Origin of the sequence: Mesorhizobium sp. B2-7-2, from assembly GCF_006440775.1 — a bacterium.
Lineage (GTDB): Bacteria > Pseudomonadota > Alphaproteobacteria > Rhizobiales > Rhizobiaceae > Mesorhizobium.
In genome coordinates this window covers 56,085-113,755 of sequence record NZ_VFTZ01000014.1, presented here as the reverse complement: position 1 = coordinate 113,755, position 57,671 = coordinate 56,085, and the positions used below count along the sequence as shown (strand labels likewise).

Sequence of the window (57,671 nt, the reverse complement as noted above, 5' to 3'; positions counted from 1 at the left end):
AATGGAACGAGGCTGCCGCGACGCTTGGCGCCACCCAGTGGCAGTACTGGCGCATGGTGGTGATACCGGTGTTGTTTCCGAGCTTCCTCGGCACCGTCATCCTTCTGTTCGCCAATGCCTTCGGCGCGATCGCGACGGCCTATGCGTTCGCCGGTCCGCAGCTCAACATCGTCCCCATCAAGCTCTATTCGCAGATCAACGGCGACGTGCTGCACAACCCGCAACTCGGCTACGCGATCGCCTTCGGCATGATCGTCATCACCGGACTGGCGAATGTCTTCTACATCTGGTTCCGGACCCGTTCCGAGAGGTGGCTGAAATGAAGTCGGGCAAATTCTGGGCCTGGGTCGTCTTCGGTATAGGCACGGCCTATTTCTTCATTCCGCTGCTGGCGACGTTCGAGTTTTCGCTGCGCATGCGGCGCGGCGTCCATTCCTTCGACGCCTATCAAGTCGTGCTCGGCGATCCGCGCTTCCAAGCGACGTTCCTGTATTCGGTGGTCGCCGCGATCTTCACCATCATCCTCGGCGTGCTGATCGTGGTGCCGGCCGCCTACTGGATCCGTCTCCGATTGCCTCAAATCAGGCCGGTCGTCGAGTTCATCACGCTACTGCCGCTGGTCATTCCGGCGATCGTCATCGTCTTCGGCTATATCCGTATGTACGGCTCGAATTCGCCGCTGCCGTTCCTGGCCAGCGATCTCGGCGCAAGCGCGTTGCTGGTGATCGGCTATGCGACGCTGGCGCTACCCTACATGTACCGCGCCGTCGACACCGGTCTTCGGACCATCGATGTCAGGACGCTGACGGAAGCAGCCCAAATCCTTGGCGCCGGATGGGGCACGATCATCACCCGCGTCATCCTGCCCAACGTGCTGATCGCGGTGCTGTCGGGTGCCTTCCTCACCTTCGCCATCGTCATCGGCGAATTCACCATGGCAAGCCTGCTCAATCGGCCGGCATTCGGCCCTTACCTGCAGAATATCGGCGCCAATCGTGCCTATGAGCCGGCTGCACTTGCGATCATCGCCTTCGCCATCACCTGGGGCTGCATGTCGCTGATCCAGATCCTGTCCCGCTTCGCGCCGAAGTCGGCGAACCGCCCAAATTGATCGAGAGAACCACGCCATGGCCGACCCATTCCTCTCCATCCAGCACGTTCGAAAATCCTTCGGTGCCACCACCGTGGTGGAGGATTTCAATCTCGACGTCGAGCCGGGCGAATTCGTCTCCTTCCTGGGGCCGTCCGGCTGCGGCAAAACCACGGTGTTGCGTATGGTCGCCGGTTTCGAGGAGCCCTCGGCCGGCAAGATCGTCGTCGGCGGCAAGGACATCACCAGGCTGAAGCCCAACCAGCGCAATGTCGGCATGGTGTTCCAGGCCTACGCGCTGTTCCCGAACCTGACGGTGGCGCAGAACATCGCCTTCGGGCTGAAGGTCGGTGGCATGCCGAAGGCCGATGCCGACAGGCGGGTCGCCGAGATGCTCGACATCATCAAGCTGCCGCAGATGGCCGATCGCTATCCCTACCAGCTTTCCGGCGGTCAGCAGCAGCGCATCGCGCTGGCGCGGGCGATTGCGCCGAAGCCGAAGCTGCTCTTGCTCGACGAGCCGCTGTCGGCGCTCGACGCCAAGGTGCGCGTGTCGCTGCGCGAGGAAATCCGCTCGATCCAGAAGAAGCTCGGCATCACCACCATCTTCGTCACGCATGACCAGGAAGAGGCGCTGTCGATTTCCGACCGCATCGCGGTGATGTATGGCGGCAAGGCCGAGCAGGTCGGCACGCCGTTCGAGATCTACAATCGGCCGGCGACCAAATTCGTCGCCAATTTCGTCGGCACGCTCAACGTGCTGGAGGGCAAGGTCACCGACGCCGCGTCCGGCAAGGTGCAAGTCAACTCGCAGGAAGTCTCGCTGAAAGGCAAGCTCAACGGTTCGAAGTCAGGCGACACGCTGTCGCTGGCGCTGCGGCCTGAAGCCATCTCGCTGGGGCGCCAGCCCGGCCATGACACCAGCCTTTCGGGCGAGATCGCCGAAGTGCATTTCCTTGGCTCAGTCATACGCGTGCGCGTCGGCATCGGCGGCAACACAGTATCGCTCGATACCTTCAACAATTCCACGACGCCGCCGCCCGTCGTAGGCGACAAGGCGGACATTTCGTTCTCGTCCGGCGATATGCTGGTTTTGCATTAGGGAAAGAGTGAATGGTGAATAGTAAATGGTGAACGGCGATCAGCACTTTACGTGCTCGAGATCTTCTGATGATACCCATTCACCATTCACCATCACTTTTGCAGTGCCAAACGCCTGGTTCCATCGCTACGATAAGCCATGGCGCTGTTCGAACTTACCCTGATCCTGCTTCTCATCGCCGTCGCGCTGACGGCGGTATCGCGATGGCTGGAGGTACCTTACCCATCGCTGCTGGCGCTTGCCGGAGTTGGGCTTGCCTTCGTACCGGGCGCGCCGACGATCGAGATCGATCCGGAACTGGCGCTGGCGCTGTTCATCGCGCCGGTGCTGCTCGATGCCGCCTATGACACCTCGCTGCGCGACCTGAAGCGCTACCGGCTGTCGCTTGCCCTGCTGGCGCTTGGCGCGGTCGTCTTCACCGCGTTGGTCGTTGCCTTTGTCGGCTGGCAGATGGCCGGCCTGCCGATCGCGGCGGCGATCGCGCTCGGCGCCATCGTCGCGCCGCCGGACGCGGTCGCCGCAAGCGCGGTGCTCAATCAGTTCAAGGTGCCGCACCGTCTGACTGCGATCCTGCAGGGCGAGAGCCTGCTCAACGACGCCACGGCGCTGCTGATCTACCGGATATCGGTTTCAGCCGCCATCGGCACGCTCATGCTCAAAGACGCAGTGCCCGTCATCCTGCTTGCGACGGTCGGCAGTGTTATCGCCGGCTATCTGTTCGGCCGAGCGTCGCGGCTCACGCTGACACGCATCGAGGACGCGGCAAGCAGCACCGTGGTGCAGTTCGCCGGAACCTTCGCCGTCTGGATCATTGCCGACAAGCTCGGCCTCTCCGCCATCATCACCATCGTCGTCTATGCCATCACCATCGCGCGCACCACGCCGCGCCGCATGTCGGCAAGACGCCGCGTCAGCGCCTATTCGGTCTGGGAATCGGCGGTGTTCGTGCTCAACGTGCTGGCGTTCGTGCTGATGGGCCTGCAGGCACGGTCGATTATCGGCCGGCTTGCCGGCGATGGGCAAGGCGAGGCATTCGTCTTCGCCGCGACGGTTCTTGCCGTCGTCGTCGTGGCGCGCCTCGTCTGGGTGGCGGGATATGTCGCGATCATCCGATGGTTTGCCCGCAACGACAGCGAGGAAGAAAAGCAGGATGCGCCGACATTTGCCGGTGCCGTGCTTGTCGGCTGGTGCGGCATGCGCGGGCTGGTGACGCTGGTCGCCGCCATTGCCTTGCCGGCCGGCTTTCCCGGGCGTGACCCGATCGTGCTCGCCGCTTTCGCGGTCGTGCTCGGCACGCTGGTGCTGCAAGGCATGAGCCTGAAGGTCCTGCTGCGCTGGCTCAATTTCCCGCGCGATACGACGATCGATCGCGAGGTGGCCGAGGCGCGCGTCGCCATCATGCAGGCCGCGCTCGATGTGCTGAGCCGCAAGACCTCGTCGGCTGCCGCCGTCGTGCGCGAGCAGTACGAGGCGCAGCGGCGGATCGCCGAAAATCCCGACGACGCGCAGGCCGCGACGGAATACGACCGGTTGCGCCTCTATGCCATCAAGCGGCAGCGTGACACGCTGGAGGAACTGCGCAGCAACGGCACGATCGGCGACGAGGCCTATCACCGGCTGGAGGAGGAGATCGACTGGTCGGAACTTGCGGCGTCGCCCGCCGGAAGCTTCCAGCCGCTGACGACGTATTAGAGCGCCGGTTCGCCGATTTCCACTGGACTATTCCGCTTGCCCCGCCGGTCCATTGCAACGCAAGGGGCGGGGCGCTACTGCGATCACTAGAAGTGAGCCGGTTAATCAATGAAGCTGATCAGCTACAATATCCAGTATGGCTACGGCAGCGACGGGCGCTACGATCTCAGCCGCTGCGCCAGGCTGGTGGACGGCGCCGATATCGTCGCGCTGCAAGAAGTTGAGCGGCATTGGCAGCGCAGCAACGAGGACGACCAGCCCGAGATCCTGTCCAGCTTGCTGCCCGGCTATTACTGGGCCTACGGCCCGGCCTTCGACATGGATGCCAGCGAGAAGCGGGATGGCCGCGTCGTCAACCGCCGACGGCAGTTCGGCACGATGGTGCTGTCGAAGCTGCCGATCGTCTGGTCGCGCCTGCACACTTTGCCGCTGCGGCGCACGCTGAGACCGCTCAACACCCGCAACGCGGCGCTGGAATGCATGATCCGCACGCCGGCGGGGCCAGTGCGTTTTTTCTCGCTGCATCTCGCTCACATCGCGGCCGAGGAGCGGCTGGAGCAGATAGACTATCTGCTTGCCGAGCATCGCCGCGCGCCGTCCGACGGCGGCCCCTGGAGCGGCGTCGACGACGAGCCGCAGCGCAATTGGTCGAACGGCCAGCCGGAACCGGAGAATCCGTTGGCGGCGATCTGGCTGGGCGACTTCAACATGGAGCCGGGCAGCGCCGAATACCGGCGCATCGTCGGCAATACGCCCTACCATCGCGGCGCTGCCTATATCGACGGCTTCGTCGATGCCGCAGCCGTCGCCAGCGAGCCGAGGCCGGACTTCCATACGCACGAAAAGATCATCGACGGCAAGCTGGCGAAAGGACGGCTCGATCATTGCTTCGTCGGCGGCATGCTGGCCGGGCGGGTGCGTTCTGTGAGCGCCGATATCGGCGAGGTGGCGTCCGACCATTTCCCGCTCAGGATCGATATCGATCTGGAAATGCCGGGCATCGCCTCAGGCCTGGCGGGCAGGTGAAACAGGCATGACGCTGTTCGTCGTCCTGGCGGTGCTTTCGGCGGCGGCCATGCATGCGATCTGGAACGCGTTGGTCAAGGTGCATCTCGACCGCTTCCTGTCGATCACACTGATGACGCTCGGCATGGGCTTTGCGGCGCTGGTCGCGCTTCCCTTCGTCGAGGTGCCAAAGGCCGAAGTTTGGCCCTACATCTTCGTCTCGGTGATCTTCCACATGGGCTACCGCACTTTCTTGATCGGCGCCTACAAGGCCGGCGATTTCGCCCAGACCTATCCGCTGGCGCGCGGCACCGCACCATTGCTCTCGGCGCTCGGCGGCATCGTCCTGATCGGCGAGGTCCCGGCGCCGTTCGCCATCCTCGGCATCGTGCTTCTGTCGGCGGGCACGCTGGTCATGTCGTTTCGGGGCGGGGCGCATCTGGAGAAGCTCAATCTGCGCGCGGTCGGCTTCGCGCTCGGCACATCGATCTTCATCGCCAGCTACACACTCTCCGACGGCAGCGGCGCGCGGCTGGCGGCAACCGCGCAAAGCTATGCGGCCTGGCTGTTCGTCTGCGATGCGACGTGGGCGCTCTTGCTGTGCATCTTCTTTCGCGGGCCGCGGTCGCTGCCTGTGCTGGCGCGCGACTGGAAGGCCGGGCTGTTCACCGGGGTGCTCAGCGGCGCGGCCTATTGGATCGTGATGTGGGCAATGACCAAGGCGCCGATCGCCTCGGTCGCGTCGCTGCGCGAGACCTCGATCCTGTTCGCCATGCTGATCTCGGTGCTGGCGCTGGGCGAGAAGATGACCGTCTGGCGCGCGGCCGCGGCGCTCGGCATCGTTGCCGGCGTCGCGGCGCTCAGAATGGGTTGAAGACAGACCCTCAACCGAGGACGGTCATCACCTGGCCGCGCTTTTCCGGACTGAAGCGGATGACGACGATGATGCAGACGGCGACCACGCCGGCAAACAGGGCCAGCGCATAGCCGTAGCTGCCTCCCGGCGCTTCGGCGATGCCGGCCTGATACGGGCCGCCATAGGAAGCGGCGAGATTGCCGGCTTGGTAGATGAAGCCGGGCAAGGTCGCCCGCACCGAGCCCGGCGATAATTCGTTGAGATGCACCGGGATGACGCCCCAGGCGCCCTGCACCGCGACCTGCATGATGAAGGCGCCGATCGCCAGCATGAAGGGCGTGGTCGTGTAGGCCCAGAGCGGGATTGCCGGCAGGGCGATCACACAAGCGAGCGTGATGGCGTTGATGCGGCCAATCTTCTCGGACAGCGCGCCGAAGGCCAGGCCGCCGACGATGGCGCCGATATTGGCGACGATGGTGATCCAGCTCACCGTGTGCGTGTCGAAGCCGTGCTGCTTCTTCAGGAAGGTGGGATAAAGGTCCTGCGTGCCATGGCTGAAGAAGTTGAAGAACATCATCAGCACCACGGCGTAGAGCGCGATCCGCCAGTGCTTCCGCAGCGTTTCCAAAAGGCCGGGCCGTGCCTGGGCGCGGCCTTCGACGAACGCCGGCGATTCCGGTACATGCGAGCGGATGAACAGCACAACCAGCGCCGGCAGGAAGCTCAGGAGGAACATGGCGCGCCAACCGAAGGTAAAGTCGCCGATCTTCTGCCCGTAGAGCAGCCCGTAGACAACCGCGGCCAGCAGATAGCCGGCCGGATAGCCGCATTGCAGAATGCCCGAGACCGTGCCGCGCGCGCTCGGCGGAATGGATTCCATGGCAAGCGAGCTGCCCAGACCCCATTCGCCTCCCATGGCGATGCCGAACAGGGCACGCAGCGCCAGGAATATGCCGAGATTGGGCGAGAAGGCGGCTAAAGCGCCGATCACCGAATAACTGACGATATTGAGCATCAGAATGGGCTTGCGGCCGTATCTGTCGGCAAGCATGCCGAAGAAGAACGCGCCGATGAAGCGCGTCGCCAGCGTCAGGAACAGTGCTTTGGAGACCGCCGGCACGTCAGTCTGGAACTCAGCGGCAATATCGGTGAGCAGGAACGTCAGAAGGAAGAAATCAAAAGCGTCGAGCGTCCAGCCGAGGAACGATGCGGTTACGGTTTTCTTCTGCTCGGTGGTGAGGGTCAAGGCAGTCCTCCTTTTGCATCCCCCAAAGGCCACGATATGTTCCACCAGGCGCAAGGATATGTTCCACCAGGTGCAAAAGAGAACAGCTGGTTTGCCGGTTTTCGAGGACCGGCGGTCACATTTCCGTAAACGCTGGAGCGGTTCAGCGTTTCACGGAATCGCCGAACCGCTGTAAGTCTTTGTTTTGCGCAATTCCGAAAAGGAACCCTGTTCCCGCGCGCCGCCGAGACGCAATCAACAAGGACTCGAAGTCAGGCATTCGAACTCTTCCCATCCAATTCTTGTTACTTGACAGTATACGAACGGGTGAGAGGCACTTGGTCGCAAGGCTGATATCTCGTGAAGGTCTGCCTCTGGACAATCCCGTAAACGCCTTGACATATGAGGGCGTGAGCGGACGGGCTTTCGTGACAGGGTCCAATCCCGATCTTCGAGTTGCATTGTGGGCCCCAGTGTTGCTGCTCACTCTAGCTGCTATCGCGGTTCCCGTGGAGATGCGGGACCTCGGCCACGCAACGCTGGACTTCAGGGCTTATCCTGGCGACTTCGTAGCAAATGTCTTGGGATTTGTGCCGGTGGGGCTGGTTTTCGCCAGGCTGGGCCGGTTGCAAGCAATAGTTGCGGTAGCCTTGCTATCAACGACCGCGGAAGTCAGCCAGCTCGTGATGATGTATCGCGACCCTTCCGGAGCGGATATTCTCGCCAACACCATCGGCGCTGCGCTGGGAGCCGGCATCGGCACCTATTGCGAGCTTCGGCCCCCAGAACTCGCTTTGAACCGGTGGACGGGATGGGGAGGCGCTATCGGGGCGTGCGCGATCGTGATCTGGGGTTTGGTTCCAGCGGCAAATCCTATCAATACGCGAGGATTCACATCGCCGGGAACACTCGAGGCTCATTGGAAATTCGACGAGCCGGGCGGAAACACCGCAGGGGATTCTTCCGGACACGGCTTGAATGGAAGATTCCACAACCCGCCCAAGCGAGTCTCGGGCGTTCTGAATGGTGCGGCCGCTTTCGATGGTGCAACCGACTCAATCGATCTCCAGCAATCCACACCGTTGCGGCTCGCCGGCAGCATGACGATCACCGCTTGGATCAATTCGTCAAAGTTTCCGGCAAATGACGCGGCGGTAATATCGCAATTCGGCGGAGACGCCGGCTACCAACTGGACACGACCGTGGACCGAGGGCCCCGCACGATCGGCTTCAAGCTCACCAACTCGCACGGGGAACTCATGGCCCGGTACGGGGCCACTCCTCTGGCCCTTGGCGCCTGGTACCATATCGCGGGCGTATATAATGCTGCGGCCCGGACCCTGGACGTCTACCTCGATGGCGAACTGGACAATGGCGATCTTCTTGGCACCATAACGCCACAACAGCGCAGCGCGCGCGCGGGTGTTGCGGTGGGGCAGCGCCGGGACGCCGACGGCTATGCGTTTGCTGGTTCCATTGACGACGCGCGAATCTACTCACTGGCGCTGACCCGAGAGGAGATAAAGGCGGTGATGCGCGGCGATGGAATCGGCAGGGCGACGGAACACGAGCGTCCAAGGGCGGCCGACCGCATACGCATGTCCGACAAAGAGGATACGATAATCCCGCTGCGGGCGGCAATGCTCGGGATGATGACGGCAATCGCCATTCTGAGCTGGTGGCGCTCGGCCGGGCAAACAGCTTGCCTGCTTGCCGGCCTGTTCGCGGGATTGTTGCTTCTGCCGCCCCTGTTTTCATATCTGCCCTTGTTCAACCTATGGCTGATACCGCTGGTTAGTCTTGCCGGAGGCGCGTCAGTCGCACTGACGACCCGGTGCTCGTCGCAATAGTCTGTGCCAAGCCTCGACCCCTTGTTGGGCATCGGCGCTCGAGGACTCCGTCGCACAAGTCGCTGGGCGGCGCGAAGCACCGCCGACCTAGGGACCTAAAATCTTACTTCTCTCCTGCGTTTTCTGCTGCCGGATAGGGGTGAGACAGACTAACGGTGTAGGGAGCTACCCCTACTCTACTCCGATCTGTGCTGTTACTAATGCCCAGCTGGATTTTGTCTCGGCAACGGCGGATCTCGTGGCGGCTCACCTACCTTTCAACAATCATTCTGACTCCCTACCGGAACCGGGCGGTCTACTCCGCAATCGCTTAGGACACGCGGGACGCGGCGGCTCTCGCAATCAGACCCGCAGCCACGAGTCTAAGGAAGGCCACCGGTGGGTTGCGGTGGCAGCCGGATGGCGGCATCGCGCCGACAGTCTCTTCGGCAACACAGACTGGGAGAAGCGGTGAGATGGGGGCGTCGAGCGTGGATGTTGCTGTCGTGGGGGCGGGCCCTTATGGGCTATCCGTCGCGGCAAACGTCATCACAGCGGGCCGAAGCCTGCGGGTCTTTGGAAATCCGCTTCAGACCTGGTGCACGGCCATGCCGGCCGGCATGAAGCTCAAGTCGGACGGCTTCGCGTCCAACCTGTCGGCGCCGGGTCCCGGGTCGACCCTCGGGGAGTTCTGCCGTACCAGAGGGATTCCCTACGGCGACAAGGGTGAGCCGGTGTCGCTCGAGACCTTTGTTGCCTACGGACTGGACTTCCAGCGACGCTTCGTCCCTCACCTGGAAACCGTGAACGTTAGTCATATCGGACGCAGCGGCGATGGGTTCAGGCTGACAACCGAGGAAGGTCAGACGGTGCTGGCCCGGCGCGTCGTGCTGGCCGTCGGCGTCACGCATTTCAGGGTGGCGCCGAGAGAACTGGCGGACCTTCCCGCATCGTTGGCCAGTCACAGCGCCGACCACCGCAATATGGATCGCTTCGCTGGGCGCGATATCGCTATTGTCGGCGCAGGCGCGTCGGCAGTCGATCTGGCCGCTGCGCTGATCGACGCAGGCGCTCGCCCGAAGATCGTGACCCGGGCGGATCGAATCCGTTTTGCTTCTGAGCCCACTGCCGGTGAGCCGCCGCTCCTAGGGCGGCTGACGCATCCCTCGTCGCCACTTGGACCTGGTTGGCGGTCCCGCCTTGCGAGCGACCTGCCGCAGATTTATCGCCTCCTCCCGGCTCGCTTGCGGCTGAACATCCTGCGCCGACATCTCGGGCCGTCCTCCGCATGGTATCTCCGCGGCAAGGTGCTGGGAGGTGCCGAGGTCCTGGCCGGCCATCATCTGCAAGGCGCGGCGCCCACCGGGAACGGCGTGCGGCTGAAGCTGGGCGATGCATCCGGCAAATCGAAAACCCTCGACGTCGATCATGTCATCGCTGCAACCGGCTATTGGCCGCAGATCGAACGTCTGCAATTTCTAGACAAGTCGCTGCGAGGAGCAATCCGCCATGTGGCCGGCGTGCCGATCCTGTCGCACGATTTCGAGACTTCGGCTCCCGGCCTCTACGCGACGGGACTGGCTGCGGCCAGCAGCTTCGGCCCTCTTATGCGTTTCGTTGCCGGCGCCGACTACACGGCTCGCCGGATTGTGCAACACCTGGAGACAACCCGCGTACGCCGAAATGTCGGCGTCGCGGACAGCAGAGCGCCCAGGCAGCCTGAATATGAGTGACGCTGCCGTCATCGAGTATGAGTCGGACCGGTTTATCTCAGCTGGAGAGACTCGCCCGGCAGCCTTGCCGCTGGAGCTCCTGCGCGACGGCACAGCCGCCGATACGGTGTTTTTCTTCCCGGGCTTGGGTGGACACGCCCGCGAGCTGGCCCGGCTGGCAGAGCGGCTGGCGATGCCAGGGCGTATCTTCGGCCTCTCCTACTTGTTCCAGACCGGGAGAAGCAATGCTCTTGGTCGCCTCGCCGCCTCGGCGGTTACTGCCTTGCGTACGGTCCAGCCACACGGCCCCTACCGGCTGGTTGGCTACTCCTTCGGAGCCCTCGTCGCGGTGGAAGTTGCTCGGCAACTGAAACATGCGGGCGAGAAGGTGGCGCCGCCGATCCTGATCGATGCATATTACGACCAGCGGTTCTGGCCGGGAAAGGCATGGTGGTTCGGGCAGGTCCGCAGGACCAAGGCCCAACTGGTCCAGATCGGCTGGCGGTTGCCCGGCCCTGCATTTCGCGAATTGACCTTCCGCGCCCGGCGGTTGGCACAAAGGCTCCAGTCGAGATGGCGGAGCTCGGCGCCGCCAGTTGACGAACCGACACCGGAGACGCTCGCAGACGCCAATATGGCCGCATTGCGCGCCTACGATCCTCCATTCTATCCCGGTGCTCTGATACTGCTCAGCGCTGGCGATCCCACCATGTTCGGCTGTCGACCGGCCGATCTCTGGCGTGCGAGAAGCTATGGGCTTGTCGTCGAGGAAGTCGCCGGCGACCATCTCGACCTTGTGCGGGCCACAACGTCGATCGAGCGGCTCGCAGGATTGGTCGACAAGCATTTGGGGCCGGAGGGTACCGCTCATCGGCCTCTCGCCCTCGTCGTCACGACCTTCCGCTGGCCAATGACCGTCGGCGTCGTCGCGGCCCTCGCGCGGGGCGGCTTCAGAGTCGTGGCGCTTTGTCCAAGACGGCATCCGATGCGGCGCCAGCCGGGCTTGGCGTCGTACCGCATGCCGTGGCAACATCCAGAGCGCGCGCTTAGGACACTCATCGCGCGCGTTAATCCGGATCTTGTAGTCCCCTGTGACGAGCCCGCATTGGACCTGGTGAGGAATATCCGCGACAGCTGCCGAAGTGCGTGGCCGGACCTCTCCCGCTCCGAGATGATCGAAATTGCGCTTGCTGCCGGGGTCAAGGCGCCACCGACGCAACGTATCGGCGATCCTGCCGAGCTAGACAAATGGATTAACGCATACGGTCTGCCGATCGTGTTGAAAACCGACCGCAGTTGGGGTGGCCGCGGAGTGGCCATCGCCCGTGACAGGGCGCATGCCGCCCATCTGTGGCGCTGCCTATCGCGCCGTCCGAGCCTCTTCCGCGCCCTCAAACGGGCGATCGTGAACGCCGACCTCAGCTCACTGCGGGATCTGTGGCGTGGCCGCAAGCCCTTTGTGCACGCACAAGCCTATGTGGCCGGACGCGACGCCAACGTCGCGCTCGCTGTCGTTGACGGAAAAGTGTTAGCCGCGGTGGCAGTGGAGGTGCTGGAAAGCCGATGCAGGAACGGTCCTGCGAAGACAGTTCGCGTGATCGACCATCCCGGGATACTCCAGGCCGCCAGCAAGGTCATGGAGCAATTACGGCTGACGGGTCTCGTTGGGATCGACTTCATTCTCGACGAAGAAGGAACCGCCCATCTGATCGAAGTCAACGGCCGGGCAACCCCGACCTGTCGATTGGCCCTTGGCCGCGACCGCGACCCGGTGGGTGCGCTGCGCGCCAACTTCTCGGGCGCCGCGGCAGCGGCATCGTTGCAAGGCGCTGTTGGCCAGGTCATCGACCTAGACGCGCTCGATTGACGGCTTTCGTGTTAAAGTATCTTCCGAAAGCCTGCAACGCGTGCAGCGGTTTCGGGACAAAGACATGAGTAAAATCAAAGACCTACGGCATGTCGCGTGAATCCTTGTTGGATCGTCGCCCCAATCTAACTCTTTGTTGGAGCATGATCTTTTCCGAAAACCGGTTCCCACTTTTCGGATTCATGCTCGAGATCGATGACCATCAGCCCCTCAGTGCCGCCTTCAAGCGCGGCGACAAGGCGCGCGCCGGCGCGCTGATGCGCCTCGTGCACGAGATAGGCGTCACGCGCCGCAGCGTCGCGGAAGTCGATGGTGAAGCCGTGGCCGAAGCCGCGCCCGAACGGCTCCGGGCTGACATTGGCGCTGAACTGCACCTTATCCATGCCGGCGATAATGGCGCGCAAGGCTTCGAGATCGGCGTGAATCGCCGCGCGCTCGGTTTCAGGAACGTCGTCGCGAAAGCGGACAAAGACGCAATGCCGGATCATCGTTGACGCCTCATGCCGCCTGGTTGCCCTTGAACACGGCCGGCGGCAGCGGCTCGCGGCCGAGGATGAGATCGGCGCCCTTTTCGCCGACCATGATCGTCGGCGCATTGGTGTTGGAGGAGGGAACGCGCGGCATCACCGAGGCGTCGCAGACGCGGAGACCTTCGATGCCGCGCAGCCTCAAATCCGGCGTCACTACGGCCATCGCATCATGCCCCATGCGGCAGGTGCCGACGGGGTGGTGGTCGGTCTTGGAGGAGCGGCAAGCGTAGTCGAAGAAGTGCGCGTCGCTTTGCAGTGCAGGGCCGGGCAGCACCTCGCGCAGCACATAAGGCTGCAGCGCCTTTTGCCGCATGATCTCGCGGGCCAGCCTCAGCCCTTTGATCGACATGTCGCGGTCGTAAGGATCGGACCAGTAGTTCGGATCGATCAGCGGGTGGTCGGCCGGGTCGGCGCTCTTCAGCCGCACCGTGCCGCGCGAGCGCGGGCGCAGGAAGGCGGAGTTCAGTGTCACGCCCGGATTGTTCAGCTTCTCGACGCCTGCCTCGATGCCGGAGCCGAGGCCGAGATGGAACTGGATGTCGGGCGAGGCGGCGGTCGGGTCGGCGTACCAGAAGCCGCCGGTCTCGAACAGGCTCGAGGCGACGGGGCCCTTCTTGAGCAGCAGATATTGCAAGCCGGCCCACATCGTGCGGTGCAGCTTGGCGTAATTGTCGTAGGTGTGGTCGCCGGTGCATTCGGCGATGACGAACAGGTCGAGATGATCCTGCATGTTGGAGCCGACGCCGGGTAGGTCATGCACGGGCGTGACGCCCACCGACTTTAGATGGTCCGCGGGGCCGATACCGGATTGCATGAGGAGTTTTGGCGAGCCGATGGCGCCCGACGAGACGATCACCTCGCGTTCGGCGCGCAATATGATCTTCTCACCGCCTGGCTTGTCGGCGATCTCGACGCCGACGGCGCGACCCTTCTCGACGACGACGCGGGTGACGAGCACATCGGTCCTGACCGTCAGGTTCTTGCGGCTGCGGATCGGCTTCAGATAGGCCACGGAGGCCGATGAACGCCGCGCATCCTTCTGGGTCAGCTGATAGTAGCCGACACCTTCCTGGCTGGCGCCGTTGAAATCCGGATTGAACGGTATGCCCATTTCCTGCCCGGCGCGGAAATAGGCCTCGCAGATCGGCAGCGGCGAGATCGGGTTGGAGACGCCGAGCGGCCCTTGGTCGCCATGGAAATCGTTGGCGAAGCGCTGGTTGTTCTCGGCGCGCTTGAAATAGGGCAGAACATCGCGATAGCCCCAGCCGGCCAACCCCTCTTCCTTCTCCCAGGCGTCATAGTCGCGGGCATTGCCGCGCGTGTAGATCTGGGCGTTGATCGACGAGCCGCCGCCGACGACCTTGGCCTGCGTGTACCAGAAGACGCGGTCCTTCATATGCCCCTGCGGCACTGTCGACCAGCCCCAGGAGGCGATGCCCTTGGTCATCTTGGCAAAGCCCGCCGGCATGTGGATCAGCGGATGCCAGTCCTTGCCGCCGGCCTCCAGAAGCAGGACGGAATTGGAAGGATCCTCGCTCAGCCGGTTGGCGAGAACGCAGCCGGCCGGACCGGCGCCGACGATGATGTAGTCAGCCATGGTTCCTCACAAGCGCGGCACGGAGAGCGCGCCGTCGACATCGATGACCGATCCGGTCGAAAAGGCGAACTTTCCTGAGGCAAGCGCGGCCACGACGGCGCCGATGTCGCCGGCCTCACCCCAGCGTTTTGCCGGCACCAGGCCGTCCTCGATCAGCGCGTCATATTTGGCGGAAACGCCCGCCGTCATATCGGTGCGGATGATGCCTGGCCGGACCTCGAACACGCCGATATTTTCTGGTGCAAGCCGCAGCGCCAGGTTCTTCACCCACATGGACAAGCCGGCCTTGGAGATGCAGTAGTCGGCGCGTTCCGGCGAAGCCATGGCGGCGCTGACCGAGGTGATGGTGATGATCGATCTGGCATGGGCGCCCGGTGTTGCGAGCATCGCTTTGGCGACGGCCTGGCTGAGGAACACCGTGCCGCGCAGGTTGATATCCAGAGCGCGATCGAAATTCTTCGGCTTCAGCTCCAACAGATCGCCGCGCACAACGGCGCCGACGCCGGCATTGTTGACCAGGCAATCGATGTGGCCGAAGGCGCTGATTGCGGCTTCGACCAGCCTCGAATGACCAGCGATGTCGGCAATGTCACATTGGGCATAGGCGAATTTCGCGCCGCGCGCGGCGATGTTCTCCGCAAGGCCCTTGGCGGGCTTCTCGGCAAGGTCGGCGACAAGGACGTCGAAGCCGGCATCCGCCAGCGCTTCGGCGCAAGCGAGGCCGATGCCCCGAGCGCCGCCGGTGACGATGGCTGCTGGGCGGGTCATTGGCGGGTCCCGCGTAGGCCGGCGCTGCCCCTCACCCTCTTGTCCCCGTTTACGGCAGGGCAACCGCATGAGACTTTGGCAGTTCGGATAATCCGACATGACTTGGCGTCATCCTCGGGCTTGTCCCGAGGATCTACCAGCCCGTGAACTGGTCGCGCTATATTTGCGTGCGGCGGCGGATCCTCGGGACAAGCCCGAGGATGACGGCCTTGCGTTGGCCTTCGCCGATAAACCCCATATGCGATTGTCCTGCCGTTTACGGGGGGAGCGGGTGAGGGGCGGCGCCGGTCTATCATGAAGAAAGCTCCGTCTTGCGGATATGGTCGGCAACCCGCAGCGCCTGCGCCGCGATCGACAGCGCCGGGTTGACGGCGGCCGATATCGGCAGGAAGCCGCCGTCGACGACGAACAAGTTTGGATGGTCCCAGGCGCGGCAGAAGGGGTCGAGCGGCGATGTTGCCGGGTCGTTGCCCATCTTCACGGTGCCGCATTGGTGCGACGGCGTGCGCTTGTCGAAGGGCCGCGACAGAACGATCGGATAGCCGCAGGCGCGAAGGTTCTCGCGCATGACCTTGGTCAGGCCATCCAGCGACTGCATGTTGGAGCGCCGCCACTGCATGACGATCTCTTTGCCGTCGACCATGATGCGGCTTTCGGGATCGGGCAGGTCCTCGCACATCAGATACCAGTCGACGGCGTGGCCGGCCACGAAGTCGAGCGCGAATTTCGGCATCCTCTTCACATTGGCCTTCAGCATGTTGCCGTCGATCTTGCCGAGCAGTTGCACATTGCCGAGCGGCTTGCCGCCCTTGCCGTCCGACAGATAGTAGTCGTTGAGCATCAGCGTCTTCTGGTAGACGCTATCGTTGCGGCGGCGCGGGTCGATCGCCAGCATCGCGCTCGAATTATGGTTCATGAAATTGCGCCCGACCTGGTCGGAGCTGTTGGCGAGGCCGTTGCCCGTCGCGGAGGGCGAGCGCAGCAGGATGGCGGCCGAGTTGATCGCGCCTGCCGACAGGATGACGAGCTTCGGCGACAGCGTCTTGTGCGCGCCGTTTTGGGTGTAATGGATGGCGGCGATCGACTTGCCGTCCGGCGCGGTTTCGAGCCAGTCGACATGCGCGCCGGTCTCAAGCCGGATGTTCTTGTCGGCAAGCGCTGCCGTCAGCGGTCCGGTCTGAGCGTCGATCTTGCCCTGGCCGGTGTTGGGGAAGGCGTCCCAGCCCGTCCTGCCGTCCTTCAGCCAGGCCTCGATGTCGACGCCGAGCGGTAGCGAGGCAGGATGCAGGCCGAGAGCTTTGAGCTCGGCGCGGGCGCGCGCGATCGGCGGCTCGTCCGGCACCGGCTTGAAGGCGTAGGGGATCGAATGGAACGGCTCGGTCGGGTCTTCGCCCAGCGTGCCGCGAACCCGAAACAACTGCTCGGCCTTCGAATACCACGGCTCGAATTCGTCATAGGAAAACGGCCAGGCCGGCGAGATGCCGCCGAAATGCTCGAGCTTGGAAAAATCCTCCTTGCGGTAGCGGATCAGGACGGCGCCGAAGAATTTCGAATTGCCGCCGACATAGTAGTAGTTGCCGGGGTTGAAGGCAGCACCGCCGGCCTCGCACCACATCTCCTTCGGCCGGTAGTGCTCGTCGATGAAGATGGAGCGCGTCGAGCGCGCATGCGGCGTCGCGGGCAGCGGCTCGCCGCGCTCCAGGATCAGGATCGAGGCGCCGCTGCCGGCCAAGCCGGAGGCGATCGTGGCGCCGCCGATGCCGGAGCCGATGATGACGATATCCGGGTTTGCCATAGCTCTTTAAAGAATGCGCTTCTCGGTCGCCGGGTCGAAGAACACCGCCTTGCTGAGGTTGAAGGCCAAAGGCGTGCTGGTGCCGGGCTGGATATTCGCATCGGCCCTCAGCCGCGCCACCACGCCCTTGCCGCCCAGATTGGTGACGGCGAACGTGTCCGATCCCGCCGGCTCCACCACTTCGATATGGCAGTCGGCCGTAGCGATGCTGGAAGCGTTGCGTTCCGCACCTTCCGGGTCGGTCAGCGCTTCGGGGCGCACGCCGAAGATCACCGGCTTGTCCTTGAAGGCCGCAAGACCGGAGGGCGCGCCGGGCATCGGCAGCACGATGGGCTGGCGCGCCTCGCGGTCGAGCACCACCGAAAGGCCGCTGCCATTGGCGCCGATCTTGGCCGGAATCAGGTTCATCGCCGGCGAGCCCATGAAGTCGGCGACGAAGATGTTGGTCGGGTTGTTGTAGATTTCGGCCGGGGTGCCGAACTGCTGCACCTCGCCGTCGCGCATGACGGCGATCTTGGTCGCCAGCGTCATCGCCTCGATCTGGTCGTGCGTGACATAGACGATGGTCGTGCCGGTCGTGGCGTGCAGGCGCTTGATCTCGATGCGCATGTCGACACGCAGCTTGGCGTCGAGATTGGAAAGCGGCTCGTCGAACAGGAAGAGCTTCGGGTCGCGCACCAGCGCCCGGCCCATGGCGACGCGTTGGCGCTGGCCGCCGGAAAGCTGGCTCGGCTTGCGTTTGAGGAGATGGCCGATCTGCAGGATCTTCGCCACCTTGTCGATCGCCGCCTGGCGTTCCGCCGCCGGCACGCCGCGCATCTCCATGCCGAAGGCGATGTTGCCGGCCACCGTCATGTTCGGATAGAGCGCGTAGCTCTGGAACACCATGGCGATGTCACGCTTCGAAGGATGCAGGTCGTTGATCGCGCGACCGTCGACGCGGATCTCGCCCTCGGTGATCTGCTCCAGGCCGGCAATGGTGTTGAGCAGCGTGGACTTGCCGCAACCGGACGGGCCGACCAGCACCAGGAAGCCGCCCTTTTCGAGCTCGACATCGATGCCCTTCAGGATCTCGACATTCCCGAAGCGCTTCTTCAGCCCATCAATTTCCAGAAAAGCCATGGTCGTTCCTTCCAAATGTGGTCAGCCCTTGACCGCGCCGGCCATCAGCCCGCGCACGAAATAGCGGCCGGCGACGACATAGACGATCAGGGTGGGGAGCGCGGCAATCATCGCCGCCGCCATGTTGACGTTGTATTCGACGACGCCCGTCGAGGTGTTGACGACGTTGTTCAGCGCAACCGTCATCGGCATCACGTCGCCGGACCCGGCATAGGCGGAGGCGAACAGGAAGTCGTTCCAGATGTTGGTGAACTGGTAGATCACCGTCACAACGATGATCGGCAGCGAATTGGGCAGCATGATGCGCCGAAATATCTGGAAGAAGGACGCGCCGTCGACTTGTGCCGCCTTCACCAACTCGGTGGGGAAGGCCTCGTAATAATTGCGGAAGAACAACGTGGTGAAGCCGAGGCCGTAGACCACATGGACGAAGACCAGGTTCACGGTGGAATTGCCGAGACCGAAACTAAAGCCGGTCGCGTTCTGCAAGGTGACACCGAAGCGGCCGAGGCTGCCGAGGATCGTCGCCATCGGCAACAGCACCGACTGGAACGGGATGAAGCAGGCGAACAGCATCATGGCAAAGACCAGCGTGTGGCCGCGGAAGCGCCATTTGGTCAGCACATAGCCGTTGAGCGCGCCGAGCAGCGTCGAGATCAGCACCGCCGGCACGACCATCTTGATGGAGTTCCAGAAGTAGCCCTTCATGCCGACGCAGGTCAGGCCCGAGCAGACTTCGCTCCACGCCTTTATCCACGGTGCGAAGGTCGGCGCATGCGGCAGCGACAGCATGTTGCCGTTCTGGATCTCGTCCATGGTCTTGAACGAGGTGACCAGCATGACGAAGAGCGGCATCAGATAGAAGATCGCGAACAGCCCAAGCAGCCCGTAGATGACGATGCGGTTGAATGTCCTGGCACGGGCGCCGCTTGCGGCCTGGCTGGCGGGTGAAGCGACGGCGCTCATCGCGACTTCTCCCTGAGTTCGGAATAGAGATACGGAACGATGATGGCGGTGATGGTCATCAGCATGATCACCGCGCTGGCCGAGCCGACCGCCATCTCGTTGCGCTTGAAGGTGAACTCATACATGAAGTTGGACGGCAGCCAGGCCGAGCCGCCGGGGCCGCCGCTGGTCAGCGCGACGACGAGGTCGTAGGACTTGATCGCCAGATGCGCGAGCACGATGAAGGCCGACAGGAAGACGGGCCGCAGCAGCGGGATGACGATGCGGCGATAGAGCTGGAAGGCGGAGGCGCCGTCGATCTGCGCGGCCTTCATGATCTCGCCGTCGATGCCGCGCAGGCCGGCCAGGAACATCGCCATGACGAAGCCGGACGCCTGCCAGACGCCGGCGATCACAACCGTGTAGATGACGAAATCCTTGTTCTTGATCCAGTCGAAATGGAAGCTCGTCCAGCCCCACTGATGCAGCGTCTGTTCCAGCCCGAGGCCGGGATCGAGGAACCATTTCCAGGCGACGCCGGTGACGATGAAGGAGAGCGCCATCGGGTAGAGGTAGATCGGCCTGAGCACGCCTTCGCCGCGGATCTTCTGGTCGAGCAGGATGGCCAGGAACAGGCCGAGCGCCAGGCAGATCAGGATGTAGAGGAAGCCGAATATGCCCATATTGGTGATCGAGGTGTACCAGCTCGACGGCGGGTCGCTCTCGAAGGTCCAGCGCCACAGCCGCTGATATGCGCGGGCTCCGGTGACGGCATAGGACGGGAATGTCTTGGAATTGGTGAAGGACAGATAGATCGTCCACAGAATGAAGCCATAGACGAAGACGATCGTCGCCGCGAAGCTCGGCGCCAAAACGATCTTCGGCAACAGATCCTGCAGCCGCGACCGGACCGACGCGCCGGGACGGGCGTCATGCTCCGGCGTCAGCTTGATCTGGGTTTCGGCAACTGTGCTCATCGGCTCGTCCAGTACCGGTTGGTCGGAAACCGCCCGGCGCGAAACGCGCCAGGGTCTTTCCCTTACCTTTTTCGACAGGAGACCTCCCCCGCCGAAGCGGGGGAGACCCGAGTTCAAGCAACGGCTTACTTGGCGTCGTCGATCGCCTTGACCAGCTCGGTCACGGCCTCGTCGGAGGTCTTGATCTGACCATGGACGAACTTCGATACGACATCCTTGTAGGCATTGGCGACGGCGGGCGGGGCGCCGTAGCCCTGCGCCAGCGAGCCGAACAACGTGCCGCCCTCATTGGCCTTCTTCAGGTCGGCGATACCCTTCTTGCCGCAAGCATCGAAGTCGGTATCAGGCACGTCGGTGCGGGCCGGGACCGAACCCTTCACGACGTTGAAGGCCGACTGGAAGCTTTTCGACAAAGTGGCGGTGGCGAGCGCGACCTGGGCAGCCTTGCGGTCCTCCGGCACGTTGAACATGCCGAACATGTCGGAGTTGTAGATCACCGAGCCGTCGGTGCCCGGGAAGCGGTAGCACAGGAAGTCGGTGCCCGGGGTCTTGTTGGCGGCGTGGAACTCGCCCTTGGCCCAGTCGCCCATGACTTGGACCAGCGCGTCGCCCTTGATGACCATGGCGGTGGCGAGGTTCCAGTCGCGGCCCGAGAAGTTCGGGTCGACATATTTGACGAGCTTGGCGAGGTTGTCGAACGACTTCTTCATCGTGTCGGACTTGAGCGACTCCTCATCGAGGTCGTTCATCGCCTTCTTGTAGAACTCCGGGCCGCCGGTCGACAGCACGACGGAGTCGAACATGGTCGCCTCCTGCCAGTTCTGGCCTCCGAGCGCCAGCGGGATGACGCCCGCGGCCTTGGCCTTGTCGAGCAAGGCCACGAAGTCGTCGAAGGTCTTCGGCTCGGTGCCGCCGATCTTGTCCATCACCGCCTTGTTGATCCACAGCCAGTTGACGGAGTGGACGTTGACCGGGGCCGCGACCCACTTGCCGTCATAGACGGAGAACTTCTGCAGGGCGGCCGGAACCGACTTGTCCCAGCCTTCCTTCTTGGCGGTCTCGGTGAGGTCGCCCATGACGCCGGCGGCGGCATAATCGAGCACGGTGTAGCCGAGCATCTGCGAAGCGGTCGGATAATTGCCGGCCGCAACCATCGCCTTCAGCGCGGTCATGGCGGCGTCGCCGCCGCCGCCGGCCACCGGCACGTCCTTCCAGGCATAGCCTTCCTTGGCCAGATCCTGCTTCAGCACGTTCAGAGCAGCCGCTTCGCCGCCCGACGTCCACCAATGCAGCATCTGCACTTCCTTGACGTCCGCGGCGTGCGCCGAGAACGCAAAGCTCGTCGCAAGAGCCGTTCCGATAAGCAGTTTGCGCAACATGTACTACCTCCCTTGTTGCATTCACAGAACCGGCGGGTGTCCGCCGGGGTCTCCCAACTCAGCCGACCCACCATCCGGTGCGCTGGCCGCGATGAAATTGGATAGTCTTTTCCTCGGTATAGTCCTCGACAGCGCGTTTGCCGAGTTCGCGTCCCAGACCGGACTGCTTGTAGCCGCCGAAGGGCAGTTCGGGATAACCTTCCATGAACGTATTCACCCAAACCGTCCCCGAACGCACGCCGCGCGCCACCGACATGCACGTGTCGATATCGGCGCTCCACACCCCTGCAGACAAACCATAGGGCGTGTTGTTGGCAATGCGCAATGCCTCTTCAATCGTTGCAAAAGTGAGCACGGACAGCACCGGTCCGAACACTTCCTCGCGTGCGATCGCCATATCCTCGGTGACGTCACGAATGATGGTCGGATCGAGATATTGGCCGGCATTGGATGCAAGCCGCGCGCCGCCGGCAAAAACGCTGCCGCCGTCGGTTCTCGCCGCCGTCACATAGCCGGCTACCTTTTCCATATGGTCGGCCGAGATCATCGCGCCGACCTTGGTGCGGTCGTCGAGCGGATCGCCGACGCGGACCTTCTGGGACAGCGCCTTGACCGCGTTGAGGAAGTCGTCGGCGATCGCCCCATGCACGATCAGGCGGCTGCCGGCATTGCAGCATTCGCCAGCGTTGAAGAAGCCGCCGAACACCGCGGCATCCGCAGCGGCCTCGAGGTCGGCGTCGGGGAAGACGATCTGGCCATTCTTGCCGCCGAGTTCCATCGAGACCTTCTTCAAGGAGTCGGAAGCGGCTGCCATGGTTGTCTTGCCGACGCGGGTCGAGCCGGTGAAGGAGACCATCTCGACCAGCGGATGGCTGACCATCGGCGCGCCGACATCGGCGCCGTAGCCTGCGAGAATGTTGACGACGCCAGCCGGCAGCCCGGCCTCGAGCAGGATGCCGCCGAGCACGAAAGTGGAAGCGGACGTCATCTCGCTCGGCTTCACCACCGCCGTGCAGCCGGCGGCGAGCGCGAAAGGCAGCTTCTGGCTGACGATCAGGAAAGGGAAATTCCACGGCGTGATGATCGAGACGACGCCGATCGGCTCGCGCAGCACCACGCCCAGCATGGAGTCGCCCAGATTGGCGTAGCTTTCGCCATGCAGCGTGCGGGCGAGCGAGGCGGCATAGCGCCAGATGTCGATCGCGCCCCCGATCTCTGCGCGCGCCTGGGCGATCGGCTTGCCGGATTCCAGCGCGTCGAGCCGCGCGATCTGCTCCAGCCGAGACTCGATCAGGTCGGCAGTCTTCAGCAGAATCGCCGCGCGTTCCGATGCCTTCATGCGCGGCCACGGGCCGGTCTCGAAAGCCTTGTGCGCGGCCTGCACCGCCGCCTCGACTTCCGCCACGCCCGCCTGCGCATAGCGCGACACGACGAAGCCGTGGCCGGGGCTGGCGCGCTCGATGCTGCGGCCGTCGCGGGCATCGACATGCCGGCCGTCGATCAGCAGCTTATAGGCCTTCGGCGCCTCAGACGCCTCGGCCGGCATGGCAATGTTGAGCGGTGCGTTCATCATGTCTTCTCTAGGATCTCGAAAAGGCCGGCTTCTGCTTGGCCTTGAAAGCGCCGACGCCGGCTTTGAGGTCGGCGGTGAGCGCGATGAAGCCGCTGGCCAACGCCTCGGTCGCGGCCGCATCTTCCTCGCCCTCGGCGATGCCGATCATCAGCTTGGCGGCCTCGGTCGCCAGCGGACCGCGCTCGGCGATCTTTTCGGCCCAGGCTTTGGCTTCGTCGAAGGCTTTGCCTGTTTCGACCAACCGGTCGACGACGCCGTGCGCCAGCGCCTCGGCTGCCGGGAAAATCTCGCCGCCAATCGCCATCCGGCGCACGATCTGTGCACCGAAGCGGCGCACGGCGCGCTGGGTGCCCGACCAGCCGGGAACGACGCCGATCGAGGTTTCGGGGAAGCCGAGCTTCACCTGCGTTTCGGCGACGCGGAAATCGCAGGCCGCCGCCAGTTCCAGCCCGCCGCCCAGCGCATGGCCTGAGAGCACCGCGATGGTCGGCTGCCTGAGCCGCGCCAGGCGATCGAAGACGCGGTGGCCGTAGCGCACCCATTGCACCTGGAAGTCGGCGGCGCTCATGGCACCCCAGGCCTCGACGTCGCCACCGGCGCAGAACCCCTTGCCTTCGCCGCGGACAAGCACAGCGCGAACGCCCTCGGCCAGTTCCGCTTGGTCAAGCGCCGCCTCAAGCGCGCGCAGCATCGGGATGTCGAGCGCGTTGAACTTTTCCGGCCGGCGCAGCGTCACGATGCCGATGGCGCCGTCCTTTTCGAAGGTGACTGGACGCTCAGCCATGCGCGCCTCCGAGCGAAGCGCCGCCATTGAGCGACAGGCCGATCGGCCGGTCCTGATAGAGTGCCGCAGGCGTGACCTTGAGGTCGTTCGCCACAGCGAGCGGGATCTCGGCCTGCGCCAAGACATCGCGTTCGAGATCGATGCCAGGGGCCAGTTCCGTCACCATCAGCCCGTCCGGCGTCAGCTTCATCACGCAGCGCTCGGTGACATAGGTGATGTCCTGCCCTTGGGTGACCGCCCGCTTGCCGGAGAAGGAGATGTGCTCGACCTCCTGGACCACCTTCTTGACCTTGCCTTCCTGGTCGATGCGGATGGCGCTGTTCGCCAGCGAGAGTTTCGCGCCGGCATTGAAGAAGCCGGAAAAGACGATCTTCTTCGCCCGCGCGGTGATGTCGACGAAGCCGCCGGCGCCTGCCGTCACATGCGGCCGCGCCGAAAGCTTCGAGACGTTGACCGAGCCGTGCCGGTCGATCTGCAGGAAGGACAGCAGCGAGGCGTCGAAGCCGCCGGCCTGGAAATAGATGAACTGGTGCGGCGAGGGCATGATCGCCTCGGCGTTGGAGGCACAGCCGAACTTGAAGTCGAGCAGCGGCACGCCGCCGACCGCGCCCTGCTCGATCACCCAGGTGACCTTGCCGTGCTGGCCTTCCTCGAGAAGGATGCGCGGCACATTGGCCGAGATGCCGAAGCCGATGTTGACGGCCATGCCGTCGCGCAATTCCATGGCGACGCGCCGCGCGATCACCTTCTGGATGTTCATCTCCGGCGTGCGGAAAGTCGACAGCGGCCGGAAGATCTCGCCCGAGATCGCCGGGTCGTAAGGCGTCTGCGTCGTCTGCAACTGGTCGGGCGCCACCACGACATGATCGACCAGCACGCCGGGCACCCGCACATCGTGCGGCTTCAGCGTGCCGTTCTCGACGACGCGCTTGACCTGCGCAATGACGATGCCGCCATTGTTGCGGGCAGCCAGCGCCTGCTCCAGTCCGCCGAGATAGGCGCCCTCATGCTCATAGGTGAGATTGCCGCGCTCGTCGGCCGTGGTGGCGCGAATGATCGAGACGTTCGGCACGATGGCGCGGAAATAGAGCCATTCCTCGCCGTCGAACTGCTCAACCGAGACGATCGGCTCGCTGGCCGCGGCGTTCATGGCGCAACCCTGGTGGCGCGGATCGGCAAAGGTGTCGAGGCCGACCTTGGTCAGCACGCCGGGACGTTTGGCGGCGGCCTCGCGATGCATGTCGAACAGGATGCCGGACGGCACGTTGTAGGCGGCGATCGAATTGTCGCCGATCATCTTCCAGATCTGCGGCGGCTCGGCAGAGGAGGGGCCGGACGGATAGGAGCCGCAGAGCGTGCGCTTGAGCAGGCCCGGCTTGGCGAGATGGTCGATGCCCTTGATGCCGTACATGTCGCCGGCGGCGATCGGATGCAGCGTGGTGATTGCCTGCGGATGGCCTTCCGCGTCGAAACGCTCGCCGATCGCGGCAAGCACGGCATCCGGGCAGCCGAGCCCGCTCGACGACGACACCGAGACGACCATGCCGTCCTTGATCAGGCTGGCGGCATGGGCCGCCGAGACGAGCTTGCTCACGCGAGGCCCCCAAGTTGCGGGTCGATGGCGACGGCCTTGCCGGTGTTCGACGATTGCAGTGCTGCTTCGGCCGACGCCAACGACCAGACGCCGTCCTCGCCGGTGGCTGCAGGCCGGCCTTCGCCGCGGATCGCGGCATGGAAGTGGCGCAACGAGCGGGTGTAGAGATCCTCGCGATCGAAGCTCAGCTCTTCTTCTCCGCTCGCGCTGCGCAGATGCACCGAGCCGACCGGCTTTTGCGTCATCACATTGGCGGCGATCAGCGAGCCCTCCGAGCCATGCACCTCGAAGCCGGTGCCGGCGAATTTCGTGGTGAAGCCCTCATGCGACTGGGCAATCACGCCCGACCCGAAACGCCAGATGCACATGGCGCCGTCCTCCAGTCCGCCGCCGGCCATGCCGGCGGCTTGCGTGAAGGCCGAAATCTCGACGGGGTCGTCGTCCAGCACGAAGCGCAGCGTGTCGGCATCATGCACGGTGATGTCGAGCACAACGCCGCCGCCGGCCTCAGGCCTGGCGATGCGCCAGCCCTGCAGGTTCTCCGGCAGGTAGACGGAGTGGAAGACGCGTGCGGCGATCGGCTTGCCGATGCGGCCGGCGGCAATCGCCTCGCGCATGGCGCGGTGGGCGCCGGCATTGCGCAGATGGTGATTGGTGCCGAAGACGATACCGGCAGCTTTCGCGGCGACGACCATCTCACGCGCATCGGCGCTGGTCAGCGCCAGCGGCTTCTCGCACAGCACATGCTTGCCGGCCTTGATCGCGGCAAGCCCCTGCTCGAGATGCAATTCGTTGGTGGTCGAGATGTAGACGGCGTCGATGTCCGAGTTGAGCAGCGCGTCGAGAGACGAGACGGCGCGTGCGATGCCGTTTTCCCTCGCATAGGTCTCGGCCCGTTCCTGGCTGGAGCTCATCACGGCTGCGACCTCGCCATCGGCCTGCGCGCGGATGGCATCGATCATGAACTGTCTGGCGATCGTGCTGGCGCCGATCAGTCCCCATCGCACGCTCACGCCGCGTCTCCCACTTGGCTGTTTCGGTCTGGGCCGCTGCTTTCCCGCACGACCAGGCTGACGGCACCAATATGGTTCTCGGCGCGCGTGGTGCGCGACTGGATCATCTTCAGCATGACGTGGGCCGCGCGCTCGCCGAGGCCCGCGGTGTCGACGGCGACGCTGGTCAGCGCCGGACTGTAGTGCTCGGCCTCGGCGACATCGTCGAAGCCGACGACGGCGAAGTCTGCGCCCGCCTCGAGACCGCGTTTGCGCAATGCCAGCATGACGCCGAAGGCTACCGCATCGTTGAAGCACAGCGCCGCGGTCGGTGGCTGCGGCACGGCAAAGGCCGTCTCCAGGCAGGCCATGCCGCCCTTGCGGTTCGTCTCGCCCTCGACGATCAGCCGGTCCGGAGCCGGGATGCCGAGCGTTTCGCAGGCTTCGAGGAAGCCGCCCAGGCGCTCCTGATAAACAACGAGATCGGATGAACCGCCGAAGAAGGCCAGGCGGCGATGACCCCTGCGGATCAGATGTTCGGCGGCAAGCACCGCGCCGCGATGATTGTCCGGCGCGATCACCGGAATGCGGCTGTCCGGCAGCCTGCGCATGGTGAAGACGATCGGGACGCCGGCCGTCTCGATGCGGCGGAAGGTACCGGGCGACGTGCCCCGCGCCGGCGAGACGATCAGGCCGGCGACGCCCTGTTCCATCAGCGACTTCAGCACCTCTTCCTGACGTACCGGGTTTTCCGCCGTGTTGGCGATGAAGGGGACTACGCCCGCCGCCTGGAACACGCGCTCCATGCCGACGGCAAGCTCGGCGAAAAAGGGGTTGGTGAGATCGTTGATCACCATGCCGATGACATTGGAATGGGCCTTGCGCAGATTGGCGGCGCCGCGGTTGTAGACATAGCCGACATCCTCGATCGCCTTGCGCACCTTGGTCGCGGTTTCAGGCCGGATCAGCCCGCTGCCCTGCAGCACGAGCGACACCGTCGATTTGGACACGCCGGCCTCGCGGGCGATGTCCAGGATCGTCGCCTTGGCCCGGCTGGCCATCCTCGTCACGTCCTCCCAGTTTTGACAAAATTTATTGGAACGTTCTAATCACTGATCCAAATCGGAGTCAATTGCGATTGTGATAAGAATCGGAAAATTGATTGAAGCGGTTCAAAACCTCAGCAAATGCAAGGGATACCTCCAGGAGGGCACGGTGTCTTCCAACCTGGATCCGTTGAACCATCAAGATCCTTGATTTATTGGAACGTTCCATTTATAGCGGCCGCAACGGGAGAGTACCATGGACATCACCTTGCCTGCGGCAAACGGCGACTGGGTCAGCTACCGGCTCGTCGGCAAACCGGTCGAACCGATCAAGGGCGCACGCTTTTCGCGCATCGCCTATGCCGCCGCCCATGTCGTTGCCGATCCCATCGCCATGACCGATCCGTGGTCGCGGCCGGTGGTCGACTGGGACAGGACGATGGCGTTCCGCCATCATCTGTGGCGGCTCGGCTTTCGCGTCGCCGAAGCCATGGATACCTCCCAGCGCGGGATGGGTTTCGACTGGGCGAGCGCGAAGGAGCTGATCCGCCGCTCGATCGCGGAAGCCAAAACGGTGCCGGGCGCCGACCTCGCATCGGGGGCGGGAACCGACCATCTGGCGCCGGCGGCGGCCAAGACGCTCGACGACGTCATCGGCGCCTATGAAGAGCAATTCGCCTTCATCGAAGGCGAAGGCGGCAAGGCCATCATGATGGCGAGCCGCGCGCTCGCGGCGGTGGCAAAGGGGCCGGACGACTATGCCCGCGTCTATGACCGCATGCTTTCCCAGGCATCGGGCAAGGTCATCCTGCACTGGCTGGGCGACATGTTCGATCCGGCGCTCAAGGGCTATTGGGGCAGCAACGATTTCGATACCGAGCTCGACACGGTCGTCGCCATCATCGAGCGGCACGCGGGCAAGGTCGAAGGCATCAAGATATCGTTGCTCGATGCGGAGAAGGAAGTGCGGCTGCGCGACAGGCTACCCGACGGGGTGGTGATGTTCACCGGCGACGATTTCAACTATCCCGAACTGATCGCCGGCGACGGCAGGAAACACTCGCACGCGCTGCTCGGGATCTTCGACGCCATCGCGCCGGTGGCAAATGCCGCGCTGGCGAAGCTGGCGGAGGGTGACAAGGCCGGCTACGACGCGCTGATGGCGCCGACCGTGCCGCTGTCGCGAAAAATCTTCGAGGCGCCAACCGAATACTACAAGGCCGGCATCGTCTTCATGGCCTGGCTGAACGGGCATCAGGACCACTTCACGATGGTGGGCGGCATGCAGTCGGCGCGCGGCATATGCCACTACGCGGACGTCTTCCGGCTCTGCGACCAGGCCGGGCTGCTGGCCGACCCCGATCTTGCCATCGCCAGGATGAAGACCCTGCTGGCGGTCGCGGGCGTTTAAGCCGGCCCCCGTGCGGGGATTTGCGTTGCGGCAATAAATCGTATTCGCTTGCCGAAAAATAGGCGCGGGCGCACACGGCAATGGCGGACAAAGTCGCCCCGGCAGACAAGGTCGCCTTGACAGACGGGATCGCCCTGGTCACCGGGGTTACAGGGCAGGACGGGGCTTATCTGGCCGTGATGCTGCTCGGCAAGGGCTACGTCGTCCACGGGCTCGCCGTCTTGGGCGAAATGCTTGTGCTCGTTCGAAGAGGTCTCGGGTAATCGCTAACTGCAGTGCAGCCAGACAGTCAGGCACAGGGTTCTGTGCTCGCCAGATATCTAACTTATTGGAAGGATGGTGGGCGTGACAAGGATTGAACTTGTGACCCCTGCAATGTCAATGCAGTGCTCTCCCGCTGAGCTACACGCCCATCCGAAGCCGCGCATACACCACTTTTGATCCGGCGCGTCAATAGCGGGAATGTGGAAAGACGGCTTGTGTTTGTCGCATCGGCGCGGCGTATCGTCGATGCCTGCAGAAGTGGCTCAGGCCGCCTGCAGCATCTTCTCGACCTCGTTGACGAGATCGCGCAGGTGGAAAGGCTTCGACAGCACCTTGGCGTCCTTGGGCGCCTTGGAATCCGGATTGAGCGCGACCGCGGCAAAGCCGGTGATGAACATCACCTTGAGGTCCGGGTCGATCTCGGTGGCGCGGCGGGCAAGCTCGATGCCGTCCATCTCCGGCATGACGATGTCGGTCAGGAGCAGCGAGAACGGCTCTTCGCGCAGCCGCTCATAGGCGCTGGCGCCATTGTCGAAATCGCTTACCTGGTAGCCGGCGCGTTCCAGCGCCTTGACGAGGAAGCGGCGCATATCGTCGTCGTCTTCCGCCAGCAGAATGCGTGCCATCATATCCCGTCCGAATCACCCGCCCCAAGCCTGCCGCCGGGCAAGGCTGTTAACCATGCTGTATATGAGGATGTGTCGGTAAACATCAAGTGAATGAAGGCCGTCCCACATCCGGTTCAAGCTGCGGTTTCGCCACCTGAAATGCTGGACATGCCGCACGCAAGGTGGCAAGTTTTACGTCATGATACAGTGCTGTTTCCTGGTTCGTGCAAATTGAAAACGGCAGCCGAGGATTTTTCGGTCGTCCCACCCTTCGAAATCCGATCGGGCGCCGAACAGCGCGTCCCTTTCCTGTTCAACTCACCGCATAGCGGCCGCCATTATCCGGAGCGCTTCCTGGCCATGGCGCGGCTTGACCGCAACGCCATCCGCCGGTCGGAGGACTGCTATGTCGAGGAGCTTTTCGGCGGCGCCGTGCCGCTCGGCGCGCCACTGCTGGCGGCCAATTTTCCGCGCGCCTATCTCGACGTCAACCGCGAGCCGTGGGAACTCGATCCGCGCATGTTCGCGGAGCCGGTCCCGTCTTTCTGCAACATCCGTTCGGCGCGTGTCGCCGGCGGGCTGGGCACGGTGCCGAAGCTTGTCGGCGAAGGCCTTGATATCTATCCCGGCCGCCTGCCGCTGGCTGAGGCGGTGGCGCGCATCGAAGCGGTGTACAAGCCTTATCACGAGACGCTGAAGCGGCTCCTGACCAGAACGCATGCCAGGTTCGGCTATGCCGTGCTGATCGACTGCCACTCGATGCCGGCCAGCATACGCGTCGGCGACAACGGCGTGCGGCCCGACTTCATCATCGGCGATCGGTTCGGAATCTCGGCCTCGCCGGCGCTCACCGAGATGGCGATTAGCCTGCTTGTCCGCATGGGCTACACCGTCGCGCATAACAAGCCCTATGCGGGAGGGTTCATCACTGAACATTATGGCAGGCCGGCGCGGCATCTGCATGCGTTGCAGATCGAGGTCAATCGCGGGCTTTACATGGACGAGCGGACGTTCCAGAAATCGGCCGGCTTCGACGCTTTGGCCTGCGACCTGACCCGCTTCTCGGCCGACCTGATGTCGATGCCCGACCATCATTTCGTCGATTTGCCGCTGGCGGCGGAATGACGGCGCGGTCGGCGCGCCCAGTTCTTCTATACGCAATTTCGGACGGAAAACCGCTTCACACTTTTCCCGGAATTGCCTGAAAAAAAGACCGCATCGTTTTCACGACACGGTCGAAGTCTAGGGAGGAAACGCCCAAGGAGGGCATGGACAGGAAAACCTGTCCGATGACAAAATTATTGTGCGCCGCACAAATGTCAATCGACAGCGGGCTTTTTTAATTCAATATGATGTGGAAATTCCGCTTCGGCGGCTCAGATGTGACATTCGGGCAACAGAAAACGGGCGTCTGACCGGTCTTCAGCGCGCCTGTTCCGCGAGAAACAGGCGGCCGGCAACGGCCGCGATGGGGGAGAGCGACTTGGATATCAGCACCGATTTCATGCGGCGCATCGCGCATGCCGCCGCCGCCGAAACCTTGCCGCGCTTCCGCAGCCAGGGGGCGGTCACCAACAAGCTTGCGGGAAGCTTCGATCCGGTAACGGAGGCCGATCGCGAAGCCGAGCGCGCGATCCGGGCGCTGATTTCGTCCGAATATCCCGAGCACGGCATCCTCGGCGAGGAGCATGGCAGCCAAAACCTCGCCAGCCGGCATGTCTGGGTGATCGACCCGATCGACGGCACCCGCGCCTTCATTTCCGGCATCCCGGTGTGGGGAACGCTGGTCGGGCTGACCGTCGATGGCGAGGCGGTCGCCGGCATGATGTCGCAACCCTTCACCGGCGAGCTGTTCTACGCCAACGCTTCCGGGTCGCATTATGAAGGACCGGGCGGCCCGCGCCGGCTCGCGACCCGCAAGACGACCGAGCTCGCGCAAGCGACGCTGTTCACGACCACGCCGGCATTGTTCCAGGGCGATGCGCGCAAGCGCTATGACCAGTTCGAGACAAAGGTGCAGCTCGCCCGCTACGGCACCGATTGCTACGCCTTCGCCATGCTGGCGGCCGGCAGCATCGATATCGTCGCCGACCCGGGCCTGAAGCCCTACGACATCGTCGCGCTGATCCCGATCATCGAGAAGGCCGGCGGCGTCATCACCACTTTCGAAGGTGGGCCGGCGGAGAAGGGCGGCGATATACTGGCGGCAGCGACGCCCGAGCTTCACGCGGCAGCGATGGCGGCGCTGCGCGGCTGAGCACCAGGCGGCCCAAGAGACCGTTTCATGCAAAACCGAATGCAAGACTGCGGCGCGCTCTAGCTCTCGGTTGACGAAGGCTCTGCAAGGCGCAAGCCCCACAGAATGAGCGCGAATGCAATGAGGCCGGTTGGCGCCGACGAATACCCGATGCCCTTGATCGCCGTCTCCTCAAAGGCGCTGCCGTGGAAGGCTCCGGCTGCCAGGGGCATCGTCTCGTTGCCGGCGCCCCAGACGCTCGCCATCACGTAGGCGGCCAGAATGGCAAGAGCCGAATAGATCAGAAGCCAGAACGCAACCCGCGATGTGGCGGCGCTGAGGTTGAGCCTTTCCCAAAGGAGACCCAGCGCCAGCAGGAGAACGGCCTCCAAGCCGCTGAGCGTATGCGCCGACAGCCCCAGGCGCGGTGCGGCAAGGTACGGGATTGCAAATCCTTCAAATGACGAAAACAGCAGCAGGGCGACGCCGATCTGCAACAGGCGATGCCCCTGACGTGACAGCGATGCGTTCATGTCCGTTCCTCCTCCCGGTCCTTGTCGGCTGGCGCATGGCGCCGGAAGGTATCTAGCGCTCCGTGCCTTGGCGGAAACGAGGAGTCGCCGAGCGGCGAGCGCGCCTTCAGTCAAGCCGGTTCCGCCCGCGTTTGCTGCAGGATCTGCAATGACTATGCAGGTGACCACGCCGGCCGCGTTCAGCCGAGATTTGTGGGCCGAGCGGCGAGGTCGAACCCACCGGCCGTGAAGCTCCTGTGCCGGCCGTAAGGCGTCGCCGGCGGCGGCCGCCCACCACCGAGCGTCAAGTGGCATCACCCATGCCGGGGATGAAGGCGTCGAAAGCGGCCAGGAGCTGCTCGCGGTAGATGTCCTTCTCCTGCAGGATCTCGTGCTGCGCACCGTCGATCATCAACAGCGAGCCGACGCGCAGTTTCCTGGCATAGGCCTCCACCGCCTTGGTCGAGACCACCCGGTCGGCGCCGGCGGCGACGATCAGCATCGGCACCTTCACCCTTGCCATGAAATCCGGATCGCTGACGGCTTTCGCGGCTGCGGCGGCGGCCCTCAGCCAGCGGATGGTCGGGCCGCCGAGCGCGAGCTGCGGCCAGGCCTCGTAGATTCCGACATTGCGCCGGTAGCGCACAGGATCCGAGGTCACCTTGTTCACCTCGAAAGCGGGCGGCACTTTCGGGCGCGGACCGAGCGCGGCATAGAGCCGGCCGAGACCCAGCGCGCAGAAGACCGCGCAGACGCGCCGGACCGTGGCGATCGAGACCGGCAGGTCCGGCACTTCGAGAAAAGGAGCCAGCAGCACCATGCGCCGCACCCGGTTGACCATCGACGGCGAGGCAAGCAGCGCAATCACCGCGCCCGTGGAGTGCGCGAGGATGTAATAGGGGCCGCGGCAGTCGGGCAGCACGATTTCCTCGAAGAATTGCTCGAGATCGCGCGTATAGTCACGGAAGCTGCGGACATAGCCGCGCTGGCGGTCACGCAGCAGGCGGCTGGAACCGCCCTGGCCGCGCCAGTCGAGGATGGCGACGCCGAAGCCGCGATCGGCGAGATCGCGGATGGTCTCGAAATATTTCTCGATGCATTCGTTGCGCCCGGTCAGCAAAACCACCGTGCCCTGCAGCGGGCGGCTGACAGCGGCAAAGACGCCGTAGCGGATCTTCTTGCCGTCGCGTGTGGTGAAGAAGCCGCCCGCGGCATTCTGCGGCGCGGGATTGTCCTCGGTCAGATGGAAAAGATCCGTCATGCGGCGTCGTTGCTTGTTCTTTGCCCGGACGGGCGAGGCGTCGGCATGGTGATAGACGGCCAGGCGGCAAAAGCAAAGGCGTTGTCCGGATTTACGCGGTTGCCGCGCATGACCCGAAAATCGGAATCGATTTTCGGAAAGGATCATGCGCGAAATCAAAAGTGCTACGGCGTCCTTAGCGCGTCCAGGGGACGCGCGGCGCTGTAGTGCGGGGAAGGCCGGAAGTGCCTGCGGTGCACTTCCGGCCTCTGTCGATCCGGGAGGAAGGGACGTTGCACCCGGTTCGGCCTCGTCGCGGCGCAGGGAAGGGGGCGCCGCTAGTCTCTCTGTCTTGACGCAATTCCGGACGGAAAACCGCTTCACTTTTCCTGGAATTGCTCGAACTTGACCAAAGCCTAATGCCGCATGACTGAACGGATGCCGAAGCGGCGGTTCATCCACCGTTCATGAACGTGGCTGCATTGCGACCAAGGAAAACCTTGAAATGGCTTTTTGAGCTTCCCAAATGAAGGTTGTGGCCGCCGATGTCGGGGCCGCTGGCCTATCCGGAACGCCTTTCGAGGGTTTCGCACCGGGTCATACGCAAACCATGTTGCTCAAAGGAGAACACTCATGCGTCACGTTGATTTTTCCCCGCTTTATCGTTCGACCGTCGGCTTCGACCGGCTGTTCACCATGCTCGACTCGCTCGGCCAGCCCGAGACCGCGCAGACCTATCCGCCCTATAATATCGAGCGCACGGGCGAGAACGCCTATCGCATCTCGATGGCCGTTGCCGGCTTCTCGGAGGACGAGATTTCGATCGAAGCCCACCGCAACGTGCTGACCGTCAAGGGCGAGCGCAAGGAAGAGAACAACAGCGAGGGTTCGGAGTTGCTTTACCGCGGCATCGCCTCGAGGTCCTTCGAGCGCCGCTTCCAGCTGGCCGACCACGTCGAAGTGGAAGGCGCCACGCTGAAGAACGGCCTGCTCTTCGTCGACCTCAAGCGCAACATTCCCGAGGAGCTGAAGCCGCGCAAGATCGCGATCACCTCGTCCGCGGACAAGGCCAAGCAGATCGAAACCAAGGCCGCCGCGTAACCGGCGGGGCCGGTAGTAGACAACGTCTCCCTCCCGAGACGAAAGCGGCGCCGCAAGGCGCCGCTTTTTATTGTGCCACCGGCAACGCGCCGTTCTGGCTCTTTTGAAGCATGCAGCGGCGGATCATGAAGGGCGATGTCCGATTTTTCCCTGCTGCTGACACTCACCGTTGCAATCACTTTCCTGCTCGCCGGTATCGTCAAGGGCGTCACCGGCATGGGCCTGCCGACCCTGGCCATGGGATTGCTTGGCACCATCATGCCGCCCGTGACGGCCGCCTCGCTGCTCATCGTTCCGTCCTTCGTCACCAATGTCTGGCAGCTTTTCGCCGGCCCGAGTTTTTCGGCGATCCTGCGCCGGCTTTGGCTGATGATGGCGGGCATTCTGATCGGCACGGTCGCCGGCTCGCGGCTGCTCGCCAGCGACAATGTCAAATGGACGACCGCCGGCCTCGGCGCGGCGTTGATGGTCTATGCCGCCTATAGTCTGCTCGCGCGGCAGCCTGTCGTTCCCGAGAAAACCGAGCGCTGGTCGTCGCCGGTCGTGGGTTTTCTCACCGGCCTGGTCACGGGCGGCACCGGCGTCTTCGTGGTGCCCGCCGTCCCTTACATCCAGGCGCTGGGCTTGAGCCGCGACGATCTGATCCAGGCGCTCGGTCTCTCCTTCACGGTGTCGACGATCGCCCTGGCGCTGGGCCTTGCCTCGCATGGCGCGTTCGAGGCGGGGCATCTGGCGATGTCCTCGCTTGCCGTGCTTCCGGCGCTGCTCGGCATGTGGCTGGGGCAAATGCTGCGCCAGAAGATCAGTCCGGCAACTTTTCGCCGCTGGTTCCTGATTTTTCTGGTCCTGCTCGGCGTCGAGTTGCTGCTGCGGCCCTTGCTCGCCTGATCGGGGCGCAAGCCTACCGGTTCTTTTCCGCGACGACCGCTTCGACGTTCTGTCGGTGAACGGCTTCGTATGGCGCGAAATACTCAGCCGCCGTCGCGGCGAATATGTCAGCGGCAAAAGTCCTCAAATCGAGCGTGGCCAAATCGGGATCCTGCCGGCAGGAAAGCAGCTTTCGGATATAGGCCTCAGTCGCCGCAATGAGGCTTCTGTCATGCTGCTCCCGAGCGCCGCAAGCTCAGCCAAGCAACTCGCCGAGACGGTCGATCTCTTGCGTCGTGGTGGCGAAGCTGGCGACGAAGCGGTAGATCGCTTCATTGTCGCCGAGATGGCCATCGAAACCCTGCGGCACGCCCCATTCGTAGAATTTGGCGCCGGCCGCTTGCAGCTTTTCCGCGGTGGCCCGACCGAGGATGGCAAACACTTCGTTGGCCTGCGGCAGCCAAGCGAGCTTGCCGGCCGGCGCGTCCTCGATCGTCTCGGCCAGATGCGCGGCCATCGCATTGGCGTGCCCTGCCATCCTCAACCACAGATCGTCGGTGAAATAGGCTTCGAACTGGGCCGAGATGAAGCGGGCCTTGGAAAAAGTCTGTCCGGCGCGCTGGCGCAGCAGGCGCAGATCCTTGCCGACATCCGGATTGAGGACCACGACCGCATCGGCCATCCAGCAGCCATTCTTGGTGCCGCCGAAGGAGATAAGGTCGACGCCGCTCTTCCAGGTCATTTCGGCCGGGCTGACGCCGGTCGCGGCAATCGCATTGGCGAAGCGCGCGCCGTCCATGTGCAGCGGCAGCTTGTGGCGGCGGCTGACCTCGGCGATCGCCTTGACATCGTCGACGCTGTAGACCGTGCCGACCTCGGTCGCCTGGGTCACGGTGACCGCCATCGGCTGGCCGGCGGGGGCCAGGTCCTGCGAATATCGCTTGATGGTCCGGTCAAGAGCCTCCGGGGTCATGCGCCCCAGCGGTCCCGCCACCGGCGCCATGCGCGCGCCGCCGGTGTAGAAACCCATCGCGCCGAACTCGTCGACATTCATATGCGCTTCGTGATGGCAAAGCGCGATGCCGCCTATGCGGTTCAATGCAGCCATCGAAAGCGCGTTGGCCGCGGTGCCGGTCGCGGCGAAGAAGACCTGCACCTCGCGCTCGAAGATCTCGCTGAAGCGGCGATAGACGGCGCGGTCCAGATCGCCGTCGCCGTAGGCGACAGCGGTGCCGGCGGCATGGCGCGACAGGTTGGCCGAAATGTCGGGATGGACGCCCGCCCAGTTGTCGGATGCAAAGAACATCGAGAAATCCGTATCGTGATTGGCGAAAGCGGCGGGACTTGACCGCTTCGGCAGTCGAAGCGCAAGGGCCAATCGTGGGCAAAGCGGTAAAGCCAGCGCGTCGCCTCGAAAGACCGAGACCAAAGCTTGCGTTTCGGGCGCTCGTCACGAAATTTTGTGTCGCAGCACGCCCAAGTTTTTTGTGAATCGGTCTTGTGCCGCTGTCTGATTTCTGCCATAAAAATTTAGGACAGTAGTGCTGTCTTATTTTGTCGCACAAAACAGGCCGGACTGGCGTATCATTGCTGCCATTCCGGCCATTGTCGCGAGCGGCGGGTAGACGGCCCGGCTCTGGCCTGTACGATACCGGATGCGAACCGGGCGTATAGCCGTATGGTTCGATGGATTTCGCGAGACGTGCAGCAACATGAAGGGGAAGCACTCTCGCTTCCCAAGGCAAACCAGCGCCCTGAGACAGTCGGGGCTAAGGTGGAGAACGGAGGATAGGACGATGACGGAACTGACGCCATCTGCGATCAACGGCCAGGCCGCGCAGACGAAAGCGGCAGCCGTTAAAAATACCGTCCTGGCCAAAGGGCTGCGAACCGCCAACGGCATGACCGCGCAGGGCCTCTATGATCCGCGCAACGAGCACGACGCCTGCGGCGTCGGCTTCATCGCAAATATGAAGGGCGTGAAGTCGCACGGGATCGTCGAGGACGGTCTGGCGATGCTGGAAAACCTCACCCATCGCGGCGCCGTCGGCGCTGACCCGCTGGTCGGCGACGGCGCCGGCGTGCTGGTGCAGATCCCGGACGCTTTCTTCCGCAAGGAAATGGCGGTCGTGGGCGTCGAACTGCCGCCGGCCGGCCAATACGGCGTCGGCCACTGGTTCATGCCCCAGGACGCGGCACTGCGCGCCCATATCGAAGAGATCATCGCGGAATCGGCGCAGTCGGAAGGGCTGCCACTTATCGGCTTCCGCGACGTCCCGGTCGACAATTCGTCGCTGTCGAAGGCGCCGGATATCGTGGCGTCCGAGCCGTTCCATCGGCAGGTGTTCATCGGCCGCACGGCCGACATCACGGACGACGAGGAGTATGAGGCGCGGCTCTACCTGCTGCGCAAGGTGATCTCGGGCCGCATCTATGCCGAGAACGACAACAAGGACATCGGCGCCTATTGCGTGTCGCTGTCGGCGCGCACCATCGTCTACAAGGGCATGTTCCTGGCCTATCAGGTCGGCGCTTATTACAAGGACCTCAAGGATCCGCGTTTCGAGACGGCGCTGATCCTCGTCCACCAGCGCTTCTCGACCAACACCTTCCCGTCATGGAAGCTGGCGCATCCCTATCGCATGGTCGCGCACAATGGCGAGATCAACACCGTGCGCGGCAACAACAACTGGATGGCGGCGCGCCAGGCCTCGGTCGATTCCGAGCTGTTCGGCAACAACATCTCGAAGCTCTGGCCGATCTCCTATGAAGGCCAGTCGGACACGGCGTGCTTCGACAACGCGCTCGAGTTCCTGTTCCAGGGCGGCTACTCGCTTACCCACGCCATGATGATGCTGATCCCGGAGGCCTGGGCCGGCAACAAGCTCATGGACGCCGACCGCAAGGCTTTCTACGAGTACCATGCGGCGCTGATGGAGCCGTGGGATGGACCGGCGGCGGTGGTCTTCACCGACGGCCGCCAGATCGGCGCCACGCTCGACCGCAACGGCCTGCGCCCGGCGCGCTACATCGTCACCGACGACGACCGCGTCATCATGGCGTCGGAAGCCGGCGCGCTGCCGGTGCCGGAGGAAAAGATCGTGCAGAAGTGGCGGCTGCAGCCCGGCCGCATGCTGCTCATCGATCTCGCCAAGGGCCGCATCGTCTCCGACGAGGAGATCAAGTCGGAGATCGCGACCAGGCATCCCTACAAGACCTGGCTCGCCAACACGCAGCTCATCCTGGAAGACCTGAAGCCGGTCGAGCCGCGCGCGCTGCGCAAGGATGTCAGCCTGCTCGATCGCCAGCAGTCCTTCGGCTACACGCAGGAAGACACCAAGCTTTTGATGGCGCCGATGGCCACCACCGGCCAGGAAGCGGTGGGTTCGATGGGCACCGACACGCCGATCTCGGCGATGTCGGACAAGTCGAAGCTGCTCTACACCTATTTCAAGCAGAATTTCGCCCAGGTCACCAATCCGCCGATCGACCCGATCCGCGAGGAGCTGGTGATGAGCCTGGTATCGTTCATCGGGCCGCGGCCAAACATCTTCGACCTGGTCGGCACGTCGCGCCGCAAGCGGCTCGAGGTGCGCCAGCCGATCCTGACCAATGGCGATCTGGAAAAGATCCGCTCCATCGGCCACACCGAGGATAGGTTCGACACCAAGACGATCGACGTCACCTATGGTTCGAATGAGGGCGCGGCCGGCATGCAGGGCGCCATCGACCGGCTCTGCGAGCGGGCAGAGGCGGCGGTCGCCGGCGGCTACAACATCATCATCCTGTCCGACCGCCAGGTCGGGCCGGACCGCATCGCCATTCCTTCGCTGCTGGCGACGGCGGCCGTGCACCACCACCTGATCCGCAAGGGCCTGCGCACCTCGGTCGGCCTCGTGGTGGAATCCGGCGAGCCGCGCGAGGTGCATCACTTCTGCTGCCTGGCCGGCTACGGCGCCGAAGCGATCAATCCCTATCTCGCCTTCGATACGCTGCTCGACATGCACAAGCGCGGCGAGCTGCCGGAAGAGGTCGACGAATACGAGGTGGTCTCGCGCTACATCAAGTCGATCGGCAAGGGCATCCTCAAGGTGATGTCCAAGATGGGCATCTCGACCTACCAGTCCTATTGCGGCGCGCAAATCTTCGACGCCATCGGGCTGAAGTCGGACTTCGTCGAGAAGTATTTCACCGGCACAGCGACGCTGATCGAAGGCGTCGGCCTGGACGAGATCGCCACCGAGACGCTCAGCCGCCACAGCGACGCCTTCGGCAGCGATCCGGTGCTGCGCAACAATCTCGAGGTCGGCGGCGAATACATGTTCCGCATGCGCGGCGAGGCGCATATGTGGTCGCCCGATGCCGTCGCCAGCCTGCAGCACGCCGTGCGGCAGGGCTCATGGGACACGTTCAAGGACTATTCGGCGCAGATCGACAGCGCGACCGCGCGCGCCCAGACCATTCGCGGCCTGTTCAAGATCAGAACAGCGGAAGAGACCGGCCGCAAGAAGGTCGCGATCGAGGACGTCATGCCGGCGGCCGAGATCGTCAAGCGCTTCTCGACCGGGGCGATGTCGTTCGGCTCGATCTCCCGGGAAGCGCACACCACGCTGGCGCGCGCCATGAACGCCATCGGCGGCAAGTCGAACACCGGCGAGGGCGGCGAAGAGGCCGACCGCTATCTGCCGCTGCCCGGCGGCGGCAAGAATCCGGAACGCTCAGCGATCAAGCAGGTCGCCTCCGGCCGGTTCGGCGTCACGGCGGAATATCTGGTCAATTCCGACGTCATGCAGATCAAGGTGGCGCAGGGCGCCAAGCCCGGCGAGGGCGGCCAGCTGCCCGGACACAAGGTCGACGCGACCATCGCCAAGGTCAGGCACTCGACGCCCGGCGTCGGCCTGATCTCGCCGCCGCCGCATCACGACATCTATTCGATCGAGGATCTGGCGCAGCTGATCTACGACCTGAAGAACGTCAATCCGGCGGCCGACGTCTCGGTCAAGCTGGTGTCGGAGGTCGGCGTCGGCACGGTCGCGGCGGGCGTCGCCAAGGCGCGCGCCGACCACATCACCATCTCCGGCTATGACGGCGGCACCGGTGCTTCGCCGCTGACCTCGCTCAAGCATGCCGGCAGCCCGTGGGAAATGGGCCTCGCCGAAACGCACCAGACGCTGGTGCTCAACGGCTTGCGCTCGCGCGTCGCGCTGCAGGTCGATGGCGGCCTGCGCACCGGGCGCGACGTCATCATCGGCGCGCTGCTCGGCGCCGACGAGTTCGGCTTCTCGACCGCGCCGCTGATCGCGGCCGGCTGCATCATGATGCGCAAGTGCCACCTCAACACCTGCCCGGTCGGCGTGGCGACGCAGGACCCGGTGCTGCGCAAGCGCTTCAAGGGCACGCCCGAGCACGTCATCAACTTCTTCTTCTACGTGGCGGAAGAGGTGCGGGGCCTGCTTGCCGACATGGGCTTCACCCATATCGACCAGATCATCGGCGACACCGATCTCCTGGAAAAGCGCGACGTCATCCAACACTGGAAGGCGCGCGGGCTCGACTTCTCGAAGATGTTCTTCAAGCCGGACGCGCCGCATGAGGCGCTGCACTGGACCGAGCGGCAGAAGCATCCGATCGACGACGTGCTCGACCGCAAGCTGATCGAGCTGGCGAAGCCGGCGCTGGACGCCAAACAGCCGGTCACCATCGAGCTGCCGATCCGCAATGTCGACCGCTCTGTCGGCGCCATGCTGTCGGGTGAAGTCGCCAAGCGTTTCAAGCACAAGGGCCTGCGCGAGGACACGATAAAGGTGAAGCTGACCGGCACCGCCGGCCAGTCCTTCGCCGCCTTCCTGGCGCGCGGCGTCTCCTTCGAGCTGGTCGGCGCCGGCAACGACTATGTCGGCAAGGGCCTGTCGGGCGGCCGCATCGTCATCCGGCCGCCGCAAGAGGCCAAGATCGTCGCGGCGGACTCGATCATCGTCGGCAACACGGTGCTCTACGGCGCCACCGAAGGCGAGGCGTATTTCGCCGGCGTCGCCGGCGAGCGTTTCGCGGTGCGCAATTCCGGCGTGGCGGCGGTCGTCGAGGGCGTCGGCGACCACGGCTGCGAATACATGACCGGCGGCATCGTCGTCGTGCTCGGCAAGACCGGGCGCAACTTCGCGGCCGGCATGTCGGGCGGCGTCGCCTATGTGCTGGACGAGAAGGGCGATTTCGCCGAACGCTGCAACATGGCGATGGTCGAGCTGGAGCCGGTCCCGGAAGAGGACGACCTGATGGAGAAGCTGCTCCATCACGGCGGCGACCTCGACCACAAGGGCCGCGTCGACGTCTCCGGCGACATGACCAGCCACGACGAGGAGCGGCTCTACCAGCTGATCTCGAACCACGTGCATTTCACCGGTTCGGTGCGCGGCCGCGAGATCCTCGACGACTGGCAGAATTTTAGGCCGAAATTCCGGAAAATCATGCCGGTGGAATATCGCCGCGCGCTGATCGAGATGGAACGCATGCGCATGAGCGTGGCGGCGGAATAGGTTTCGGGCACGGCCGGGAAGATGACTTTCCGGCCGGCATCCTCACCAACAATCCTGACCTCGGAACGAAGGTTGCCATGGCAGCCTTATGGGGTTAACGGGTGCGCGACAAAAGCGTGCCTTCGGACAGGCAGGGACTGGACTATGGGCAAGGTAACAGGCTTTCTCGAGATCGACCGGCAGGTGCACAAGTACCAGCCTGCCTCGGACCGCGTCCGGCACTTCCGTGAATTCACGCTGCCGATGTCGGACAAGGAAGTCGAGAAACAGGCCGCGCGTTGCATGGATTGCGGCATTCCGTTCTGCCACGGGCCGACCGGCTGCCCGATCCATAACCAGATCCCGGACTGGAACGACCTCGTCTACAATGGCGACTGGGACAACGCGATCCGCAACCTGCATTCGACCAACAATTTCCCGGAGTTCACCGGCCGCATCTGTCCCGCGCCCTGCGAGGAAGCCTGCACGCTGAACCTCGAGGACATTCCGGTCGCCATCAAGACGGTCGAGCAGGCGATCGCCGACAAGGCTTACGAGACCGGCCACATCCGGCCCTATCCGCCGGAGAAGAAGACCGGCAAACGGGTTGCCGTCATCGGCTCCGGCCCGGCCGGCATGGCGGCGGCGCAGCAACTCGGCCGCGCCGGGCACGACGTGCACGTCTATGAGCGCGAGAGCCGCCCCGGCGGGCTGATGCGTTACGGCATACCGGACTTCAAGATCGAGAAGCACTATATCGATCGGCGCATCGAGCAGATGCAGGGCGAGGGGGTGACCTTCCATTGCGGCGTCAATGTCGGCGTGGACATGAAAGCGGCCGATCTGCTCGGGGAATTCGACGCAGTGCTCTATTGCGGTGGTTCGGAGACGCCGCGTCCGGCCGGCATTCCGGGCAGCGATCTCAGCGGCGTCTATGACGCCATGCCCTATCTGGTGCAGCAGAACCGCCGCGTCGGCGGCGAGCCGATCCAGTCGGTCGCCTGGCCCTCGCACCCGATCATTGCCGGCGGCCAGCATGTCGTGGTCGTCGGCGGCGGCGACACCGCATCCGACTGCATCGGCACCGCCTTCCGCCAGGGCGCGGTGCGCGTGACGCAGCTCGACATCCGTCCGCAGCCGCCGGAGAAGGAAGACAAGCTTGCCGTCTGGCCCTACTGGGCGACGAAAATGCGCACGTCCTCCTCGCAGGCCGAGGGCGCCGAGCGCGAATTCCAAGTGGCGACGCTCGAGTTCATCGGCGAGGAAGGCCAGCTGACCGGTGTGCGCTGCTGCGAGGTCGACGACAAGCGCAAGCCGATCGCAGGCAGCGAGTTCGTCATCCGCGCCGATCTCGCCTTCATCGCCATCGGCTTCGCCGGCCCGGCGGGCGACAGCCTGATGAAGGAGCTCGACGGCAAGATCAAGATCGTCACAGACAGCCGCCGCTCGAACAATGTCGAGGCCAATGATCGCGACTACAGGACCAGCGTCGACAAGCTCTATGCGGCGGGCGACGTGCGCCGCGGCCAGTCGCTGGTGGTGTGGGCGATCCGCGAGGGCCGCCAGGCGGCGCGCTCGATCGACGAGGCGCTGATGGGATCGACGGTGCTGCCGCGGTAAGGCTTCAAAGCAGTCAGCCGTTAGACCATGATGGCGTTTCGTTGAATCGCCATCGCGGTCTAACTCTTTGTTGGAGCATGATCTTTATCCGAAAACCGGTTCCCACTTCTCGGGATCATGCTCTAGCTTCTTGAAGCGCCTAACTGACCAGCAGCTTTACCGCCCAGTAGAGGCCGATGGCCATCTGGACCGCGAACGCGGAAAATCGAGCCTTGACCGCGTTTGGACTTGTCGACGCCAGATGAATTGCCGACTGGATTAGCCGCGCGGCGATAAACCAGTAAGCAAGGGGGTCGGTGATCCCCGTCCGCGAAGTCATCATGGCCACGCCCATGAGGCCTCCGAATATCGGGAGTCCCTCAATGCAATTGGCGTGGGCTCGCGCAAGCCGCTGCAGAAAGGGCGAAAGACCTGCGTTATCCGGCGTGAAGCCATTTGCCGGGATGCGCCCACTCACCACAAGATGGGTGCGCAGAATCTCCATCCATACAAGCAGGAGGAGGGTCCAAGTTACGAAGCCAAGCAAGGCATAGCCCGTCGCCGACATGTTCGCCCCCCCGTAATCCCACGGAATAGAACAATGCCATTGTTCGGCTTGGCGTGAAATCGCTTTCGCGCAGGACGATCTAACGGCGATCTCTTTAACGGATATCCCGACGAATCCGATGGACGTCGATTAAGGGCTGGCGGGCGTGGGGTCCGACTCGACGGCTGCTGTCGCCGGCTGCGTCTTCGGCGGCCACGAAAAATCGTCGGCGCGGCCGGGCGAGGCGGCGGGCGCCTTGCCTTCGACGATCAGCTTTTCGCCGGGCAGGTTCGGATCGGCCCTGGCCGGCTGCGCGGCGCCGAGCAGCTCGGTGCCGCCGTCCAGCGCCGGGTCGGCGAGCAGCATCGGCGCGGTGCGGTCGACGATGACGGGCGCCGCGGCCGGCTTCGGCGCCTCGACCGGAGCGCCGGCCGGCGCCGACACGGTCGTGACACTTCCCGGCGCCGCAAGGCCCAGGATCTTCGCCAGCGGCTTTTCCGTATAGAAGGCGAGCTTGCGCTTGCCGGCCTTGGTAACGTTGATGCCGTCATCGGAACGCAGCCGAACAGGCTGGCCGTTGATGTCCGGGCCGGAGGTGACGAAAGCGCCGTTCTCGTCGACGAAGCCGTCCCAGACATCGACGAATTCGCCGCCATGCTTTTCGGCGACCGAATGGTAGATGTCGTTGAAGGCAAGCATGTCCGAGTTCATCTTCGACACGCGAAAAGCCGGCATGCCGACCCATAGGAACGGCACCTTAGTGTCCTGGATGGCCTTGCCGAGCGCATCGGCGCGGCGCTCGTATTCCTTGGTCCAGTTCTCCGAGCGGGGCTGCTCGCGCACCTCGCCGACCCGCATCTGCTGGCGGTCATTGGAGCCCAGCATGACGATCACGGCCGACGGCTTCTCGGTCTCGATCAGCGACTTGATCTCGACCGGCCAGTTATAGAAATCGTCGCGAACGAAGCCCGACGACCCGTTGGCGCGGGCGACGATCCTGACGGCGGGATTGTCGGCAAAGGCGGTGTCCAGGCCCTCGGCCAGCCCGCCCGCCAGAAAATCGCCGACCACCAGCACGACACGGGCGTCGTTCGTCTTCTCGACGATCGGCGTTTCCGGCTCGGCCGGCGGGCGCGGCTTGGATTTCTTCTTCGACTTCGGCCTTGATTTCTGGATTTCGAACGGTGGCTCGACGCGTTCGCTGCGGCGCGGGAACAGAAGGTCACGCAACGACCAGCCGCGGCTTTCCTCCTGCGCGAATGCCGGTGCGTGGAAGGCGCCGGCGGCAGTGACGACGAGCACGGCCAGGGCGAGAATCAGGATCGGCGCCCGGCGAATGCCCTGCCTGATACGCGCAACCGAAACCAAACATCTCTCCATCCCTTGGCGCATGACCGGAAGACGTAGGAAAGTCATGCGCAAGCCGAAGCGTTACAGCATCCTTGCCGTCTTTGAGAGGATGCTGGCGCTTCCCCAGGCTCTACTGCTTGCGGAGCCATTTGAGCACTTCCAGGCTCGGATAGCCATCCTGGTTCAAGCCGACCTTGGCCTGGTAGGCCATGATGGCGGCTTTCGAGCCATCGCCGATCTTGCCGTCGAACTTGCCATCATAATAGCCGTGATCTGAAAGCCGCTTCTGCAGTTCCTGCCGTTCCTCGAAGCTGAGCTTGGTGAAAGGCCGCTGCCAGTCCTGCACCAGGCCGGTGCCGCCGGCGATCTCGTCGGCCAGAAGGCCCACGGCCAAAGCGTATTTGTCGGCGTTGTTGTAGGCCTTGATGACAGAGAAATTCCTGATCATCAGGAAGGCGGGTCCACTTCGGCCGTCCGGCACTTTCAACGTCGCCTTGTCGGTCAGGTTCTTGAACGGCTTGCCGCTGGCCCTGACGACGCCGAGCGTCTGCCATTGGGCGATCGTCTTTGCGCCGCCGGGCAATTTGCCGGCTGGTATGGAGACCTCATAGCCCCAGGTCTTGCCGGCCTGCCAGCCGTTCTTCTTGAGCAGATTGGCGGAGGTCGCCAGCGCGTCGGGGATCGAACTCCAGATGTCGCGCTTGCCATTGCCGTCCATGTCGACCGCATAGCGCTGGTAGCTGGTCGGGATGAATTGGGTCTGGCCCATCGCGCCTGCCCAGGAGCCCATCAGATGGCTTTCGTCGATGTCGCCGGTCTGCAGGATCTTCAAGGCCGAGATCAGTTGGGTGCGGGCATATTTCGACCGCTTCGGATCGCCATAGGCAAGCGTCGCCAGCGAGCGGACGACGTTGCGCATGATGTCGTCGCGCTTGAGCGTCTCGCCATAGTTCGATTCCATCGACCAGATGGCCAAAAGGATATTGCGGTCGACACCGAACCGCGCCTCGATGCGATCGAGCCACGGCCTCCATTTCTTCGCCATCGCCTGGCCGTTGGCGACTGCCTGGTCGTGCACGCGGTTATCGAAATAGTCCCAGGCGGGCGCGGTGAATTCCGGCTGGGTGCGGGCCTTTTCCAGCACGACCGGGTCGGGCTCGATGCCTCTCATCGACTGGTCGTAGACCGCGCCCGAAACGCCGCCCGCCACCGCGGTGGCGCGGAAATCCGAGACCCACTGGCGGAATCCGGCATCGGCGAAAGCGGGTCCGGCGGGCATCAGCAAGGCCAGCGTGAGGCCGGCGGCCGTCGCCAGTGCCGTCAGGCGCCTCGCGGTGTTGCGAACGGACATCATTTCCTCCTTCGTCAAATCAGGAAGGATCATTCAACGCCGAACCGGGTTAGCATTTGGTTTACCATAGGTGCCGCAGGGAACGAAAAGAGATGTCGCGGCTTTTAGCTGACACGTTCACTGTTCGCCCTTAATCCGACATTCCGGCGTGAAAATGATTCCGCCGTGAAAATGTTTGGGGGGATTGCGGAGCGTGCTGCCGAGCGGATAATTGGCCGAAACGCAGGGGGTGTCAGCATGAAGCGCGTTCGCAAGGCAGTTTTCCCGGTCGCCGGCCTCGGCACGCGGTTTCTGCCGGCCACCAAGGCCATCCCGAAGGAAATGCTCACTGTCGTCGACCGGCCGGTCATCCAATATGTGGTCGATGAGGCGCGCGAGGCCGGCATCGAGCATTTCATCTTCGTGACCGGGCGCAACAAGGCGGTCATCGAGGATCATTTCGACGTCCAGTTCGAGCTCTATGACACGCTTGCCCAGCGCGGCAAGGACGATCAGCTCGCCCGCCTGCAGCGGCTGCAGCCGGCTCCCGGACAGACGAGCTTCACGCGCCAGCAGGTGCCGATGGGCCTTGGCCACGCCGTCTGGTGCGCCCGCGAGCTGGTCGGCGAGGAGCCGTTCGCCCTGCTTCTGCCGGACATGATCATGCAGTCGGAAAAGAGCTGCATGAAGGACATGGTCGAGCTCTATGCCGAGACCGGCAACAACATCATCGCCGTGCAGGAATGCGATCCGGCCGAGGCGCATAAATACGGCATTGTCGGCCGTGGCGAGGACACGCACCACGGCTTCCGCATCACCGGCATGGTGGAGAAGCCGAAGCAGGGCACCGCGCCCTCCAACCTCTTCATCAACGGCCGCTACATCCTGCAGCCGGAAATCTTCGGCATCCTGGAAAGCCAAGAACGCGGCGCCGGCAACGAGATTCAGCTGACCGACGCGATGCTGAAGCTGGAGAAACAGCAGGCCTTCTACGGCTATCACTACAAGGGGCGCACCTTCGATTGCGGCTCGCCGGAAGGTTTCGTCGAGGCCAATGTCGCCTTCGCGCTCTGGCGCAGCGACATGAACGGAAGCATGGCCGGCGTCATCCGCACGCTGCTGGACGAGGTGCAGCCGGTAGAGCGGCGCGGCGCCGCGTCGTAGCCTATGCCGATATTCAGGTGAGGCCGGTCTGCGAACGGCAGGTTCCTGCGCTTCCGATGCTCACGTACTTTGAGTACGCTCCGCTCCGGCCTTCGCCGGCCGAAGCCTCATAAAGTGTGTCCGCTCTATAAGGGCTTCGGCCGGCGTAGGCCGGTTCTCGGAACCCACCGTTCTCGACTCGGCCTGACCTGAATCTCGGCATAGGCTTGGGCCGTTGCTGCTCTTCAGCGCTGGACCTTCAGGCCGAGATAGACGCTGTTGGTCGTATAGTCTCGGCCAGGCAGGTTGCTGGTCAGCTTCTCCGTCCTCACCCTGGTGGTGACCCCGGCATAGCGGTTCAGCCACCAGGTCAGTCCGGCCTCGGCGCTCAGGATCAAATCGTGGCCGTCGGAGCCGGTGTAATCGCGCCAGTCGAGGCCGAGCGCCGAGTTCGCCGTCAGATTGGCGCGAATCTGGCGCTCCCCGGTCAGACGGCCGGAGTAGAGGATATCGCCGCTCTCATTGGCCGTCGTGGTTGTTTCGACCCTGGTCCTGCCGGTCAGGCCTATAGTGGTGCCGCGCTCGGGCGACCATTTGAGATCGGCATCGATGCTCGGACCCGCTACCGCAGGAAGGCGGTTGTCGTCGATCGCCTCGCGCAGCCAGCCGACGGAAAATTCGCCCGACAGCTTCTCGCCCATGTCGAGCTCGAGGCCGGCGCGCGCGCCAAGCCTGGTCGAGGATCGCTCGAAGCCGTCGGTGTCGACGCGCAGGTCATAGAGGCGCCGCCCGGCCTCGACTTCCGTGAACGGCGTCAGCGCCGGCGAAATCTCGTAGCCGGTGCGCAAGGTCGCGGTATAGAGCGTGGAGTCGCGATCCTTCTGCGAAACGGTGGTGCCGTCGGAGAGCTCGGCATCGCCGTAGAAATCATGCGAGACCGCGCCGGTCAGCGCGTAGCGCATCTTGCCGACACTCTTTTCGAGACCGAGGCTGCCGTCGACGGTCTGGCGCAGCGGCTGTTGGGTGACACCGGCGATCGCGTCCGGCGAGGAGGCCGATTCGGGCGCGGCTTCATAGCCCAGCTTGGCGATGGCGCGCAGCTCGTTGTCGAGGTCGACATTGAGCTGGCCCTCGATACGGCCCTGCGCATCGTTGATCTTCTGGCCAGAGACGGTGTTGCGGAACTGGCCGTAGCCGGTGATCAAAGCCGAATTCTCGCGCCAGTCGGAGGTCGCGGTGAAGCGCAGCGCCGTCTCGGACAGAACCGCCGATTTGCCGGTGCTGCTGGAATCGGCATTGGAGGTCGCGGTGAAGCCCTGCTCGAGCGTCGGCCGCAAGAGAAAGGTGCCGACCTTGACGCCCGGCGCGGCGAAGGGATCATCCTCCGGCTTGACTTTCAGGCCTTCGATGGAGGCGGTGCGTTCCTGACCGGGGTCCAGCTTCTGCTTGTCGACGCTGTCGATGGTAACGGCACGGCGGTTGCTGCCGTCCTCATCGCCGGTGGCGGTGGCGTCGGTCCGGCTGACTGTGCCGGCGGTCGCGGCGGTGGTCGTGCTGTCCGTCGTTTCGCCGGTTTTCTTCTTGGGCTTTTTCTTGTCGGCGGTCTTGGTGCCGGCCTTGGTGTCGCGGGCGCGCTGATTCGCGGTCGAGGGCCGGCGGCGTTTTACCGGGGCCTTCGTGTCGGCCAATGGATCGTCCGTTGCCTGCGGCTGGTCGAAGATGCTGTCCGTCGCGCCCGCCGTCTGATCGTCATCGGGAACGGCGCCGGGGCTTGACGGCTGGTAGGTCGTCGATGCCGCATCCTGGACGGCAGCGGCGGTCGGGGTCTGACCCTGCGATCCCTGCGCCCGCAACTGCCTGGCCTTGCGCTGCTGGTCGGCGAGTATGGCCGATTCGGAGACTTCGCCGCGCAGCTCGGTTTCCTGCGAGAATGCCGGCGCGGGATGCAGCAAGGCAAGCGCGATTGCCGTCAGCAGCAGTGCTGCAACGGCAATGCCCTTCCGACCGATTTTCGTTTCAGGCTGGCCCCCGGACATCGTCACCACTGCTTGCGCGGCGCGGTTGCGCCATACTTACCGAACCGTAAATGCGGATGGTTAACGGAGGGTTGAGAGAGCCGCCTCAGAGCTCCCCAATCGGAGGTTGAAGGCAATTCCGTTGGACAGGGGCGCGGCAAAGCGCTAATCGCTTGCTCCATGCATGCGGGGTCCCCAGAAAGAAAGCAGCCGGACAGGCAGGCCGCGATCGAATCGGCGCTGAGAACGGTGGCCACGGAGCAGACCGGCGTGGCGGCCCTGGCCGCCGCGCTCGCAAACGGGCTGACCGAGCCTTTTGCCGCTGCGATCGACCTGATCTCGCGGATCGAGGGCCGCGTCATCGTCACCGGCGTCGGCAAGAGCGGCCATATCGGCGCCAAGATCGCCGCGACGCTTGCCTCGACCGGCACGCCAGCCTTTTTCGTCCATCCGGCCGAGGCCAATCACGGCGATCTCGGCATGATCGCCAAGGACGACGCCATAATCGCCATGTCCTGGTCGGGCGAAAGCAAGGAATTGATGGGCATCGTCGCCTATTCGAGGCGTTTTTCCATCCCGCTGATCGCCATTACTTCCGGCGAGAGCTCGGCGCTGGCGCGTGCGGCCGATGTGGTTTTGCTGCTGCCGGTCGTGCCCGAGGCTTGTCCGCACGGGCTGGCGCCGACGACATCGACGCTTCTCCAACTGGTACTGGGCGACGCGTTGGCCATCGCTCTGCTCGAAGCGCGGGGCTTCACGCCTGATCACTTCCGAACCTTGCACCCCGGGGGGCAGCTTGGCGCCAACCTAACCCTGGTGTCGGAGATCATGCGGACCGGCGATCAGGTGCCGCTCGCCCTGCTCGGCACCAAGATGCCGGAAGCGGTGATGACGCTGTCGCAGAAGAAAGTCGGGTGCGTCTGCATCGTCGATGCGAACGGCAAACTGGTCGGGATCGTGACCGACGGCGACGTTGCACGCAATCTGCATCGCAATCTGGCCGACGTGACCGTCGATGAGGTCATGACCCGCACGCCCAAGACGATCGATCCGCAGACGCTCGCCGGGACGGCGATCGCCATGCTCAACGAGCACAATATCGGCGCGCTGGTCGTGACCAAAGACAAAATGCCGGTGGGCGTGGTTCACTTCCACGACCTGCTGCGCATTGGCGCAGCGTAGAGCGGTTCGCCATTTCACGGAAACGGCGAACCGCTCTATCTTTTTGTTTTTACGCAATTCCGAACGGAAAACCGCTTCACACTTTTCCTGGAATTGCTCTAGCCACGCACTTTTCCTGGAATTGCCTTAGTCTCAGCCCGTCCGATACTGTCTCGGTTCAGGCCGCCTCGACCGTCAGCTCCAGGTCGGTGTCGGCGGCGCCGACAACGCGCACTTGCGTGCCAGCAGGCAGGTCAGGACCGGAAACGCGCCACAGCGTGTCGCCGAGCTTGATGCGGCCGCGGCCGTCCTTGATGGGCTCGGCCAGCGTCGCCAGCTTGCCCACCATCTGCGCGCCGCGGCGGTTGAGCAGCGGCTGGTCGGCATCGTCGTGGCGGCCGGCCATCAGTTTTTTGCCGACGAAAGCCGAGATCAGCGACAGGATCAGGAACGCCAGCACCTGCACCTGCCAGGTCCAGAAAGCGGCGTCCCATATCGCCAGCGACACGGCGCCGACGATGAGCGCGGCGATGCCGATCCACAGCATGAAGACGCCCGGCGCGACGATCTCCATCACCAGGAGCACGAAGCCCAGAACCATCCAGTTCCACGGGCCGAGTTCGGAAACGATACGGTCGAACATGGGAGCAGCCTCCTATGATCTCAGTTTTCGTTCGGCCGAACCAGCGGCGGGCGTGCGGCCTGCCGCTGCGCGCCGGCCGTACCTTCACTCCTGAAAACTTCCTTGGCGATCTCGCCAATGCCGCCGAGCGTGCCGATCAGCGACGAGGCTTCCAGCGGCATCAGCACCACCTTGCTGTTCGTGGCCGAGCCGATCCTGGTCAGCGCCTCGGTGTATTTCTGGGCGATGAAGTAGTTGAGCGCCTGGACGTCGCCCTTGGCGATGGCTTCCGACACGACCTGCGTCGCCTTGGCCTCCGCTTCGGCCGAGCGCTCGCGCGCCTCGGCGTCGCGGAAGGCTGCTTCCCTGCGGCCCTCGGCCTCGAGGATCTGCGACTGCTTGAGGCCTTCGGCGGCCAGGATCTGGGCGCGCTTGTTGCGCTCGGCCGTCATCTGGCGGCCCATTGATTCGATGAGATTGGCCGGCGGATTGATGTCCTTGATCTCGACGCGCGTGATCTTGATGCCCCACGGATGCGCCGCCTCATCGACGACGCGCAACAGGCGCTCGTTGATGGCGTCGCGGTTGGACAGCAATTCATCGAGGTCCATCGAGCCCATGACGGTACGGATATTGGTCATGGTCAGGTTGAGAATGGCGTTCTGCAGCCCGGCCACCTGATAAGCGGCCTGCGCGGCATTGAGGATCTGGTAGAAGGCGATGCCGTCGACACCAACGATGGCGTTGTCGCGAGTGATGATCTCCTGCGTCGGCACGTCGAGCACCTGCTCCATCATGTTCATCTTGGCGCCGACGCGCTCGAAGATGGGGTTGATGATGTTCAGGCCAGGCGTCAGCGTCTTGGTGTACCGGCCGAAGCGTTCCACCGTGTAATTATAACCTTGCGGCACCGTCTTGATGCCTTTGAAAAGAAGGATGATGACCAGGAAGACAAGAACAATGATGGCAATATCGAAACCGCTGAAGCCCATTTCGTTTCTCCCTCAAAAGGCGGCGACCTCACGGAATCACTTAAGTGTGTTTCCGCAGCGTTACAATCAGGTGATCGGGAATATTGGTTAGCGAAGGCTTTTGCGCACCGATTTCTAGCTAAAGCGCGTCGCGCTGAAAGGGGTTCCGTCGACGCGCTTCAAGTCTTTGTCTTGATGCATGTCGTTGTCCCAGAACCGCTGCACACTTCTGGGCGACATGCATTAGCCGGTGAAACCAGTCATACCCAGCCGCAAAGCTCGCGCCGCGCCAGCGCTTCGATGACCGCCATGCCCTCGGCGCTGTCGTTGAGGCAGGGGATATGCGCGAAATTCTCGCCGCCGGCGTGATGGAAGGTTTCGGCCGCCTCGCGGCCGATCTCGTCCAGCGTCTCGATGCAGTCGACGGAGAAACCGGGATTGACGACGGCGATCGATTTCACGCCGTCCTTAGCCAGTTGCTCGACGGTGACATCGGTGTAAGGCTGCAGCCATTCCTGCGCGCCGAAACGCGACTGGAAGGTGGCGATGAGCTTGTTCTCGTCCCAGCCGAGCCTTGCCCGCAGCAGCCGCGTGGTCTCCAGGCAATGCGCCCCGTAGGGATCGCCCTTGTCGGAATAGGGCTTGGGGATGCCGTGATAGGAGGCGATCACCACCTCCGGCACGAAGTCGAGGGTCGCCAGGTGCTGCTCGATCGAACGCGCTAGCGCGTCGATATAGACCGGTTCGCCATAATAGGGCGGCACGCTGCGGATCGCCGGCGCGCGCCTGATCTTCATCAGCGCGCGGAACAGCTGGTCGTTGGCGGTCGCCGTCGTCGTCGCCGAATATTGCGGATAGAGCGGAAAGGTGAGGATGCGGTCGCAGCCTTGGTCGACGAGTTTCTGAGTGACGCTTGCCGTCGAGGGATTGCCGTAGCGCATCGCCCAGTCGACCACCACATCGGGCAGGTCGGTAAGTGCGGCGGCCAGCTTTTGACCTTGAGCGCGGGTGAAAGTGCGCAGCGGCGACTCGTTCATCTCCCGGTTCCAGATACGGGCATAGTTGGCGCCGGATTTTTTCGGCCGGGTCGTCAGCACCAGTCCATACAGGATCGGATACCAGATCGCCTTGTTGAGCTCGATGACGCGCGGATCGGAGAGGAATTCGCGCAGGTAGCGCCACATCGGCCTGAAGTCCGTGCCGTCGGGCGTGCCGAGATTGACCAGCATCACGCCGATCTTGCCCGGCCTTACCGGCGCGGCACGCGCCGACGGCAGGCCGACGGCCTTTGCGGCTTTGGCATCGGTGGGGTTGGCAAGAGTCATCAACAATCTCCGGTAGCGCCGCGGAACCTAGCGATGCCCTGCCGGTTTTCAATGCTGCGTCTGGCCGCACCTTATCGCGTCAGGGCTTCAAAAAGGAACACCCGCCCGGTTGCCCGGACGGGCGCGATCAGTCCCGGACCAGGCGTTACTTCGCGGCAGGCGGAATGGTCAGCGTCGCGCCGAGCGGCAGGCGACGCGGCTTATAATCTTTGTTGGCTTCGGAGATCAGCTTCCACTTGGTTGCGTCGCCATAGGCTTTTTTGGCCAGGTCCCAATAGGTATCGCCGGCGGCGATGGTGTGGCTGGTCTCGGCCGGTTTCGCTTCGGCCTGTGTTGCCTGCGCCGGCTTGACCGGCTCGGCTGCGGGAGCAGGCGTTGCCGGGGCGGTCTCGGCGGGCTTTGCCGGTTCTGCGGCCGGCGCCGCGGGCGCGGTCTCGGCCGGCTTCGCGGTCTCGGTGGGCGCGGCCGGAGCGGTTTCAGTAGAAACGGCCGGCGGCGTGCCGGCAATGTCGCTGGAACCGGAAGGCGGAGCCGGCATGGCGGGTTCGCCGCTTGCCGGCGACGTCTCGGCTGGTTTTGCTGCCCCGTTCGCGGGCGCCTGGGTGGCGGGAGCGGTCTCGGCAGGCTTCGCCGGTTCCGCGGGCTTGGCCGGCTCGGCCGCCGCCGCCGTTGCCGCAAGCTCGGTGATGCGGCCATCGAGTTTCGGCGTGTAGGGGCGGTGGGCGCCGAGATAGTCGGCCACGACCTGCTCCAGGCCGGGGCCGTAGTCATAGGCGTCGCTCGCCTTGTCGGCGAAAACCTTGTAGCCGTCGCCGCCCTGGCGGACGTAGTTGTTGGTGGCGACGAGGTACTGCTTGTCCGGGCTGATCGGCGTCCAGGCGCCGTTCTCCATCACCTCGACCGATTTGACGCGGCCGGCATTGGGCGCGACGGATCTGTCGAAGGAATATTTGATGCCGGCAACCTGCGGGAAGCGGCCGGCGCCGTCCTCGATCTGGCTGAGGCCGTTTTCAAGGCCCGCAACCAGGTCCTTGCCCGAGATCTTGAAAGTAGCCAGCGTGTTCTGGAATGGCAGCACGGTCAGCACCTCGCCCATGGTCACCGTGCCCTGGTCGATCGAGGCGCGCAGACCGCCGCCATTGGAGATGACGATTTCGACGCCCTGGCCCTTGGTGCGCTCGAGAATGGCGTCGGAGACGAGATTGCCCATCTCGCATTCGCGCGCGCGGCAATTCTCGCGGCTGCCGTCGATGGCCTTGGTGGTCTCGGCCACCTCCTTGTTCTTCAGCGCCTCGATCGGCGCGCCGAGTTCCTTGATGCGGGCAAGAACGGCGGGATCGGGGGTGATCGACTTGTCGAGATAGATCGGCGCGCCGCTTGCCTCCTTGACGACGCCGTTGTCGTCGAACACGACCTTGAACTCACCGAGATATTTCGAATAGGACGCCGCCTGCACCACCGGCACCTTGTAACCGTCGGGGTTGTCGACCATCGTCGGGTACGGTCCCTCGGCCTTCGGATCGGTGTTCGACAGAAGAGTGTGGCTGTGACCGCCGACCACCACGTCGACACCCGGGATTTTCGCTATGACGTCGCGCTCGCGCCTGTAGCCGATATGGGTGACCGCGATGATCTTGTTGATGCCTTGCGCCTTGAGCTTCTCGACCTCGCCGGTGATCGACTTGACGTCGTCCGTAATGGCGATGTTCGGGCCGGGCGAGGCGAGTTCGGGCGTGTCGTTGGTGACGGCGCCGACGATGCCGATCTTCTGGCCGCCGATCTCGAGGACGATCGAAGGCTTGATCTTGTCCTTGGCGCCGGACTTGTCATTGGGCACGACATTGGCGCTGACGATCGGGAATTTCGCCTTGTCGAGATAGGGAACCAGCGCGGTCTCGCCGTCGTCGAACTCATGATTGCCGAGCGTTACCGCGTCGGGCTTGATCTGATTGAGGAATTCCTCTTCCACGGCACCCTTGTAGGTGGTGTAGAACAGCGATCCCTGGAAACTGTCGCCGGCATTGAGCAGCAGCAGGTTCTGGCCTTCGAGCTTCTTGCGTTCCTCAGCGATCGCCGTGACCAGCCTGCCGGCGCCGCCGATGCATTCGCCCTTGGTCTCCTCGTCGGCGGAGCAGGTCGACTCGTATTTGTTGTTGCCTTCGATGCGGCTGTGCCAATCGTTGAAATGCAGGATGTTCAGCGTGTAGTCGGCAAAAGACACGCCCGCCGACAGGCCGAGCGCCGAGGCCGACAGGGCTAGGATCGCGGCAATCTTCTTCATCTTCGTCTCCCGGATATGCTGACTTCGAATATGCTTAATGCCCTCGCTTGACTGGAAAATAACAGTCAGCTCCGGTCATGTTCACATCGGGTTCCGGTCGATGCAAGCACAAATCAGGGAGATGTTTGCCGGCACAAAAAAGGACGGCGGCTTGCGCCGCCGGCCCTGTCAGCTGAAGATTTGCGAACTCTCAAGCCCGGCGCGTCAGCACGAAATTCTGGCCGCTGGCGCTGGTGCAGTTGAGTTGGCTGGTGGAGATCATCAGGCAGTTGAAGCTGACCGGCGTCTGGCGGATCAGCGAGGTGCCGTGGATCTCGACCGAGGTCGCTCCGGTCATGGTGTAGCTGCCTTCCGACAGCTTCTGGCCGGTATCGGTGGCGACGGTGGTGAAGCTGCCGGCCGCGAAGGTCGACAGGCCGGTGCCCTTGGCGTCGATCCAGTTGCCCTCGACGCCCTTCGGCGCTGCCATCGAGGGCTGGTCCGCGGGGCCGGTGGTGGTGCAGGCGGCCGCAGCCAGAAGGCTTGCCGCGGCGCCTGCTGAAAGCAGTTTGCGCGCAATGGTCATTTTGAAAATCCTCTCCTCAGTCCGCCGATACTCAATCGCCCGATTTCCGGGCGATTGCAAGGCGGCGAAGGAGAGCGTCTCCACCGCTTCACGGAAACGGCGAGCCGCTCTATCCCCTTGTTTTCACGCAAATGCGGACGGAAAACCGTTTCACACTTTTGCTCGAATTGCTCCGGCAGGTCCGGCTGCTATCGGACCAGGATGTTGCGGAACTGCCACGGGTCGTCCTTGTCCAGGTCCTCCGGGAAGAGGCCCGGCCGATTGTCCAACGGCGTCCAGTCGGTGTAATAGCCCCTGACCGGGCCGAGATAGGGCGACTGCACGTCGAGGCAACGCCGGTAATTCATCTCGTCGGCTTCTACGATACCGGCAGTGGGGTTCTCCAGCGCCCAGACCATGCCGGCGAGCACCGCCGAGGTGACCTGCAGGCCGGTGGCGTTCTGGTAGGGGGCGAGCTTGCGCGCCTCGGCTAGCGACAGCTGCGAGCCATACCAATAGGCGTTCTTGTCGTGGCCGTAGAGCAGCACGCCG

Annotated in this window: 47 protein-coding genes, 1 tRNA gene and 1 pseudogene (2 of these 49 cut by a window edge); 19 read left to right on the top strand and 30 right to left on the bottom strand. The window is 63.9% G+C overall.

Features of this window, described 5'->3' with window-relative positions; all coding sequences use genetic code 11:
• The 6 genes from FJ425_RS19625 to FJ425_RS19600 form a co-directional block, all read left to right on the top strand.
• Positions 1-323 carry the final stretch of an ABC transporter permease subunit gene (locus FJ425_RS19625; RefSeq protein WP_224524636.1) on the top strand. The gene continues 472 nt to the left of window position 1, outside the view, so only the last 323 of its 795 coding nucleotides appear in the window; the start codon falls outside the window, past its left edge; it ends in the stop codon at positions 321-323.
• A complete protein-coding gene (locus FJ425_RS19620) occupies positions 320-1,111 on the top strand; it encodes an ABC transporter permease (protein ID WP_140632509.1) in 792 nt (263 codons plus the stop codon). The genes FJ425_RS19625 and FJ425_RS19620 overlap by 4 nt, the downstream gene beginning before the upstream one ends.
• A 16-nt stretch (positions 1,112-1,127) precedes the next feature.
• A complete protein-coding gene (locus tag FJ425_RS19615; RefSeq protein WP_140632506.1) occupies positions 1,128-2,192 on the top strand; it encodes an ABC transporter ATP-binding protein in 1,065 nt (354 codons plus the stop codon).
• Positions 2,193-2,330: 138 nt separating this feature from the next.
• On the top strand, positions 2,331-3,884 hold the full coding sequence (locus FJ425_RS19610) for a sodium:proton antiporter (RefSeq protein WP_140632503.1): 1,554 nt from the start codon (positions 2,331-2,333) through the stop codon (positions 3,882-3,884).
• 108 nt (positions 3,885-3,992) lie between these two features.
• Positions 3,993-4,910 (top strand): endonuclease/exonuclease/phosphatase family protein, encoded by a 918-nt coding sequence (locus tag FJ425_RS19605; RefSeq protein ID WP_140632500.1) that lies wholly within the window; start codon positions 3,993-3,995, stop codon positions 4,908-4,910.
• Positions 4,911-4,917: 7 nt separating this feature from the next.
• Positions 4,918-5,763 (top strand): EamA family transporter, encoded by an 846-nt coding sequence (locus tag FJ425_RS19600; protein WP_140632497.1) that lies wholly within the window; start codon positions 4,918-4,920, stop codon positions 5,761-5,763.
• A gap of 10 nt (positions 5,764-5,773) precedes the next feature.
• Here FJ425_RS19600 and FJ425_RS19595 read toward each other — a convergent pair whose 3' ends face one another.
• Positions 5,774-6,991 carry an MFS transporter gene (locus FJ425_RS19595; protein WP_140632494.1) on the bottom strand — a complete coding sequence of 406 codons (1,218 nt, stop codon included), beginning with the start codon at positions 6,989-6,991 and terminating at the stop codon, positions 5,774-5,776.
• A gap of 452 nt (positions 6,992-7,443) precedes the next feature.
• Between FJ425_RS19595 and FJ425_RS19590 the strand changes: the two genes are divergently transcribed.
• From FJ425_RS19590 to FJ425_RS19580, 3 genes are all read left to right on the top strand, one after another.
• Positions 7,444-8,820: a LamG-like jellyroll fold domain-containing protein gene (locus FJ425_RS19590; RefSeq protein WP_140632491.1), complete on the top strand. Its 1,377-nt coding sequence runs from the start codon at positions 7,444-7,446 to the stop codon at positions 8,818-8,820.
• A 455-nt stretch (positions 8,821-9,275) separates the two neighbouring features.
• The gene (locus FJ425_RS19585) at positions 9,276-10,532 is read left to right on the top strand and encodes an NAD(P)-binding domain-containing protein (RefSeq protein WP_140632488.1); all 1,257 of its coding nucleotides are present in this window, start codon (positions 9,276-9,278) and stop codon (positions 10,530-10,532) included.
• A complete protein-coding gene (locus FJ425_RS19580) occupies positions 10,525-12,378 on the top strand; it encodes a thioesterase domain-containing protein (protein WP_181175977.1) in 1,854 nt (617 codons plus the stop codon). The genes FJ425_RS19585 and FJ425_RS19580 overlap by 8 nt, the downstream gene beginning before the upstream one ends.
• 125 nt (positions 12,379-12,503) lie before the next feature.
• On the opposite strand, the gene FJ425_RS19575 is transcribed toward FJ425_RS19580, so the two are convergent.
• From FJ425_RS19575 to FJ425_RS19515, 13 genes are all read right to left on the bottom strand, one after another.
• A complete protein-coding gene (locus FJ425_RS19575; protein WP_140541880.1) occupies positions 12,504-12,866 on the bottom strand; it encodes a Dabb family protein in 363 nt (120 codons plus the stop codon).
• Between the two features lie 10 nt (positions 12,867-12,876).
• On the bottom strand, positions 12,877-14,505 hold the full coding sequence (locus FJ425_RS19570) for a choline dehydrogenase (RefSeq protein ID WP_140632482.1): 1,629 nt from the start codon (positions 14,503-14,505) through the stop codon (positions 12,877-12,879).
• Between the two features lie 6 nt (positions 14,506-14,511).
• A complete protein-coding gene (locus tag FJ425_RS19565; protein WP_140632479.1) occupies positions 14,512-15,273 on the bottom strand; it encodes a 3-ketoacyl-ACP reductase in 762 nt (253 codons plus the stop codon).
• Between the two features lie 292 nt (positions 15,274-15,565).
• Positions 15,566-17,068, bottom strand: a complete 1,503-nt coding sequence (locus tag FJ425_RS19560; RefSeq protein WP_140632476.1) for a GMC family oxidoreductase — start codon at positions 17,066-17,068, stop codon at positions 15,566-15,568.
• Positions 17,069-17,074: 6 nt separating this feature from the next.
• On the bottom strand, positions 17,075-18,190 hold the full coding sequence (locus tag FJ425_RS19555) for an ABC transporter ATP-binding protein (RefSeq protein WP_140541876.1): 1,116 nt from the start codon (positions 18,188-18,190) through the stop codon (positions 17,075-17,077).
• Positions 18,191-18,211: 21 nt separating this feature from the next.
• On the bottom strand, positions 18,212-19,156 hold the full coding sequence (locus FJ425_RS19550) for a carbohydrate ABC transporter permease (RefSeq protein ID WP_140541875.1): 945 nt from the start codon (positions 19,154-19,156) through the stop codon (positions 18,212-18,214).
• Positions 19,153-20,112, bottom strand: a complete 960-nt coding sequence (locus FJ425_RS19545) for a sugar ABC transporter permease (RefSeq protein ID WP_140541874.1) — start codon at positions 20,110-20,112, stop codon at positions 19,153-19,155. The genes FJ425_RS19550 and FJ425_RS19545 overlap by 4 nt, the downstream gene beginning before the upstream one ends.
• Positions 20,113-20,237: 125 nt before the next feature.
• Positions 20,238-21,491: an ABC transporter substrate-binding protein gene (locus FJ425_RS19540; protein ID WP_140632473.1), complete on the bottom strand. Its 1,254-nt coding sequence runs from the start codon at positions 21,489-21,491 to the stop codon at positions 20,238-20,240.
• A gap of 58 nt (positions 21,492-21,549) precedes the next feature.
• On the bottom strand, positions 21,550-23,061 hold the full coding sequence (locus FJ425_RS19535) for an aldehyde dehydrogenase family protein (RefSeq protein WP_140725551.1): 1,512 nt from the start codon (positions 23,059-23,061) through the stop codon (positions 21,550-21,552).
• Positions 23,062-23,071: 10 nt separating this feature from the next.
• Positions 23,072-23,848 (bottom strand): enoyl-CoA hydratase/isomerase family protein, encoded by a 777-nt coding sequence (locus FJ425_RS19530; protein WP_140725500.1) that lies wholly within the window; start codon positions 23,846-23,848, stop codon positions 23,072-23,074.
• The gene (locus FJ425_RS19525; protein ID WP_140725497.1) at positions 23,841-25,442 is read right to left on the bottom strand and encodes an acyl CoA:acetate/3-ketoacid CoA transferase; all 1,602 of its coding nucleotides are present in this window, start codon (positions 25,440-25,442) and stop codon (positions 23,841-23,843) included. The genes FJ425_RS19530 and FJ425_RS19525 overlap by 8 nt, the downstream gene beginning before the upstream one ends.
• On the bottom strand, positions 25,439-26,455 hold the full coding sequence (locus FJ425_RS19520) for a Gfo/Idh/MocA family oxidoreductase (RefSeq protein ID WP_140725494.1): 1,017 nt from the start codon (positions 26,453-26,455) through the stop codon (positions 25,439-25,441). Before FJ425_RS19520 ends, FJ425_RS19525 begins: the two co-directional genes overlap by 4 nt.
• On the bottom strand, positions 26,452-27,495 hold the full coding sequence (locus FJ425_RS19515; protein ID WP_140725491.1) for a LacI family DNA-binding transcriptional regulator: 1,044 nt from the start codon (positions 27,493-27,495) through the stop codon (positions 26,452-26,454). The genes FJ425_RS19520 and FJ425_RS19515 overlap by 4 nt, the downstream gene beginning before the upstream one ends.
• 241 nt (positions 27,496-27,736) lie before the next feature.
• On the opposite strand from FJ425_RS19515, the gene FJ425_RS19510 reads away from it, so the two are divergent.
• Together FJ425_RS19510 and FJ425_RS19505 are read left to right on the top strand one after the other, a co-directional pair.
• Positions 27,737-28,891 carry a dihydrodipicolinate synthase family protein gene (locus FJ425_RS19510; RefSeq protein WP_140725488.1) on the top strand — a complete coding sequence of 385 codons (1,155 nt, stop codon included), beginning with the start codon at positions 27,737-27,739 and terminating at the stop codon, positions 28,889-28,891.
• Between the two features lie 80 nt (positions 28,892-28,971).
• A pseudogene (locus tag FJ425_RS19505) lies at positions 28,972-29,106 on the top strand (GDP-mannose 4,6-dehydratase); the annotation flags it as partial.
• Between the two features lie 122 nt (positions 29,107-29,228).
• Here the strand turns inward: FJ425_RS19505 and FJ425_RS19500 are convergent.
• Positions 29,229-29,303: transfer RNA gene (locus tag FJ425_RS19500), tRNA-Val, on the bottom strand.
• Positions 29,304-29,418: 115 nt separating this feature from the next.
• Complete coding sequence (locus FJ425_RS19495; RefSeq protein ID WP_006199474.1) at positions 29,419-29,781, bottom strand: response regulator; 363 nt, start codon at positions 29,779-29,781, stop codon at positions 29,419-29,421.
• Positions 29,782-29,931: 150 nt separating this feature from the next.
• On the opposite strand from FJ425_RS19495, the gene FJ425_RS19490 reads away from it, so the two are divergent.
• Complete coding sequence (locus FJ425_RS19490) at positions 29,932-30,888, top strand: N-formylglutamate amidohydrolase (RefSeq protein WP_140541867.1); 957 nt, start codon at positions 29,932-29,934, stop codon at positions 30,886-30,888.
• 358 nt (positions 30,889-31,246) lie between these two features.
• Complete coding sequence (gene hisN / locus FJ425_RS19485; RefSeq protein ID WP_140632455.1) at positions 31,247-32,020, top strand: histidinol-phosphatase; 774 nt, start codon at positions 31,247-31,249, stop codon at positions 32,018-32,020.
• Positions 32,021-32,079: 59 nt separating this feature from the next.
• On the opposite strand, the gene FJ425_RS19480 is transcribed toward hisN, so the two are convergent.
• Positions 32,080-32,532: a hypothetical protein gene (locus FJ425_RS19480; RefSeq protein ID WP_140632452.1), complete on the bottom strand. Its 453-nt coding sequence runs from the start codon at positions 32,530-32,532 to the stop codon at positions 32,080-32,082.
• 283 nt (positions 32,533-32,815) lie between these two features.
• A complete protein-coding gene (locus tag FJ425_RS19475) occupies positions 32,816-33,772 on the bottom strand; it encodes an alpha/beta hydrolase (protein ID WP_140632449.1) in 957 nt (318 codons plus the stop codon).
• 612 nt (positions 33,773-34,384) lie between these two features.
• Between FJ425_RS19475 and FJ425_RS19470 the strand changes: the two genes are divergently transcribed.
• Entirely contained in the window at positions 34,385-34,852 is a 468-nt protein-coding gene (locus FJ425_RS19470; protein WP_095766320.1) for an Hsp20 family protein, read from the top strand.
• 135 nt (positions 34,853-34,987) lie between these two features.
• Positions 34,988-35,740, top strand: coding sequence for a sulfite exporter TauE/SafE family protein (locus tag FJ425_RS19465; RefSeq protein ID WP_140725485.1), 753 nt, complete (start codon positions 34,988-34,990; stop codon positions 35,738-35,740).
• A 13-nt stretch (positions 35,741-35,753) separates the two neighbouring features.
• On the opposite strand, the gene FJ425_RS32360 is transcribed toward FJ425_RS19465, so the two are convergent.
• Both FJ425_RS32360 and FJ425_RS19460 read right to left on the bottom strand, forming a co-directional pair.
• Complete coding sequence (locus FJ425_RS32360; RefSeq protein WP_281407510.1) at positions 35,754-35,882, bottom strand: hypothetical protein; 129 nt, start codon at positions 35,880-35,882, stop codon at positions 35,754-35,756.
• Positions 35,883-35,975: 93 nt separating this feature from the next.
• Entirely contained in the window at positions 35,976-37,025 is a 1,050-nt protein-coding gene (locus FJ425_RS19460) for a low specificity L-threonine aldolase (RefSeq protein WP_140725482.1), read from the bottom strand.
• Between the two features lie 490 nt (positions 37,026-37,515).
• On the opposite strand from FJ425_RS19460, the gene gltB reads away from it, so the two are divergent.
• A complete protein-coding gene (gltB, locus tag FJ425_RS19455; protein WP_140725479.1) occupies positions 37,516-42,252 on the top strand; it encodes a glutamate synthase large subunit in 4,737 nt (1,578 codons plus the stop codon).
• A 144-nt stretch (positions 42,253-42,396) separates the two neighbouring features.
• On the top strand, positions 42,397-43,851 hold the full coding sequence (locus FJ425_RS19450) for a glutamate synthase subunit beta (protein ID WP_140725476.1): 1,455 nt from the start codon (positions 42,397-42,399) through the stop codon (positions 43,849-43,851).
• 139 nt (positions 43,852-43,990) lie between these two features.
• Here the strand turns inward: FJ425_RS19450 and FJ425_RS19445 are convergent, their stop codons facing one another.
• The 3 genes from FJ425_RS19445 to FJ425_RS19435 all read right to left on the bottom strand — a co-directional run bounded on the left by FJ425_RS19445 (position 43,991) and on the right by FJ425_RS19435 (position 47,078).
• Entirely contained in the window at positions 43,991-44,398 is a 408-nt protein-coding gene (locus tag FJ425_RS19445; protein ID WP_140725473.1) for an MAPEG family protein, read from the bottom strand.
• A gap of 129 nt (positions 44,399-44,527) precedes the next feature.
• Entirely contained in the window at positions 44,528-45,745 is a 1,218-nt protein-coding gene (locus FJ425_RS19440) for a DUF459 domain-containing protein (RefSeq protein ID WP_140725470.1), read from the bottom strand.
• 112 nt (positions 45,746-45,857) lie between these two features.
• Positions 45,858-47,078, bottom strand: a complete 1,221-nt coding sequence (locus FJ425_RS19435) for a lytic murein transglycosylase (protein ID WP_140541926.1) — start codon at positions 47,076-47,078, stop codon at positions 45,858-45,860.
• Between the two features lie 237 nt (positions 47,079-47,315).
• Here FJ425_RS19435 and galU point away from each other — a divergent pair, with 237 nt between their 5' ends.
• Positions 47,316-48,221: a UTP--glucose-1-phosphate uridylyltransferase GalU gene (galU, locus tag FJ425_RS19430; RefSeq protein WP_140541857.1), complete on the top strand. Its 906-nt coding sequence runs from the start codon at positions 47,316-47,318 to the stop codon at positions 48,219-48,221.
• A 224-nt stretch (positions 48,222-48,445) separates the two neighbouring features.
• Here the strand turns inward: galU and FJ425_RS19425 are convergent, their stop codons facing one another.
• The gene (locus FJ425_RS19425) at positions 48,446-50,236 is read right to left on the bottom strand and encodes an outer membrane beta-barrel protein (protein ID WP_140725467.1); all 1,791 of its coding nucleotides are present in this window, start codon (positions 50,234-50,236) and stop codon (positions 48,446-48,448) included.
• A gap of 159 nt (positions 50,237-50,395) precedes the next feature.
• On the opposite strand from FJ425_RS19425, the gene FJ425_RS19420 reads away from it, so the two are divergent.
• Positions 50,396-51,397: a KpsF/GutQ family sugar-phosphate isomerase gene (locus FJ425_RS19420; RefSeq protein ID WP_140541855.1), complete on the top strand. Its 1,002-nt coding sequence runs from the start codon at positions 50,396-50,398 to the stop codon at positions 51,395-51,397.
• Between the two features lie 157 nt (positions 51,398-51,554).
• On the opposite strand, the gene FJ425_RS19415 is transcribed toward FJ425_RS19420, so the two are convergent.
• The 6 genes from FJ425_RS19415 to FJ425_RS19390 all read right to left on the bottom strand — a co-directional run.
• Entirely contained in the window at positions 51,555-52,019 is a 465-nt protein-coding gene (locus tag FJ425_RS19415; protein ID WP_095766329.1) for an NfeD family protein, read from the bottom strand.
• A 20-nt stretch (positions 52,020-52,039) separates the two neighbouring features.
• A complete protein-coding gene (locus tag FJ425_RS19410; protein WP_095766330.1) occupies positions 52,040-52,990 on the bottom strand; it encodes an SPFH domain-containing protein in 951 nt (316 codons plus the stop codon).
• 239 nt (positions 52,991-53,229) lie between these two features.
• Entirely contained in the window at positions 53,230-54,294 is a 1,065-nt protein-coding gene (gene hemH / locus FJ425_RS19405; protein ID WP_140725464.1) for a ferrochelatase, read from the bottom strand.
• 145 nt (positions 54,295-54,439) lie between these two features.
• Positions 54,440-56,575: a 5'-nucleotidase C-terminal domain-containing protein gene (locus FJ425_RS19400; protein ID WP_140725461.1), complete on the bottom strand. Its 2,136-nt coding sequence runs from the start codon at positions 56,573-56,575 to the stop codon at positions 54,440-54,442.
• A gap of 190 nt (positions 56,576-56,765) precedes the next feature.
• Complete coding sequence (locus tag FJ425_RS19395; RefSeq protein ID WP_140632410.1) at positions 56,766-57,140, bottom strand: hypothetical protein; 375 nt, start codon at positions 57,138-57,140, stop codon at positions 56,766-56,768.
• A gap of 188 nt (positions 57,141-57,328) precedes the next feature.
• Positions 57,329-57,671 carry the end of a homospermidine synthase gene (locus FJ425_RS19390; protein WP_140725458.1) on the bottom strand. Its footprint extends 1,103 nt past the window's final position, so only the last 343 of its 1,446 coding nucleotides appear in the window; the start codon falls outside the window, past its right edge; its stop codon occupies positions 57,329-57,331.

Excerpts from the sequence above, each read along its gene's own strand:
- FJ425_RS19620 (WP_140632509.1), top strand. The coding sequence starts at position 320 with ATGAAGTCGGGCAAATTCTGGGCCTGGGTCGTCTTCGGTATAGGCACG.
- FJ425_RS19615 (WP_140632506.1), top strand. The coding sequence starts at position 1,128 with ATGGCCGACCCATTCCTCTCCATCCAGCACGTTCGAAAATCCTTCGGT.
- FJ425_RS19610 (WP_140632503.1), top strand. The coding sequence starts at position 2,331 with ATGGCGCTGTTCGAACTTACCCTGATCCTGCTTCTCATCGCCGTCGCG.
- FJ425_RS19605 (WP_140632500.1), top strand. The coding sequence starts at position 3,993 with ATGAAGCTGATCAGCTACAATATCCAGTATGGCTACGGCAGCGACGGG.
- FJ425_RS19600 (WP_140632497.1), top strand. The coding sequence starts at position 4,918 with ATGACGCTGTTCGTCGTCCTGGCGGTGCTTTCGGCGGCGGCCATGCAT.
- FJ425_RS19585 (WP_140632488.1), top strand. The coding sequence starts at position 9,276 with ATGGGGGCGTCGAGCGTGGATGTTGCTGTCGTGGGGGCGGGCCCTTAT.
- FJ425_RS19580 (WP_181175977.1), top strand. The coding sequence starts at position 10,525 with ATGAGTGACGCTGCCGTCATCGAGTATGAGTCGGACCGGTTTATCTCA.
- FJ425_RS19575 (WP_140541880.1), bottom strand. The coding sequence starts at position 12,866 with ATGATCCGGCATTGCGTCTTTGTCCGCTTTCGCGACGACGTTCCTGAA.
- FJ425_RS19570 (WP_140632482.1), bottom strand. The coding sequence starts at position 14,505 with ATGGCTGACTACATCATCGTCGGCGCCGGTCCGGCCGGCTGCGTTCTC.
- FJ425_RS19565 (WP_140632479.1), bottom strand. The coding sequence starts at position 15,273 with ATGACCCGCCCAGCAGCCATCGTCACCGGCGGCGCTCGGGGCATCGGC.
- FJ425_RS19560 (WP_140632476.1), bottom strand. The coding sequence starts at position 17,068 with ATGGCAAACCCGGATATCGTCATCATCGGCTCCGGCATCGGCGGCGCC.
- FJ425_RS19555 (WP_140541876.1), bottom strand. The coding sequence starts at position 18,190 with ATGGCTTTTCTGGAAATTGATGGGCTGAAGAAGCGCTTCGGGAATGTC.
- FJ425_RS19550 (WP_140541875.1), bottom strand. The coding sequence starts at position 19,156 with ATGAGCGCCGTCGCTTCACCCGCCAGCCAGGCCGCAAGCGGCGCCCGT.
- FJ425_RS19545 (WP_140541874.1), bottom strand. The coding sequence starts at position 20,112 with ATGAGCACAGTTGCCGAAACCCAGATCAAGCTGACGCCGGAGCATGAC.
- FJ425_RS19540 (WP_140632473.1), bottom strand. The coding sequence starts at position 21,491 with ATGTTGCGCAAACTGCTTATCGGAACGGCTCTTGCGACGAGCTTTGCG.
- FJ425_RS19535 (WP_140725551.1), bottom strand. The coding sequence starts at position 23,061 with ATGAACGCACCGCTCAACATTGCCATGCCGGCCGAGGCGTCTGAGGCG.
- FJ425_RS19530 (WP_140725500.1), bottom strand. The coding sequence starts at position 23,848 with ATGGCTGAGCGTCCAGTCACCTTCGAAAAGGACGGCGCCATCGGCATC.
- FJ425_RS19515 (WP_140725491.1), bottom strand. The coding sequence starts at position 27,495 with ATGGCCAGCCGGGCCAAGGCGACGATCCTGGACATCGCCCGCGAGGCC.
- FJ425_RS19510 (WP_140725488.1), top strand. The coding sequence starts at position 27,737 with ATGGACATCACCTTGCCTGCGGCAAACGGCGACTGGGTCAGCTACCGG.
- FJ425_RS19495 (WP_006199474.1), bottom strand. The coding sequence starts at position 29,781 with ATGGCACGCATTCTGCTGGCGGAAGACGACGACGATATGCGCCGCTTC.
- FJ425_RS19490 (WP_140541867.1), top strand. The coding sequence starts at position 29,932 with ATGCCGCACGCAAGGTGGCAAGTTTTACGTCATGATACAGTGCTGTTT.
- FJ425_RS19480 (WP_140632452.1), bottom strand. The coding sequence starts at position 32,532 with ATGAACGCATCGCTGTCACGTCAGGGGCATCGCCTGTTGCAGATCGGC.
- FJ425_RS19475 (WP_140632449.1), bottom strand. The coding sequence starts at position 33,772 with ATGACGGATCTTTTCCATCTGACCGAGGACAATCCCGCGCCGCAGAAT.
- FJ425_RS19470 (WP_095766320.1), top strand. The coding sequence starts at position 34,385 with ATGCGTCACGTTGATTTTTCCCCGCTTTATCGTTCGACCGTCGGCTTC.
- FJ425_RS19465 (WP_140725485.1), top strand. The coding sequence starts at position 34,988 with ATGTCCGATTTTTCCCTGCTGCTGACACTCACCGTTGCAATCACTTTC.
- FJ425_RS19460 (WP_140725482.1), bottom strand. The coding sequence starts at position 37,025 with ATGTTCTTTGCATCCGACAACTGGGCGGGCGTCCATCCCGACATTTCG.
- gltB (WP_140725479.1), top strand. The coding sequence starts at position 37,516 with ATGACGGAACTGACGCCATCTGCGATCAACGGCCAGGCCGCGCAGACG.
- FJ425_RS19450 (WP_140725476.1), top strand. The coding sequence starts at position 42,397 with ATGGGCAAGGTAACAGGCTTTCTCGAGATCGACCGGCAGGTGCACAAG.
- FJ425_RS19445 (WP_140725473.1), bottom strand. The coding sequence starts at position 44,398 with ATGTCGGCGACGGGCTATGCCTTGCTTGGCTTCGTAACTTGGACCCTC.
- FJ425_RS19435 (WP_140541926.1), bottom strand. The coding sequence starts at position 47,078 with ATGTCCGTTCGCAACACCGCGAGGCGCCTGACGGCACTGGCGACGGCC.
- galU (WP_140541857.1), top strand. The coding sequence starts at position 47,316 with ATGAAGCGCGTTCGCAAGGCAGTTTTCCCGGTCGCCGGCCTCGGCACG.
- FJ425_RS19425 (WP_140725467.1), bottom strand. The coding sequence starts at position 50,236 with ATGTCCGGGGGCCAGCCTGAAACGAAAATCGGTCGGAAGGGCATTGCC.
- FJ425_RS19420 (WP_140541855.1), top strand. The coding sequence starts at position 50,396 with ATGCATGCGGGGTCCCCAGAAAGAAAGCAGCCGGACAGGCAGGCCGCG.
- FJ425_RS19415 (WP_095766329.1), bottom strand. The coding sequence starts at position 52,019 with ATGTTCGACCGTATCGTTTCCGAACTCGGCCCGTGGAACTGGATGGTT.
- FJ425_RS19410 (WP_095766330.1), bottom strand. The coding sequence starts at position 52,990 with ATGGGCTTCAGCGGTTTCGATATTGCCATCATTGTTCTTGTCTTCCTG.
- hemH (WP_140725464.1), bottom strand. The coding sequence starts at position 54,294 with ATGACTCTTGCCAACCCCACCGATGCCAAAGCCGCAAAGGCCGTCGGC.
- FJ425_RS19400 (WP_140725461.1), bottom strand. The coding sequence starts at position 56,575 with ATGAAGAAGATTGCCGCGATCCTAGCCCTGTCGGCCTCGGCGCTCGGC.
- FJ425_RS19395 (WP_140632410.1), bottom strand. The coding sequence starts at position 57,140 with ATGACCATTGCGCGCAAACTGCTTTCAGCAGGCGCCGCGGCAAGCCTT.